General features: G+C 68.8%; 40 protein-coding genes and 1 pseudogene. 23 read left to right on the top strand and 18 right to left on the bottom strand.

What is annotated here, in order from left to right:
* Positions 1-441: 441 nt before the first annotated feature.
* Together FBT69_13610 and FBT69_13605 are read right to left on the bottom strand one after the other, a co-directional pair.
* The gene (locus tag FBT69_13610; GenBank protein MDL1905826.1) at positions 442-1,149 is read right to left on the bottom strand and encodes a PEP-CTERM sorting domain-containing protein; all 708 of its coding nucleotides are present in this window, start codon (positions 1,147-1,149) and stop codon (positions 442-444) included.
* A 337-nt stretch (positions 1,150-1,486) separates the two neighbouring features.
* A complete protein-coding gene (locus FBT69_13605; protein ID MDL1905825.1) occupies positions 1,487-2,674 on the bottom strand; it encodes an NAD-dependent epimerase/dehydratase family protein in 1,188 nt (395 codons plus the stop codon).
* A 111-nt stretch (positions 2,675-2,785) separates the two neighbouring features.
* Here FBT69_13605 and FBT69_13600 point away from each other — a divergent pair, with 111 nt between their 5' ends.
* Positions 2,786-4,081 (top strand): MFS transporter, encoded by a 1,296-nt coding sequence (locus FBT69_13600; GenBank protein ID MDL1905824.1) that lies wholly within the window; start codon positions 2,786-2,788, stop codon positions 4,079-4,081.
* A gap of 58 nt (positions 4,082-4,139) precedes the next feature.
* Here FBT69_13600 and FBT69_13595 read toward each other — a convergent pair whose 3' ends face one another.
* Positions 4,140-4,985, bottom strand: coding sequence for a hypothetical protein (locus FBT69_13595; GenBank protein ID MDL1905823.1), 846 nt, complete (start codon positions 4,983-4,985; stop codon positions 4,140-4,142).
* A gap of 38 nt (positions 4,986-5,023) precedes the next feature.
* On the opposite strand from FBT69_13595, the gene FBT69_13590 reads away from it, so the two are divergent.
* From FBT69_13590 to FBT69_13565, 6 genes are all read left to right on the top strand, one after another.
* Positions 5,024-6,499, top strand: coding sequence for a hypothetical protein (locus FBT69_13590; GenBank protein MDL1905822.1), 1,476 nt, complete (start codon positions 5,024-5,026; stop codon positions 6,497-6,499).
* A gap of 46 nt (positions 6,500-6,545) precedes the next feature.
* A complete protein-coding gene (locus FBT69_13585) occupies positions 6,546-9,149 on the top strand; it encodes a hypothetical protein (protein MDL1905821.1) in 2,604 nt (867 codons plus the stop codon).
* On the top strand, positions 9,146-10,897 hold the full coding sequence (locus FBT69_13580; GenBank protein MDL1905820.1) for a hypothetical protein: 1,752 nt from the start codon (positions 9,146-9,148) through the stop codon (positions 10,895-10,897). Before FBT69_13585 ends, FBT69_13580 begins: the two co-directional genes overlap by 4 nt.
* Before the next feature lie 147 nt (positions 10,898-11,044).
* The gene (locus FBT69_13575; GenBank protein ID MDL1905819.1) at positions 11,045-11,722 is read left to right on the top strand and encodes a DNA-3-methyladenine glycosylase; all 678 of its coding nucleotides are present in this window, start codon (positions 11,045-11,047) and stop codon (positions 11,720-11,722) included.
* A 13-nt stretch (positions 11,723-11,735) separates the two neighbouring features.
* Positions 11,736-12,113, top strand: coding sequence for a hypothetical protein (locus FBT69_13570; protein MDL1905818.1), 378 nt, complete (start codon positions 11,736-11,738; stop codon positions 12,111-12,113).
* Positions 12,114-12,138: 25 nt separating this feature from the next.
* The gene (locus tag FBT69_13565; protein ID MDL1905817.1) at positions 12,139-13,377 is read left to right on the top strand and encodes an AI-2E family transporter; all 1,239 of its coding nucleotides are present in this window, start codon (positions 12,139-12,141) and stop codon (positions 13,375-13,377) included.
* Positions 13,378-13,459: 82 nt separating this feature from the next.
* On the opposite strand, the gene FBT69_13560 is transcribed toward FBT69_13565, so the two are convergent.
* The 5 genes from FBT69_13560 to FBT69_13540 all read right to left on the bottom strand — a co-directional run bounded on the left by FBT69_13560 (position 13,460) and on the right by FBT69_13540 (position 19,563).
* Positions 13,460-14,998 (bottom strand): signal recognition particle protein, encoded by a 1,539-nt coding sequence (locus FBT69_13560; protein ID MDL1905816.1) that lies wholly within the window; start codon positions 14,996-14,998, stop codon positions 13,460-13,462.
* Positions 14,999-15,007: 9 nt separating this feature from the next.
* Positions 15,008-15,874 carry a site-specific DNA-methyltransferase gene (locus FBT69_13555; protein MDL1905815.1) on the bottom strand — a complete coding sequence of 289 codons (867 nt, stop codon included), beginning with the start codon at positions 15,872-15,874 and terminating at the stop codon, positions 15,008-15,010.
* Positions 15,875-15,911: 37 nt separating this feature from the next.
* The gene (locus tag FBT69_13550) at positions 15,912-16,790 is read right to left on the bottom strand and encodes a DUF1559 domain-containing protein (protein MDL1905814.1); all 879 of its coding nucleotides are present in this window, start codon (positions 16,788-16,790) and stop codon (positions 15,912-15,914) included.
* 84 nt (positions 16,791-16,874) lie between these two features.
* On the bottom strand, positions 16,875-18,863 hold the full coding sequence (gene polX / locus FBT69_13545; protein ID MDL1905813.1) for a DNA polymerase/3'-5' exonuclease PolX: 1,989 nt from the start codon (positions 18,861-18,863) through the stop codon (positions 16,875-16,877).
* Complete coding sequence (locus tag FBT69_13540) at positions 18,694-19,563, bottom strand: class I SAM-dependent methyltransferase (GenBank protein ID MDL1905812.1); 870 nt, start codon at positions 19,561-19,563, stop codon at positions 18,694-18,696. The genes polX and FBT69_13540 overlap by 170 nt, the downstream gene beginning before the upstream one ends.
* A 254-nt stretch (positions 19,564-19,817) precedes the next feature.
* Here FBT69_13540 and phoU point away from each other — a divergent pair, with 254 nt between their 5' ends.
* Together phoU and FBT69_13530 are read left to right on the top strand one after the other, a co-directional pair.
* Positions 19,818-20,465 carry a phosphate signaling complex protein PhoU gene (gene phoU, locus FBT69_13535; GenBank protein MDL1905811.1) on the top strand — a complete coding sequence of 216 codons (648 nt, stop codon included), beginning with the start codon at positions 19,818-19,820 and terminating at the stop codon, positions 20,463-20,465.
* An 80-nt stretch (positions 20,466-20,545) separates the two neighbouring features.
* A complete protein-coding gene (locus FBT69_13530) occupies positions 20,546-22,795 on the top strand; it encodes a glycoside hydrolase family 2 (GenBank protein ID MDL1905810.1) in 2,250 nt (749 codons plus the stop codon).
* A 72-nt stretch (positions 22,796-22,867) separates the two neighbouring features.
* Here FBT69_13530 and FBT69_13525 read toward each other — a convergent pair whose 3' ends face one another.
* A complete protein-coding gene (locus FBT69_13525) occupies positions 22,868-25,030 on the bottom strand; it encodes a DUF2961 domain-containing protein (GenBank protein ID MDL1905809.1) in 2,163 nt (720 codons plus the stop codon).
* Between the two features lie 51 nt (positions 25,031-25,081).
* Between FBT69_13525 and FBT69_13520 the strand changes: the two genes are divergently transcribed.
* The 5 genes from FBT69_13520 (at position 25,082) to FBT69_13500 (ending at position 32,041) form a co-directional block, all read left to right on the top strand.
* Entirely contained in the window at positions 25,082-25,657 is a 576-nt protein-coding gene (locus FBT69_13520) for a formylglycine-generating enzyme family protein (protein ID MDL1905808.1), read from the top strand.
* Positions 25,654-26,106, top strand: a complete 453-nt coding sequence (locus tag FBT69_13515; GenBank protein MDL1905807.1) for a hypothetical protein — start codon at positions 25,654-25,656, stop codon at positions 26,104-26,106. Before FBT69_13520 ends, FBT69_13515 begins: the two co-directional genes overlap by 4 nt.
* 1,101 nt (positions 26,107-27,207) lie before the next feature.
* Positions 27,208-28,014 (top strand): hypothetical protein, encoded by an 807-nt coding sequence (locus tag FBT69_13510; GenBank protein ID MDL1905806.1) that lies wholly within the window; start codon positions 27,208-27,210, stop codon positions 28,012-28,014.
* Complete coding sequence (locus tag FBT69_13505) at positions 27,953-30,886, top strand: DUF5117 domain-containing protein (GenBank protein MDL1905805.1); 2,934 nt, start codon at positions 27,953-27,955, stop codon at positions 30,884-30,886. Before FBT69_13510 ends, FBT69_13505 begins: the two co-directional genes overlap by 62 nt.
* Positions 30,887-31,051: 165 nt before the next feature.
* Positions 31,052-32,041 carry a PEP-CTERM sorting domain-containing protein gene (locus tag FBT69_13500; protein MDL1905804.1) on the top strand — a complete coding sequence of 330 codons (990 nt, stop codon included), beginning with the start codon at positions 31,052-31,054 and terminating at the stop codon, positions 32,039-32,041.
* A 57-nt stretch (positions 32,042-32,098) separates the two neighbouring features.
* On the opposite strand, the gene FBT69_13495 is transcribed toward FBT69_13500, so the two are convergent.
* The 3 genes from FBT69_13495 to FBT69_13485 all read right to left on the bottom strand — a co-directional run bounded on the left by FBT69_13495 (position 32,099) and on the right by FBT69_13485 (position 35,561).
* Positions 32,099-32,815, bottom strand: a complete 717-nt coding sequence (locus tag FBT69_13495; protein ID MDL1905803.1) for a hypothetical protein — start codon at positions 32,813-32,815, stop codon at positions 32,099-32,101.
* 13 nt (positions 32,816-32,828) lie between these two features.
* On the bottom strand, positions 32,829-35,264 hold the full coding sequence (locus FBT69_13490; GenBank protein ID MDL1905802.1) for a hypothetical protein: 2,436 nt from the start codon (positions 35,262-35,264) through the stop codon (positions 32,829-32,831).
* A gap of 153 nt (positions 35,265-35,417) precedes the next feature.
* Positions 35,418-35,561 (bottom strand): 50S ribosomal protein L34, encoded by a 144-nt coding sequence (locus FBT69_13485; protein ID MDL1905801.1) that lies wholly within the window; start codon positions 35,559-35,561, stop codon positions 35,418-35,420.
* A 271-nt stretch (positions 35,562-35,832) separates the two neighbouring features.
* Between FBT69_13485 and rnc the strand changes: the two genes are divergently transcribed.
* Positions 35,833-36,567, top strand: a complete 735-nt coding sequence (gene rnc, locus FBT69_13480; protein MDL1905800.1) for a ribonuclease III — start codon at positions 35,833-35,835, stop codon at positions 36,565-36,567.
* Between the two features lie 10 nt (positions 36,568-36,577).
* On the opposite strand, the gene FBT69_13475 is transcribed toward rnc, so the two are convergent.
* Positions 36,578-38,062, bottom strand: a complete 1,485-nt coding sequence (locus FBT69_13475; protein MDL1905799.1) for an endonuclease/exonuclease/phosphatase family protein — start codon at positions 38,060-38,062, stop codon at positions 36,578-36,580.
* A 196-nt stretch (positions 38,063-38,258) separates the two neighbouring features.
* Here FBT69_13475 and FBT69_13470 point away from each other — a divergent pair, with 196 nt between their 5' ends.
* Both FBT69_13470 and FBT69_13465 read left to right on the top strand, forming a co-directional pair.
* A complete protein-coding gene (locus FBT69_13470; protein MDL1905798.1) occupies positions 38,259-38,501 on the top strand; it encodes a hypothetical protein in 243 nt (80 codons plus the stop codon).
* Between the two features lie 113 nt (positions 38,502-38,614).
* Complete coding sequence (locus FBT69_13465; GenBank protein ID MDL1905797.1) at positions 38,615-39,208, top strand: DUF4440 domain-containing protein; 594 nt, start codon at positions 38,615-38,617, stop codon at positions 39,206-39,208.
* A 13-nt stretch (positions 39,209-39,221) separates the two neighbouring features.
* Here the strand turns inward: FBT69_13465 and FBT69_13460 are convergent, their stop codons facing one another.
* Positions 39,222-40,649, bottom strand: a complete 1,428-nt coding sequence (locus FBT69_13460) for an MFS transporter (GenBank protein ID MDL1905796.1) — start codon at positions 40,647-40,649, stop codon at positions 39,222-39,224.
* Between the two features lie 73 nt (positions 40,650-40,722).
* Between FBT69_13460 and FBT69_13455 the strand changes: the two genes are divergently transcribed.
* A complete protein-coding gene (locus FBT69_13455) occupies positions 40,723-41,553 on the top strand; it encodes a methyltransferase domain-containing protein (protein MDL1905795.1) in 831 nt (276 codons plus the stop codon).
* A gap of 146 nt (positions 41,554-41,699) precedes the next feature.
* Here FBT69_13455 and FBT69_13450 read toward each other — a convergent pair whose 3' ends face one another.
* Entirely contained in the window at positions 41,700-42,824 is a 1,125-nt protein-coding gene (locus FBT69_13450) for a N(4)-(beta-N-acetylglucosaminyl)-L-asparaginase (protein MDL1905794.1), read from the bottom strand.
* Between the two features lie 184 nt (positions 42,825-43,008).
* Positions 43,009-43,080, bottom strand: a pseudogene (locus tag FBT69_13445) (septum formation inhibitor).
* A gap of 366 nt (positions 43,081-43,446) precedes the next feature.
* Here FBT69_13445 and FBT69_13440 point away from each other — a divergent pair.
* The 4 genes from FBT69_13440 to FBT69_13425 all read left to right on the top strand — a co-directional run bounded on the left by FBT69_13440 (position 43,447) and on the right by FBT69_13425 (position 49,594).
* The gene (locus FBT69_13440; GenBank protein MDL1905793.1) at positions 43,447-44,652 is read left to right on the top strand and encodes an efflux RND transporter periplasmic adaptor subunit; all 1,206 of its coding nucleotides are present in this window, start codon (positions 43,447-43,449) and stop codon (positions 44,650-44,652) included.
* Positions 44,649-48,053 carry an efflux RND transporter permease subunit gene (locus FBT69_13435; protein ID MDL1905792.1) on the top strand — a complete coding sequence of 1,135 codons (3,405 nt, stop codon included), beginning with the start codon at positions 44,649-44,651 and terminating at the stop codon, positions 48,051-48,053. The genes FBT69_13440 and FBT69_13435 overlap by 4 nt, the downstream gene beginning before the upstream one ends.
* 178 nt (positions 48,054-48,231) lie before the next feature.
* Positions 48,232-48,591 (top strand): Hpt domain-containing protein, encoded by a 360-nt coding sequence (locus FBT69_13430; protein ID MDL1905791.1) that lies wholly within the window; start codon positions 48,232-48,234, stop codon positions 48,589-48,591.
* 52 nt (positions 48,592-48,643) lie between these two features.
* Positions 48,644-49,594, top strand: coding sequence for a diguanylate cyclase (locus FBT69_13425; GenBank protein ID MDL1905790.1), 951 nt, complete (start codon positions 48,644-48,646; stop codon positions 49,592-49,594).
* A gap of 94 nt (positions 49,595-49,688) precedes the next feature.
* On the opposite strand, the gene FBT69_13420 is transcribed toward FBT69_13425, so the two are convergent.
* Together FBT69_13420 and FBT69_13415 are read right to left on the bottom strand one after the other, a co-directional pair.
* On the bottom strand, positions 49,689-50,339 hold the full coding sequence (locus FBT69_13420; protein ID MDL1905789.1) for an acyloxyacyl hydrolase: 651 nt from the start codon (positions 50,337-50,339) through the stop codon (positions 49,689-49,691).
* The gene (locus FBT69_13415; GenBank protein MDL1905788.1) at positions 50,336-51,358 is read right to left on the bottom strand and encodes a ketopantoate reductase family protein; all 1,023 of its coding nucleotides are present in this window, start codon (positions 51,356-51,358) and stop codon (positions 50,336-50,338) included. Before FBT69_13415 ends, FBT69_13420 begins: the two co-directional genes overlap by 4 nt.
* 74 nt (positions 51,359-51,432) lie before the next feature.
* Between FBT69_13415 and pdxH the strand changes: the two genes are divergently transcribed.
* On the top strand, positions 51,433-52,185 hold the full coding sequence (pdxH, locus tag FBT69_13410; protein MDL1905787.1) for a pyridoxamine 5'-phosphate oxidase: 753 nt from the start codon (positions 51,433-51,435) through the stop codon (positions 52,183-52,185).
* Positions 52,186-52,514: the final 329 nt, after the last annotated feature.

Below are 52,514 nucleotides of genomic sequence, written 5' to 3'. Positions count from 1 at the left end.
GCAATGGTGAGGGGGGATCGGGGCGGAGTCGAGGTGGAGAAGGCGCGTGTGCGCGGATCGGCGCGCGCGGGTGGTGGGTGCGTGGTGGAGAGCGCACGGGGCACGACGATGGTGGAATGCGGATTGGGGAAGGACTTTACGCGAACCGTATGATTCGCTCGCCCCATCCAGGGCTATCGGGAAGGTGTGCCGCGTTCCAGGGGCGCAGCCCGTGGCCGGGGCTGGTTCACGCCGGTGGCGTGGTGTCATCGTGGGTTGTGTGGGGGTGGAAGAGGAACCTGGGCGCAGGTGGGGGAACAAAGCACCGACCTCCCGGAGCGGAGGTCGGTAGCACGTGCGGCGGGACGGTGGTCAGTGAGTTGGAGGGTGAGCGTGGGATGATAACGGGCCTGCGTACGCGGCAGGCCCGTCGGGTGGCGTGGTTGCGCTGTGTGGTGATGGTCAACGGCGGCGGCGTCGAGCGAGGAGGCCGCCGGCGATGGTGAGTCCCGCGAGGGCGCCTGGTGCGGGAACGACGCCGATCTTGTAGTTGACCTGGATCCAGTTGACGCCTGAGCCTGGGACTTCGAGTCCGAGGTGGAGGACGTCGATGCCGTTCCAGTGCGCGCCGCCGATGGGATCGAAGATGGTTGGGTCTGAGTACGCGGTTTGTCCGCCGTCGGTGCTGTAGTTGATGACGTACTCGGTCCAGGAGACGTGGCTGATCCATCCCTTCCAGTCGATGCCGTTGCCGTCGCCGCCGAGTTCGTAGGAGAATGCCTGGACGGTGTGGCCGTCGACCTGGGTGCCGACGGGAACGAACTGCTTTCCGGTTCGGGAGCGGATGATGAGTTGTACGAAGTGTCCCTGTGGGTTGACGACCTCGTACCAAGCGGCTTCGAGGGTGTCCTGCTGGTTGGGATTTGGGACGGTGTTGGTGCCGATGGAGTAGAACTTGGGGTCGTCGAAGGTGCTGACGGGGACGGGTGCGTCGCCCTCGGAGTTGAGGGTGCGGAACTGTCCTCCGGCGAAGCCGACGAGGGAGACGGTCGCCACGGCGTTGCTGGCGACGGCGTCGGAGGTGCGGTCGCCGTAGTGGTCTTCCTGGGCGAGTGCGCCGCAGGAGAAGGCGGCTGCGGCGACGAGGGATGAAGCAGTGGTCCAGCGCATGGAGCGTACCTCCTGCCCGTTCCGCCCGGCCGAACACACCGCCGGGGGGAGGATGCGTGGGCGTGGGCCTGATGGCCACGCGGTCACGCGGCGGAACGGGTCTGCATCGGAAGGTACACCACACACGCGGCGCGGCCAGCAAACGCGCAAGAAAAGGAACAATCAGCGTGGATGGCGCGGACGGAGCAACCTGCTTCGGGGGGGGCAGAGGCCCGGAAATCATCCGAGTTCGGACGGCGGGGCGGGGTCGTGCGATTTTTGGCGAAAGAAGGTTGCACTCGCGTGAATCCGTGGCATGTTCCGGGAGCGCGGAGGGTGCGCGCTGGCGGGAGCCTGCTCATCCGGCGTCGCGTTCGTCGAGGGCCTTGAGGACGGCGGCCTCGCGGTCGGACGAGATGCCGGCGCGCAGGCGAGCGCGGCGATCCTCTGGCTGTGCGTTCCACCAGGCGAGGGTGTCCTTTGACGTATCAAGGATCGGGCGGAACGTGAGGCCTGCGGCGACGGCGCGGGCGCAGCTGCGCTGGCCGAATCCGAGTGTGTCGCCTTCAGGCGGCAGCCAGACGGGCATGTCGCTCCATCCGGAGACGCCATGCTCGCGGAGGAACCCGGCGTCGGCCCAGCGGAAGTTCGCGTCGCTTTCGGCGGCTTGCTTGCAGGCTTCGAGGAGTGTGCCGATGCCCATGCCGCCGGCGGGGCCGAGGGCGTTGAAGACGCCGAAGGTGTGCTTCTCGACCATGAGGACGAGCCAATCGGCGAGGTCTCGGACGTCGATGACCTGCACGGGGTCGTTGGGCGTGCCTGGGGCGAGGACATCACCACCGCGCGCGACGCGGACGGGCCAGTATGTGAAGCGGTCGGTCGGGTCGCCGGGACCGACGATGAGGCCGGGTCGGACGATGGTCGTCCTGCCGGGCAGCCTAGCTTCGGCGGCTTGTTCGCAGAGCGCTTTGAGCGGGCCGTAGGACTCACCGGTGACCTGTTCGACGGTGGGGTCGGGGATCGTGCCGACGGGCGCGCTCTCGTCGGCGTTCGGCTCGGCGTGGGAGGCGTAGACGGAGACGGTGGAGATGAGGACATACTGGCCGACGCGACCGGAGAGCAGTTCGGCGGAGGCGTTCACGACGCGGGGGAAGTAGGCGGAGGTGTCGATGACGGCGTCCCACTCGCCTTCGCGGAGTTGCGTGAGTCCCATCGGGTTGTCGGGGCCGGGTTCGGCGGACTCGTCGGCGAGTCGGCGCGGGTCGCGGTTGCCGTGTCGTTTCTCGACACGATCGCGACCTTCGAAGGTGTGGCCGGTGCGTTGCTCGGTGCGGCCGCGGTTGAAGAGCGTGAGGGCGTGGCCGCGGGCGAGCGCGGCTTCGACGATGGCGGGACCGAGGAACCCGGTGCCGCCGAGGATGAGGATGCGCATGGGCTTGGCGGCGCGTGCGGCGGGGCGCATCGCGAGGGCAGGAGCGACGCAGAGGGCGAGGCCTGCAGAAAGGGCGGCGGAGGCCTGAAGGAACTCGCGGCGCGTGGTCGGCATGGATCGGCTCCGGGTGGTGGGAACAGCGGGGGTGTATCGCCCCAGACGGACGCGGTTGCATCGTACCGCGGCTGGTGACGGTATCGTGCCGGTTCGTTCGCTGGAGCGATCATGCCGGAGAAGCTCACGCAGCAGGCGGCGGAGAACGCGGGAGGCGGCCCCGGCGACAGCCCGGCGATGGTGCGGCATGGCGAGTGGCTGCCGCTGGCGCTCTCCGGGGGGTATTTCTTCTGCGTGCTTGCGGGGTACTACTGCGTGCGGTCGGTGCGCGAGTCGATGGGTGTGGAAGGGGGATGGGACCGGCTGGCGTGGCTGATGACGGCGACGCTGGCGGCGATGTTCCTGGCGAACCCGGCGTTCGCGGCGGTGGTGTCGCGCTTTCCACGGCGGGTGTTTATCCCAGCGACGTACCGGTTCTTCGCGGCGAACATGCTGGTGTTCGCGGGGCTGTTCGTGGTGGTGGACGAGCAGTCGCGCTTGTGGCTCGGGTACGCGTTCTACGTGTGGCTGAGCGTTTTCAACCTGTTCGTGATCTCGGTGTTCTGGGCGTACATGAATGACGTGTGGTCGCCGGAGCAGTCGAAGCGGGTGTTCGGGCCGATCGGCGTGGGGGGGACGCTGGGCGCGGTGTGCGGCTCGTTCCTTGCGGCACGGCTCGTGGAGCACCTGGGGCCGACGGGGATGATGCTGCTGGCGTGCTGCTTCCTCGAAGGCGCGGTGTGGCTTGCGCGCGGTGTGCGGGAACGGCACGGGGGCGCCGGCGTGGTGTCGGCTGAGCCTGGGCCTCGGGTGTGGGAGGGGCTGCGGCTGATCTCGCGGTCGCCATACCTGGCGTTGATCTGCGCGGTGCTGCTGGCGTTCACGCTGACGTCGACGTTCCTGTACATGGAGCAGGGGCGGATCGTGTCGCAGAGCGTGGAGGGGCGCGATGCGAGGGCGTCGGCGTTCGCGCACATCGACCTGTACGCGAACCTGGGGACGCTGCTGGTGCAGGCGTTCGTCACGTCGAGGCTGGTGAAGCGGCTGGGGCTTGGGTGGACGCTGGCGATCCTGCCGCTGCTGACGCTGGCGGGGTTCGTGGCGTTGTGGGCCGTGCCGACGCTGGGCGTTCTCACGATCTTCCAGGCCGTGCGGCGGAGCACGGAGTACGCGGTGGGCAGGCCCGCGCGGGAGATGCTGTTCGCGCGGCTCGGGCCAGAGGAGAAGTACAAGTCCAAGCCGTTCATCGACACGTTCGTGTATCGGGGGGGGGACGCGGTCGGAGCGTGGGTTCCGAAACTGCTGGCGCAGGCGGGCGTGGCGGTGGGGTTCGTGGCGATCCCGGTAGCGGCGGCGTGGGCGGTGGTCGCGCTCACGCTCGGGAAGATGGAGCGCAAGGCGCGGCCTGGGGAGGCGACGACGGAATGAAAAACCGGGGCGAACGGCCCCGGTCGGTGCGAAGGAAGGGTCGATGTCGAGGGGAGCGTTACTTGGTGGGGTCGGGCTGGCGTTCCGGCGTGGGAGGGGTCGTGGTCGGTGCGGGGGCCGACGATGCCGAGGCCGTGGAGCGTGTGAGGTAGATTTCGACGCGGCGGTTGGCGGGCGTGTTGCCGGTCGCGGTGTTCGGCACGGCAGGGCGGAACTCGCCCCAGCCGGAGGCGTTCACCTTTGCGGCCGGGACGCCCATGCTGACGAGTTCGCGGCGGACCGAGATCGCGCGGTGGCAGGAGAGGTGCATGTTGGTGGGATGGCGCTCGGCGGTGCGCGCACTGATGGGCTGCGAGTCGGTGTGGCCGACGACGTGGACTTCGTACGGAGCGGCGGCGCGTGCCTTGAGGATGTCGGCGAGGCGCGCGAGGCTGGACTTGGCCTCGGACTTCACCACGTCGGAGCCTGAGTCGAAGGTGAGGTCGCTGGCGAAGCGGAGCATGCCGCGAGCGGGGTCATACTGGATGAGGTCGGGGTTCGCGGCGGCGAGTTCGCGCAAGGCGCGGTCGGTCTCGGGATCCAGCGCGCCGAGCTGGAGCGAGCGGAGTTGGGATTCGAGGTCGCGGAGGGAGGCGTCGCTCATGCCGACGAGGCCCCGGAGGCGCTCGTTCTCGTCGCGGAGCGATCGGACGGCCTCGTCGGCGGCGAGCTGGCGGGCGGTCATGTTGCCGCTCATGCTCTGGCAGTCGTCGAGGCTGGCCTGAAGTTCCTGATTCCGGTTGGTGAGGCTCCGGTTTGCCTCGACGAGACGGTCGTACTCCGCCCGGCTGACGCAGCCGCCAAGGGCCGCGCCCATGAGCGCGATGGCCAGCACGCCCCGAACCCACCTTCTCCCGTGTCGCATGTGCAGACCTCCACGCCGCCGGTCGTTGGGGCGGCTGAATGAGTACCGTGTGCCGTGGGGCGGGTGCGGCGGATCCGTCTCGCCGGCCCGTCCCGGCCCGCCCATCCTACCGCCCTTTCCATCGGCCGACAGCCACGGAGGCGTCCATCGTGCGGGAATCCGCGCCGAATCTGCCTGCCGTGCCGCGGGGGCCGGGGTTGCGCCGCTACGAGGCGGACGCGGCGTTTGATGCCAGTGGCCTGGTTTCCGCCCCGGTTTCGCTGCTTGTCGAGGTCTCGGCGACGGGACGGGCCGTCGCGCTCGCAGTGGGAAGGCCGGATGAGGTGTCGCGGCATCCGGGAGCGCCGGCAGCCCGCGAAGTGTCGCTCCGGGGGTGGGTGCTGTTGCCGGGGCTGGTGAACGCGCACACGCACCTGGACCTGACGCACCTCGGGCCGCGCGAGCACGACCCGGAGGACGGGTTTGTGGCGTGGGTGGAGACTGTGCGGGCGGGGCGGCGTCAGGGGGATGAGGAGATCGCGGAGAGCGTGCGGCTGGGTGTGGGGCTGTGTCTGGCGGGTGGGACGGTGGCGGTGGGGGACATTTCCGGCGCGCCGAGCGGAAGACCGACGGTGGCGCCGCTGCGCGCACTGCGGGAGGGGCCGCTGTCGGGGGTGTCGTTCGTGGAGTTCTTCGCGGCGGGCGCGCTGCGCGATCGGTCGTTGGCGCGGCTGGATCAGTTTCTGGAGGAGCACGCGGAGGAGTTGACAGCGGGTTCGCTCGTGCGAGCGGGGTTGCAGCCCCATGCGCCGAACACGGTGGAGCCTGGCGGGTATGAGCACGCGGTCGCGCTTGCGCAGCGGTACGGGCTTGCGTTGTGCACGCACCTGGCGGAGACGGTGGAGGAACGGCGGTTCATCGCGGATGCGGAGGGGCCTCAACGGGCATTGCTGGAGCGGGTGGGGGCGTGGGAGGATCGGTTGCTGGGGGTTTTCGGGTGTGGGTTGCATCCGATCGACCATCTGGCACCGACGCTTTCGCGTGCGCCATTTCTGGTGGCGCACGTGAACGACTGTCCTGATGAGGAGAGGTTGCGGGTTCTCGCACGGGCGGGCGTGAGCGTGGCGTACTGCCCGAGGGCGTCGGCGTACTTCGGCGCGCCGGCCCGGTTCGGGGCGCATCGGTACAGGGAGATGCTTGCAGCGGGGATCAACGTGTGTCTGGGGACGGACTCGATCGTAAACCTGCCCAGGGAGGCCGCGGACGAGTCGCGCGGCGGGATGAACGTGCTGGACGAGATGCGGGTGCTGGTGGAGCGCGATGGGGTGGATGCCCGGACCGCGCTGGCGATGGGGACGACGAACGGTGCGCGCGCGCTGGGTCTGGATGAGGCGGGTTTCCTGCTGCGAGCGAGGGGGCGGGTGGCTGGGCTGGTCGCCGTGCGGCTGTCGGGTGGGCGTGCCACCCCCACGCCTACCCTTGAAACGGCGATTCTTCGTGGGGGGCCGCCCCGATTGCTGCTGATCGGGAAATAATCCTGCCTGACCGGAACGCGGTGGGGCCGGGTGGCTTAGGAGCAGCATGAGCGCGAAGTGGCGCCGAAGCCTGAAGTGGGACGACGAGCACTTCCCGGCGTGGGCGTGGCCGGTGAAGTTCGTGCTGCGTGCGTTCAGTTCGATCACGCTGGCGGTGATTCTGCTGAGCGGGGTGGTGTTGTACGGTGTGGTGGCGAGCGTGCCGCTGGGGCTGCTCGCGCTGGGGCCGACGTGGCTGCTGTATGGGATCACGCTGGTGGTGACGGCGGGGTTGCCGGCGGCGGCGTTGTTGTTGATCGCGCGGTTTGCGCTGCGCGGGGCTTCGCGCGGGGTGAGGTTCGTCGTTGGGCTTGCGGGGTCGGTGGTCGGGGCGGGGATCGGGGCGATGGTGTGGGGCGCTGCGGTATGGCCCGCGATTCACTTCGATCCGGCGACGGGGTCGGGCGTGCGGCTGTTCGCGTCGTTCGTGCGGGAGTACGAGTCGATCACCGTCCGGCGTCTGCCGGGCGTGGAGATGAGCGAGCTGGAGTTCTACTCCGCATGGCCGATGCGGCTGCTGCTGCTGGCGTTCGTGCTGAACATGGTGGTGGCGACGGTGCGTCGGATCGAGTTCGTGTTGGTGAACCTCGGGGTGCTGACGGTGCACACGGGGATCGTGATGATCGCGCTGGGGAGCGTGTACTACCAGTCGCAGAAGCGCGAGGGGGACGCGATCCTGCTGGCGGGCGCCCCGGACGAGCGGGGCGTGCCGCGGACGGGCGCGCCGGTGGGGGCCTTCTACGACAACACGCACGTCGCGCTGTACGTGAGCCAGTACCGCGGGTGGGAGCAGCGGCCGGTGCGGGGCGTGCCGCGGTACAACGACTACGGGCTTGACTTGGGCGCGGGTGAGAGCGCACTGTCGGCGGCGGGTCGTGGGTTGTCGCTGCCCGAGGGGAGCGACCGGCGGCTCTCGATCCCGGTCCCGCCATCGTCGCTGGGGATGACGGACGGTGACGTTCGGCTTCGGATCGTGGGGTACGCGAGTTACGCGGAGGCGAGGCAGGACTGGCTGCGTGCGCCCCCCCCCTCGGACCCGGCGCGGGCGAACCCGCTGCGGATCGTGGAGTTGCACACGGACGTGCCGGACCCGCAGGGGCGCGTGCGCGGGGGGGCGGCGTTCTCGTACACGCTGATGCCGGCCTCGCCGCCGCACAGGGTCGCGGACAACGGCGTGTTCGGCGTGGAATACGTGCGCGGGATGGAGCCGTGGCGTTGGGCTGACCTGACGGCGGAGTTGCCGTCGGGGACGACGTATGCGTTGTCGGTGGAGGTCGTGGGTTGGGCCGGGCCTGTGCGCGTGGTGCGGGCAGTGCAGGCGGGGGAATCGTTCGAGGTGGAAGGGTGGCGGATCGCGGTCGAGGAAGTGACGCCCGAGCCGCCCTTCCCGATCATCACGCCGGGTTATCGCGGGGCGAGCAGCAGCGTGGCGCTGGTGCGCGTGGAGCCTCCGGCGGGCGCGGAGCATCCCGAGCCGTTCACGCGGTACGTGTATCACCGGTACCCGGAGATCGCGCAGGACATTCTGGAGGTCGCCCGGGACGACGGGAGGCCTGTGCGGCGTGACGCCGATGCGTCGATCCGGCTGGGGCTGATCGACGCGTCGCAGTTGCAGGTGTACTTTGACGAGCCGGAGGGGGCGAGCACACCGGAAGGCGTGCGTGCGGTGGTTCGGCTTCCGGGCGGCGCGGTGCGCGTGGTTGATTCGCTCGGGCCGGGGGGACGGCTGGAGAGGATCATCCCGGACGCGTACGAGGTGACGCTGGTGGTCGCGGCGGCGTGGGAGCACGCGGAGGCGTTCGAGCGGCCTGTTCCGGTGCCGGAGGTCAACAGGGACCGTTCGATGGTGGGGACGCACGACAAGGCGATGGTTGCGGTGGAGGTTTCGGTGCCCGCGCCTGACGATCCGCTGGCGGAGCAAGCCCCGGGCGTGTGGAGCACGGTGGTGTGGCTGCCGTTCGACCGGTACCCGCTCGCGGGCGTGTTCGCTGACACGCAGCGCGAGGTTCGGTTGCCCGACGGGCGGCGGGTGGCGCTCATCTTTGGTCGTCGTCAGCATCCGCTGCCGGGGTTCGAGGTGTCGCTGGTGGACTTCCAGATGTTGTCGTACGACCACCGGGGCGCGCCGCGGGATTACCAGTCGATCGTGCGGGTGACGCCGACGACGCTGGACTTTGAGCCGTACGAACACGTGGCGAAGTTGAACGAGCCTCTGCGGGCGCCGTGGCGCTGGGACGATCGGCGTTCGTGGGTGGCGAACGTGGCGACGCGGCTTTCGGCGGGGCTGGATCCGCGGCAGTTCAAGTTCAGCCAGGCGGGGTGGGACGCGGAAGGGTGGCGGCGAACGCAGGAAATGGCGGACCAGGGGCTGGTGCCGAGGCCGTTCGCGCAGTTCACGATCCTGCAGGTGGGGAACAACCCTGGGATTCACGTGATCGCGGGTGGGGGCATCCTGATGGGGGTCGGGATTCCGTGGGCGTTCTACGTGAAGCCGTTGATCCTGCAGCGGCGCAAGCGGCGGATTCAGCGGGAGTTGGCGGAGGGTACGTACCGGCCGCCGGTGCGGCTCGCGCCGACGCAGGCCGTGCAGCCGGCGGGAGCGGAACCATGAGCAGGCTGGTCGCGCTGTTGCAGATCGTTGCGCTGGCGGTGATGGGCGCTGGGGCGCGCGCACAGACCGCGCCTGCGGGGAACGCACACCCGGAGACGCGGGAGGTGTCGGACGATTCGGGGCGGCTGGACAAGCCGTTCGGATCGTCGATCGCGCCGGCCGCGGCGGTGACGCCGGCGGACAAACTGGCGTTCGAGCGGGCGGTTGACTTGTCGTCGCTGCGAGACGCGGCGGTGTTCCACAACGGGCGTGTCAAGATTTTGGACACGCTGGCGCGGGAGACGGTGTTTGACCTGACGGGACGGAGCAGGTACGCGGACCCGCTGCCGGACGGCGTGCAGGCGAGGCACGACCCGCTTTTTACCTTGATTGATCTCGCGGTGTCGCCCGATCACTACATCGATCGGCCGGTGATTCACGTGAACTACCTGCCGCTGCGGCGGGGGCTGCTCGAGGCGGCGTTTCCCGGCGACCGGGACGAGCAGGAGCGGTGGATGCGGTTGACGCGGGTCTCGCCGCGGATGGTGCTCGCGTTCGGCGACGAGATGCGCGACAAGCACATGAGCGAGACGGGCTTCCGCGAGGGACTGGACCGCGCGGACCGCGCGTTGCGGCTGATCGCTTTCGGGGGTTCGAACTTTCTCATGGTGGCGCCGGAGAGCCGCGACCTGCCTTGGCGGCACGTGAGCGAGCTGCCGGCGGAGCATCCGGCACGGGCTGCCGCGCTGCGGCTCGGGGAGGCGTGGCGTGCGGCGGACGCGGGGCGCGTGAGCACAGCGGCGGCGGAACTGGCGGATGCGCTGGCGGCGATCAACCCCGGCACGCACCCGCAGTCGCGCCGCGCGCTGGAAATGGCGTACAACCGGGTGAACGCGTTCGAGTGGGGGTACTGGCTGTACCTGCTGTCGCTGGTCTCGCTGCTGATCGCGTTCGGGACGGGTCGGCGGTGGCTGGCATGGACGGGGAGCGTGCTGCTGGTGGGGGCGATCGTGCTGCACGCGACGGGGTTTGTGCTGCGGTGCATCGTCGCGGAACGGTTCGCGATCCAGAACCAGTTCGAATCGATGACGGGGCTGAGCCTGTTCGCGGCTGTCGTGGGGGGGGTGATCATGCTGGCGCGGCGGCAGTGGCTGTTCGGCGCGGCGGCGGCGGCGACGGGGTTCCTGGTGCTCATCACGGCGACGCAGACGGACATGCCGGGCCGGCACATCGGGCGCGAGGCGGCGATCCTGAACACGTCGGTGCTGCTGAAGTACCACGTGACGACGGTGCTGGTGTCGTACGGACTGATCACGCTGGGGTTCGTGTGCTCGGTGTTCTACCTTTGCACGCATTATCTGGGGAGGTTGCGCGCGCAGGCGGTCGAAAGGGGGGATACGGAGGCGATCGCGGCGGCTGCGCTCAATGCGCCGGATGACAAGCCGTTCGGACGGGCACGGGTGCTGGCGGACCTCGACACGGCGCAGATGACCGTGCTGCAACTGGCGTTCTGGACGCTGGGGGTGGGCATTCTGCTCGGGGCGTGGTGGGCGGACCATTCGTGGGGCCGGTGGTGGGCCTTCGACCCGAAGGAAACGTGGGCGCTGCTGACGTGGATCATCTACCTGATCGTGATCCACCTGCGGCTGACGACGGGGCAGAATCGCGGGCTGGTGACGGCATGGCTGAGCGTGGTGGGTTTCGTCGTGATGCTGTGGACATACTTCGGCGTGAACCTGCTGCTGCCGGGGCTTCATGCGTATGCGTAAAGCGCGAACGCGGAGAACACGGAGTGGGCGCGGAGAGCGCGGCGTGGGATATGGAGTTCAGAGGACGGGGTGGCGCGAGTGAGAGATCCCACGTCTTCCATCTCCCTGGACGCGGCGGTTGTTCGGAGTTCTCAGCGTTCGAGCTCCTTGCCGCGGCGGTTCTATGCGAGGTCGGCCGATGCGCTCGCGCTTGCGTTGCTCGGGTGCACGCTGGTGCGGGTGCTGGCGGATGGGACCCGGCTTGCAGGGCGGATCGTGGAGACGGAGGCGTACCTGGGGCCGGAGGACCGGGCGGCGCACTGCTTCGGCGGGAGGCGGACGGCGCGGAACGAGTCGATGTACGGGAAGCCGGGGACGGCGTACGTGTATTTCACCTACGGGATGCACCACTGCTTCAACGTGGTGTGCGGGCGCGAGGGTGAGCCGGCGGCGGTGCTGATCCGGGCGCTGGAGCCGGTGGAGGGGCTGGAGGAGATGCGTCGTCGCCGGTCGGCGCGGCGTGGCGGGGCGTTGCGGGAGACGGACCTGTGCTCCGGCCCCGGGCGTTTGTGCGAGGCGATGGGACTTGATCGGAAGGATGATGGTGTGGATCTTGCGGAGCCGGGGTCGCGGCTGTTCATCGTTCGAGGGAGCGGGCGGCTGTCGGCCGATGAGAGTGTGGCGAACACGGCGCGGATCGGAGTGGCGTATGCCGGCGAGTGGGCCGACCGGGCGTTGCGGTGGTGCGTTGAAGGGAACCCGCACGTCTCGCAGGGCGGGTCGAGGGTCCGCTCTGGCCGGTCGGGGGTGCGGACCCCTACGATGATGGCTCGACGAAAGGTCTGAAGAGGTAGAACGGATGTCGGACGCGATGCAGACAGTGTGGCAGGAGTTGCGCGACAAGGCGGGGCCTTATCCGCGAGAGGCATACGATTTCGTGCGCGCGGGGCTGACGCACACGGTGCAGATGATCCACGGGGAGTCGGCCGCGGAGAGCGAGGATGACTCGCGGCACGTGAGCGGGAAGCAGCTGTGCCTCGGGCTGCGGGACTACGCGACGCACCGGTACGGGCGGCTGGCGCGGACGGTGCTGAGCCGGTGGGGCGTGCACTCGACGGAGGACTTCGGCCGGATCGTGTATGCGATGGTGGACGCGGGGTTGATGCGGACCTCGGAAGGGGACTCGTTCGAGGAGTTCCGGGGTGTGTTCGACTTCGACGAGGGCTTCGCGGACTGACCGCGAAGACGGTACGCTGTCCGCCATGGCCGAGCCTGGAACACCGCATGCCGACGGCGGCACGGACTGGCGATCGCTGCACCTGTGGCAGATTCAGCCGCTGCGCGACGTGCTCGTGATCGCGGTGGTGCTGGGGGTGCTGTACCTCGGGTACCTGGTCAGCGTCGTGACGGTGCCGCTGTTGCTGGCGACGCTGCTGGCGTACCTGTTCGAGCCGGTGGTGAAGCGGATGACGCGGGTGTCGTGGATGAGCCGTCAGATGGCGGCGGCGATCATCGTTGTCGTCGCGGCGGTGGTGGTGGTGGCGCCGGCGGTGGTGGCGACGGCGTTCGCCGTGACGCAGGGGGTTGCGTTCGCGGGTCGAGTGTCGGGTTCGGTTGAGCGGGTGTACGCGTCGGTGCAGAACCCGGAGGACGCGGACGCGCTGGCGGCTGTGCCGGAGGGGTTCTGGCTGGCGACGCGGGACTTTCTGGTCGAACGGCGCGATGTGACGGAGGGCGAGGTCGCCAAGCGGCTGCTGGAGCTCGTGCGGGCGAATGCGCAGACGATCGCGACACAGGCGCTGGAGACCGGCGCGGGGGCGGTCGGGGCGACGCTGCGGGGGATCGCGTCGGTGTTTTCGCTGGTGTTCGGGGCGTTCCTGACAGCGTTCTTCTTTTTCTTCGTCTGTACGGGGTGGGGGAAGGTGCTGGAGTTCTGGGAGGGGCTGATCCCGGAGCGGAAGCGCGGGCGGTGGCTGGAACTGGTGCGTGCGTTCGACGCGGTGGTGTCAGGGTTCGTGCGCGGACGGCTGACGATCGCGTTCATCCAGGCGGGGATTCTGAGCGTTTTGTACTGGGTGATCGGCACGCCTGCACCGATTCTGTTCGGATTGGCGATCGGCCTGCTCTCGATCGTGCCGTACCTGGCGTTGATCGGAATTCCGGCGACGATCGTGGCGATGTGGCTGGACCCTTCGGGGCCGGGGTGGCAGAACGCGTGGTGGTGGGTGACGTTTGCGCCGATGGTGGTGTACTTCATCGCGCAGGCGGCGGACGACTACGTGCTGACGCCGATGATCCAGGGGAAGAGCACGGGGATGGACACGCCGTCGATCCTGTTCGCGTCGCTGGCGGGGGGTGCGCTGTTCGGTTTCTACGGGCTGCTGATCGCGATCCCGCTGGCGGCGTGCGTGAAGATTCTGCTGAAGGAGGTCTTCTGGCCGCGGTTCCGGGCGTGGGCTGAAGGGCGGGAGAGGGACTTCCTGCCTGTAGGGCGGGAGTGAAGGGGCTGAGAGTCGGGACTTGAGTCCTGAGTCCCGAAAGAGGCAACGCGAGACCCGGAACCCAAGACTCAGGATCCGATTGTCACCGGCGTTTTTTGCGTTGCTTGAAACGGCCGGGGGCGGTCGCGCGCGTGGAGCCTTTGGTGTTGAAGCCGGGCATGCCCTTGAGGCCCGGGACCATGCCCCCCATGCCGGCCGCGCCGAGTTCCTTGACGGCGGCGACCTTCGACTTGGCGCTCATGCCGGCCATCTGCTTGGTCATTTTGCTGATGGCGTCGTGCTGCCTGACGAGTTGTCCGACGGCGTTCTGGTCGGTGCCGCTGCCGGCCGCGATGCGCCGGCGTCGGCTGGTGTTGATGATCCTCGGCTCGCGGCGTTCTTCCTTGGTCATGGAGTTGATGATGGCTTCGACGCGGTCGAGTTGTCCTTCGTCGATGTGCGCGTCCTTGAGGGCCGCGCCGACGCCGGGCAACATGCCGAGGATCTGTCGCATGGGGCCGAGGCGTCGGAGCATGCGGAGCTGGGCGAGGAAGTCGTCCATCGTCATCTCGCCGCGAGCCATCTTCTCGGCGAGCCGTTCGGCGTCCTCGGCGGAGACCTGCTCCTGTGCCTTCTCGACGAGGGAGACGACATCGCCCATGCCGAGGATGCGTCCTGCCATGCGCTGGGCGTGGAACTCCTCGAGGGCCTCGGCCTTTTCGCCCACGCCGATGAAGCGGATGGGCGCACCGGTGACCTTTCGGATGGAGATGGCCGCGCCGCCGCGGGTGTCGGAATCGAACTTGGTGAGAATGACGCCGTCGACTTCGAGGCGTTCGTGGAATGCCTTGGCGCTGTTGACGGCGTCCTGGCCGGTCATGGCGTCGACGACGAGGAAGACGTGGTGCGGGTTGAGGGCGCGGCGGACCTGCTGGAGTTCGCCCATGAGTTCGTCGTTGACGTGGAGTCGGCCGGCGGTGTCGAGGATGAGGACGTCCGCGCCGGCCTTGCGTGCGGCGTCGAGGGCGCGTCGGCAGACCTGGACGGCGACGCCGACGGCCTTGCCGTACTCGGCGCACTTGTCCGGCTCGCCGTGGAAGTGGACGGGCGCGCCGCCGGGGGCGGCCTGGCGGGCCTGGGCGGCGACGATTTCGAGTTGCTCGACGGCGGCGGGCCGCTGGAGGTCGGCGGCGCAGAGCATGACGCTGCGGCCGCGTTTGCTGAGGTAGGCGGCGAGTTTGCCGCAGGTGGTGGTCTTGCCGGAGCCTTGCAGGCCGCACATCATGACGATGGTTGGGCCTGGGGAGACGCGCATGATCGCGGGGCCGGGGGCGGCACGGGCGCGTTCGGGGTCGGTAGCTTCGGCGAGTGCCTCTTCGCCGCCGAGGAGTTCGACGAGGCGGGCGTGGACGATGCCGACCATCTCCTGGCCGGGTCGGAGGCTCTTGGTGACCTCGCGGCCGAGGGCGTCGGCGACGACGTCGTCGCAGAACTCGTTGACGACGTCGTAGTTGACGTCGGCGTCGAGGAGGGCGGTGCGCACCTCCTCCATGGCCTCGCGGACGTTGGCCTCGGTGATGGTGCCCTGGCCGGAGAGGCGACGGAAGACCTTGCCGAATCCTTCGGAAAGACGCTCGAACATGGGGGGAGTCTATGCGCAGCGTGCGTCGGCAAGGGGCTGTTCGAATCCGACGCATTCGGGGTCGAAGCGGGCGAGTCGCGCCGCCATAACGGCCGCGGCTTCGGGGTTGCTGTCGATGAGGATGAAGTCTCGGTCGTGCGTGGCGGCAGCCTCGCCGGTGGTGCCGCTGCCGGCGAAGAAGTCCAGCACGACGTCGCCGGGCGAGGAGTGGACTCGCACGATGCGATTGACGATGCCGAGCGGTTTCTGCGTCGGGTAGCCCGTCTTCTCTCGCCCGTTGGTGGGGACGATGGTGTGCCACCAGACGTCGGTCGGGGACTTTCCGCGCGCGGCCTTCTCCGGCGTGACGAGGCCCGGGGCCATGTACGGGATGCGGTCGATCTCAGGCTCGTTGAAGACGTAGTTGGAGGGGTCGAGCGCGTACCAGAGGATGGTGTCGTGTTTGGCGGGCCATCGGCGGGGGGAGCGGCCGCCGAAGTCGTAGGCCCAGACGATCTCGTTCATGAAGCGATCGCGTCCGAGGAGGCGGTCGAGCGCGACCTTGACGTAGTGGACCTCGCGCCAGTCGAGGTGAACGAAGAGCGAGCCGTCGGGCGCGAGGCAGCGCAGGCCGGCTTTCAGGCGCGGCATCAGGAAGTCGAGGTAGTCCTCACCGAACGCGTCGCCGTATGAGCCGCTCTCGACCCGCTCAACACGGTAGCGCTTGCCGGCGAATCCGGCGCGCGTGCCGTTGGTTTCGTCGGCGGTGGTGCGGATGCGGTCGCGCTGCTGGACCTTGCCGGTGTTGAACGGCGGATCGACGTAGATGAGGCGCGCCATCCCGCGCGGGAGTGTGGCGAGCACGTCGAGGCAATCGCCGAGGATGACCCGGTTCACGGCGCGATTGTACCGGATCGGCTCGGGTTGCGCGGGTTTACTTCGTGGCGTCTCTGTCGAAGCCCAGGCCGTTGAAGAGGCTGTTGTCGCCGGTGTCGTCCTTGACGAGGCCGGTGCGTTCGTTGAGGACGATGAACCCGAAGTCGGCGAGTGCGAGGCCCTCGGCGTGGCCGTCGAGGAATGCGGCGTGTGCGACCCGGCCGTGGCGGACTTCCGGTGGCGACTGGCCGGTGGCGTGCGCGAAGCCCTCCGCGCCGTTGTTCTTCGTGTCGAGGCGCGGCGGGTCGAGGGTGTAGGAGTGCTCGCGGTAGCCCTCGTTGATGCGGAGGTGCTGGCTGCCGGAGGAGTCGGCGAAGACGACGGTCTTGAAGGGAACGTGGATGCGGGACATGCGGACGGGGTAGTTCATGTAGCCGCCGGAGGACTTGATCCGGCTGTTGCCGAGGTAGTGGTAGTTGTAGCCGTAGGAGCCGTTGCGGAGCACCTGGATTTCGCCGGTGGCCTTGCTGCGGAAGTGGTCGTAGGTCTGGGAAGGATCGCGGAAGACGTCGTTGTCGAGGCGGTCGAAGTCGTCCGAGTTCTGGAACTTCTGGTACTCCTCCTCGTTGCGGGGCATGTAGGGCATACCGACGTACTCGCCGACGACCCAGTGCCAGCGAGCGGCCTTTCGCCCGGACGGCTCGTGGACCTCGCCCGAGGGGAGGCGCATTGGGGGGAAGGTCTGGCGGTCGTTGGAGTACATCTCGACGGCCTGGCCGAGGGAGCGGAGGTTGACGAGGTCGGCAGCGCCGCGGGCAGCGGCACGGGCCTTGCCGAGGGCCGGGAGCAAGATGCCGATGAGGAGGGCGATGATGGCGATAACGACGAGAAGCTCGACGAGCGTGAAGGCGGCGTGGCGGCGGCTTGGAAGGGGCATGGGGAGCCTCCGTTCAAATCGGACCCCTAGGGAGGGTTCGTATTGAATCTGAGACTCAGTCTCAAGTCAAGTTGATTGCCAACGTCATTGTGTGCGTCTGGAGGCGAGCCAGTCGCGCAATTTTTTGGGGGGCCAGCAGTTGACGCACTGTTCCGGGGGGAGCCAGCCACGTCGGGCGGTGAGGACGCCGTAGCGGAGGTTGTCGAAATCGGCCGCGCCGTGAACGTCGCAGTTGATGGCAATGAGGCAGCCGGCCTCGACGGCGGCGCGGACGTGGGAATCGCGCAGGTCGAGGCGCATCCAGTGGGCGTTGATTTCGAGGGCGACGCGGTGCTGCTTCGCGGCGGCGATCACTTCGGCCATGTCAGGGCTGAGGCCGGGACGGCGGTTGATGAGACGGCCGGTGGGGTGGCCGAGGACATGAACGAATCGGTTTTCGATGGCGCGGATGAGGCGTTTGGTGGCGGCCTTGGGGTCTTGCTTGAGCGCGACGTGGGGGCTTGCGACGACGAGGTCGAGGGTGGCGAGGGTTTCGTCGTCGAAGTCGAGTCGGCCGTCGCCGAGGATGTCCACCTCGCTGCCGCAGAGCATGGAGATGGCTTTCGTGCTCTTGCGCAGCGCCTCGATCTGTTCGCGTTGCTCGGCGAGGCGTTTCTCGTCGAGACCGCCGGCGACGACGCTGGACTTGGAGTGATCGGTGACGGCGATGGTGTGGAAGCCGCGGCGTTTGGCTTCGTTGACGAGTTCGTGGAGCTCGAGCGAGCCGTCGGAGGCGGTGGTGTGGGCGTGGAGTTCGGCCTTGACGTCGTCGATTTCGACGAAGCGTGGAGTTTCGGCCAGGGCGAGTTCGCCGCGGTCCTCGCGGATTTCGGGGGGGATGAAGGGGAGGCCGAGCTTGGCGTACACGGCATCCTCGGTGCGTGAGGCGAGGGGTTTGACGCCGCGGTGTTGGGGCGGGGTGTTGTCGTTGTCGTTGTGGAAGAGGCCGTATTCGTTGAGTGTGTAGCCTTTTTTGAGGGCGAGTTCTCGGAGTCGGACGTTGTGCTCCTTGGAGCCTGTGAAGTACATCATGGCCGCGCCCCAGGCGGCGGGATCGACGACGCGGAGGTCGGCCTGGAGTGCGACGCCGCCGGACTCCTTGCCGTGCTGGCCTTCGAGGGTCCATCGTCCGAGGTCGTGTGCGGCGCGGAGGCGGACGGAGCTCTTCGTGCCGCCGCTGGCGAGCACCTGCACGACGCCGGGCATGGTGGTGAAGGCTTGGTGCGCGGCGTCGGGATCGGTGGTTGCCACGAGGACGTCGGCGTCGCCGATGGTCTCCTTTCCGCGCCGGAGCGAGCCGGCGAAGGCAGCATGCTTGACACCCGTGACGGCGCTCATGCGTGCCACGATCTCTTCGGCGATGGGGAGGGCGATGCCGAGGGGGATGCGCTGCTCGGTCTGGCCGGCGAACTCGATGGACTTCTTGACGTTCTCGACCGTCTTCGCGCCCATGCGCGGGAGGTTGAGGATGGAGCCGTCGTCGATGATGCGCTTGAGCGAGGGGAGGTCGGTGACGCCCGCCTCCTTCCAGAGCATGGCGACGGTTTTGGGTCCGAGGCCTGGGATGCGGAGGATTTCAAGGAGGCCGGGCGGGACTTTGGCCCGGAGTTCCTCGTGCTCGGTGATGCGGCCGGTGTTGACGAACTCGATGATCTTGTCGGCGGTCTTGGCGCCGATGCCTTCGATGGCGAGCAGCGCGCCGCGGTCGTGGGCGAGCGTGGCAAGGTCGGTGGTGAGATCGGCGATGACGCGGGCGGCCTTGGCGTTGGCGGCGACGCGGAAGCGGTCCTCGCCGAGGAGTTCAAGGATTTCGGCGATCTGTTCGAGCCGTTCGGCGATCTGGGCGTTGACGCTCATGGGTCGATCATTCCGGCTTGCGCAGGAGGGCGCGCCATTGCCCCCGAGCGAGCGGATGGCTGTGGCCGCTCCAGACTTCGCCCCAAACGAGTTCCAAGCCCGCGGATTCGAGGAGGGTTCGTGCCTTGGTGTCGTCCATGGCGTGCGGGTGGAGTTCGTCGGGCTGGTCGAGGACATCGACGAGCACCCAGGCGAGGCCGCCGGGGACGAGGAGGCGCGTCATCTCGGCGGCGACGCGGGGGGGGGAGACGACATGGTCGAGGCAGTTCTCGGCGATGACGAGGTCGGCAACGGCGTCGGGGAGCGGGACGTTCTCGCCCGGGGCGGCGAGGAAGGCGACACGTTCGGCTTCGGCAGGGACGAGGGCCTCGGCGAAGTAGCCGTCGGCGACGGGATCGACGGCGACGGCTCTCCGCCAGCGCGCAGCGGCGACGGCGGGGTATGGCCCGGAGCCAATCTCGACGGCGGTGCGCACAGCGCACCACTCGGCCATGCGGCCTGTGATCGGATCGCCCGGGGAGAAGTCGTCCGCGAGGCCGAGGCGTTCGGCGAGTTCGTAGAGGCGCGTGCGCTGCCAGCGGCCGAAGGTTTCGCGGAAGTCTCCCGGGAATGCGGGGTCCGCGCCGCGGACCACCGCGGCCCAGTAGGTGAGTTCCTGGCGGAGGCGCTTCGTGGCGGCGTGATCGACGGAGGCGTCGTGGGCGATGGCGTGTCCGTCAAGGCCCCCGCGCCAGACCACCGCGGCGGAGACTCGCGAGGCGGAGACTCGCGAGGCGGAGCTGATGATGCGGTCGAGTCGTTGCTCGACGGGCCACACGGCGGGCCGGAGGGATCGTGCGAGGAGGCGTCGGAGGGATTCGCGGGCGGGGTTGGGCACGGAGCGTCTCCCGGCATGAGGAAGCGGAGGCTGCGGCCCAGGCCGCGCGGGGACTCTACGCTTTGCCGTTCCCGTGGAGCGTTGTTTTGTCGCCGATGGGCGTGGATATGCCGATAGCGCGTGATTCGCCCGTGAGTGGCGGAGTCCGGGGGTGGATGCCCCGGACGAGAGGAAGGACGGAGCCGTCGTGCAATCGAACGAGGTGAGGCATCTGCATCCGACGTCGGACCCGGCGGCTCCTGAAGCGTCGGCTGGTGCGTGAGGCGCGGTACGCGATCGCGATGCTTGAGCGTGCGCTGGACGCGCTGTGGCGTTTGGACGCGGAGGCGGCGATGGAGGTTCGTCTGCGCGACGACCGCGTGGACGAGGAGGAGGTTGCGATCGAGCAGGACTGTTATCGGCTGCTCGCGTTGAAGCAGCCTGTGGCGCGGGACTTTCGGATCATCGCGTTCATCCTGAAGGTGAACGCGGACATCGAGCGGGTGGCGGACCATGCGTCGTCGATCGCGAAGATCGCGAAGAAGATGCGGCGTGATCCGCCGCCGCGCTGGCCCCAGTCGCTGCGGGAGATGGGCGAGCGCGTGCCGCTGATGTGCTACCAGTTGCTGCGAGCGGTGATGAGCGAGGACGCGGTGTCGGCGCGCGCGGTGGTGGAGATGGACGAGACGATCGACCAGTTGAACCGCCAGTTGTTCGGGGAGACGGTGGAGATGATGCGCCGCGACCCGGAGGCGTGCGCGGACGGGCTGCTGATCTCCCGAGCGGGGCGGGAACTGGAGCGTGTGGGCGACCTGATGACGAACATCGCCGAGGACGTGGTGTTCCTGGCGACGGGGGAGATCATCCGTCACCAGAAGCGCAGGGCGGAGGCGCAGGCACGGCAGGCAACGCCACCGGCGTAACGCGCCCGGCCCCTTGCCGGCGGTGTCGTGTAGAGTGTCTGCGTGGCTGCCCTGTGCGGCGGTCGCGTGGAGGCGATGCGATGCGCGTACTCGGGATCGTCGGCGCCGCGGCAGTCGTGGTAGGCGTGTCGGGGCAGACCGAGGAGTGGAAGCCGGTGGAAGGCGGGCTGAAGACGCGGTGGGCGGCGGAGGTCTCGCCGGAGAGCGTGCTGCGCGAGTACCCGCGTCCGACGATGTCGCGGCAGAGCTGGCTGAACCTCAACGGGCTGTGGGAGTGGGCGGAGGCTCCGGCGGAGGGCGATTCGCCGGCGGAGTTTGCTGGGACGATCCTGGTGCCGTTCCCGATTGAGAGCGCGCTCTCCGGGGTGGGGCGTTCGGTGGAGCACCTGTGGTATCGGCGTTCGTTCGTCGTGCCGCACGAGTGGCGGGAGGGTCGCGTGCTGCTGCACTTCGGGGCGGTGGACTGGCACGCGCGGGTGTGGGTGAACGGGCGGTTCGTGGGCGAGCACGTCGGCGGGTACGACGGGTTCTCGTTCGACGTCACGGATGCGCTCGTGGGCGGTGACGAGCAGACGGTGGTCGTGAGTGTGTGGGATCCGACGGACGGGCACTGGCAGCCGCGGGGCAAGCAGGTGCGCGAGCCGCACGGCATCTGGTACACCCCGACGACGGGCATCTGGCAGACGGTGTGGGTCGAGCCTGTGCCGAACGCGTACGTGCGGCGGCTGCACGTGACGCCCGACTTCGATACTCGGATGGTTCGCGTTCGCGCCGATGCGGTGGCGGAGGATGGACGCACGGTGCGGGCGAAGGTGTCGATCGGGAGCGTGGCGGTCGCGGAGGCGACGGGCGCGCCTGGCGAGGAGCTGGCGCTCGATCTCGCGTCGGACTTTCGGCCGTGGTCGCCGGACCAGCCGCGGCTATACGACCTTGTCGTCGAGTTGCTCGATGGCGAGCGCGTGGTGGATCGGGTTGCGTCGTACTGCGGCGTTCGGAAGGTCGAGGTTCGGCCCGACGCGGAGGGCGTGGAGCGCATTCATCTGAATGGCGAGCCGATCTTCGTGTTCGGGCCGCTGGACCAGGGGTTCTGGCCGGATGGCTTGTACACCGCGCCGACGGATGCCGCGCTGATGTACGACCTGATCGTGACGAAGCGGCTGGGGTTCAACGCGGTCCGCAAGCACGTGAAGGTGGAGCCTGAGCGGTGGTACTGGTGGTGCGACGTGCTTGGGCTGCTGGTGCTGCAGGACATGCCGAGCGGTGACGCGTACGTGGGGCCGGGGCGCGGGGAGATTGCGCGGTCGGCGGAGTCGGCTGCGCAGTTCGAGCGGGAGTTGCGAGCGATGGTCGAGGGGCGCATGCACCATCCGAGCGTGGTGTGCTGGGTGCCCTTCAACGAGGGGTGGGGGCAGTACGACACGGTGAGGATCGCGAACTGGGTGAAGGAACTGGACCCGACGCGGCTGGTGATCTGTGCGAGCGGGTGGAACGACTACCCCGCGGGCGACCTGATCGACTGGCACGCCTATCCGGGGCCGGCGTCGCCGAGGCCGAGCGGCGGGCGTGCGGCGTTCCTCGGTGAATACGGCGGGCTTGGGCTGCCGCTCGCGGGGCACACGTGGCAGGACGAGAAGAACTGGGGGTATCGGAGTTACACGGATCGGGGTGCGCTGACGGAGGCGTACCTCGCGCTGGCGGACGATCTGCGTTTGCTGATCGCCGATCCGGGGCTGTCGGGGGCGATCTACACGCAGACGACGGACGTGGAGGTCGAGGTGAACGGGCTGATGACCTACGACCGTGAGGTCATCAAGATGGACGAGATGAAACTGCTCGGGGCGCACCTTCGGCTGTATGCGCCCCCGCCGCGGGTGCGGGAGATCGCGGGGACATCGCGCGGCGATGCGGTGGAGTGGGCGTACACGTTCGAGCGGCCGGCGGATGGCTGGGAGAAGCCTGGGTTTGATGATTCGTCGTGGCAGCGCGGACCGGGCGGGTTCGGGCGCGAGGGGACGCCGGGAGCGGTTGTGCGCACACCGTGGCACACGGGGGACGTGTGGATCCGGCGGCAGTTCATCCTGCCGCGGGTACTGCTGCACGATCCGCGGCTGCTGATCCACCACGATGAGGACGCGGAGGTGTACGTCAACGGCGTGCCGGCGGCAGAACTGAAGGGGTACACGACGGGGTACGTGGTGCGACGCATGAGCGAGGCAGCGAGAGAGTCTCTGCTCTCTGGGCCGGTGACGATCGCGGTGCACTGCAGACAAACAACGGGCGGGCAATACATCGACGTTGGGATCGTGGATGTCATTGAGGCGGGGGAGTGAGGGAATGCGAATGCGAGTCGCACGGGGCCTGCAGGGTTCCTGCCGGGGCAGATGGTTCGATGAAGGAGGGGGTTACCAGATCGGGGTAAGGACGACGGCGTCGAGGCCGAAGAAGGCGCGGGTGCCGAGAGCGTCGGGATTCGCGCCGACGACCTGGACTCGGAGCGTGAGCTTGCCGTCCTGGGGCCTGTGCCAGCCGGGGAGATCGATTGAGCCTGTAGGTTCGCAGAGTCCCGCGCGTCCGGAGAAGAGGTCGATGGGTTCGCCGACGGGCGTGCCGTTGACGCTGAGTTGGACGATGCCGTAGTCCCAGCTGCGAGTGGCGTGGAGCGTGACTTTGCGAGCGCGCTCGTCTTCGACGGGGACGGCGATCTCGACGAAGTCGCCCTTGGCGCGTCCCTGGACCCAGAGGTGTGCGTTGCCGCTCCAGCGGTCGCGTCCGAATCCGCTCATGTCCTGCTTGACGATGGAGACGCCGGGCGAGCCGGCGAGGATGCGGAGGTTCTCAACTTCGAGCGCGCCTTCGATCGTGAAGGGGGGGGGCAGAGGCGGCGGGTTGATGACGCCGCGCTTGACCTCGGTTTCGCTCGGGTTGACGTTGGTGGTCGTGCCGGGGCGTGCGTAGAAGTGGGTTGTTGCGGCGTAGCCGACCTCGCACTCCTGCCAGTGCCAGACCTCCATGTCGAACTTCAATGAGCGGTTGAAGGGGATGCCGTCGAGGAGACGGACACGCGAGACGGTGGTGTGCCCGTAGTTGCCCGGGCCGTCGCAGCGCGGCTGGGCGTGGAAGGGGCCTGTGAAGAGTTCGGGTGAGCACCAGGCGTAGCCGTAGTAGTCCTCGGTGCCTGTGCCGAAGTGCGAGGGGAAGATTTCGCCGTCAACGTAGATTTTTTCGTCGCCCTCACCCCACCAGTCGGGGACGGGGTTGATGACGGCGAGGGTGTCGCCGACGTAGACGCCGCGGCCGTGGATCTCGGCGTAGTTCCAGTCGCGCATGGGCCGGGTGGGGATGGGGTGCTCCTGTCGCCAGGTGGTGTGGAAGTGCATGGAGCGTTCGTTCCATTCCCAGCCGCGGGCGCGCAGGACGACGCTGAGGGTGACGGGCTGCGTGCCGAGATTGGTGATGGCGAGGCGGGCCGAGCGTTCGTAGGGCATGGGCCAGCGTGCGTGGAGTGTTCGGCCGTCGTCGGAGACGGTGCGCCACCAGTCTTCGAAGTCGTTGCCGCCGACGCCGGAGCCGAAGAAATCGCCGAGGGGGCACCAGATGGTGCGTGCGCCGTCGAACTCTCCTTCGAGGACGAGGGTGCGGAGGGCGTCGGCGATGTCGTCGGCTTCGAGGCGGACGGAGAACTCGTAGACGCAGGCGGGGCCGGCGGTGAGATCGAAGGGGACGGTCTGGCCCGGGGAGATGATGGTGTCACCGCGGATGCCGCGCGGGCCGAAGCCGCGCATCGGCTCGGCGAGGGCGCGCTGCACGCGGGCGACGGTGTTGGCTTGCGCGCGCAGGGTGTCCATCGAGAACGGCTCGACGGTCGTGCCGGGTTCGTAGGTGCGGTAGTTGACCTGGTAGTAGAAGCCGTCGGCGTCGCTGGTGACGATGCAGCGGGTCGCGTAGGGGATGGGGAGGTAGAGGTTCCAGCCGCGGGCGCGCGTGGCGGCCAGGGGGGGGGCGAGCACGAAGGGTCCGGGGGACCATGTGCCGCCGAGGAGGGCGTCCATGGGGGCTTCGAGGGCGGGGGTTTGCTGGCCGTCGAGGTAGATGCGGATGGCGCCCTTGGGGTTGGCGGACCAGATGCGGACGATCGCGCCCGGGCCTTGGGCGTCCATCATGACGAACTCGCGCCGGCCGTCGCGCTCCTCGACGCGCACGAACTGGCTGGTGTCGTGGTTAGCGAACCAGGCTTCGGCGTTGTCGGGGGAGACGGATCGGCGGTCGTAACTGCTCGCCTGGGCGCAGGTGTAGGACGGGTAAGGGAGGCGTGCGATGGCGTCGCGATCGATCATCTCGGCGAGGAGCGAGCCGAGCGAGACGGCGGGAGGAGCGGCGGAGGCGGCGCAGCACAGGGAGATCGAGAGGAAGAGACCCACGTGAAGCCGTGTCATCGAGATTGCTCCGTGTTCGTCTCTCCGTTCCGGGCGTGGACTCGTGCAGGATATCTTCGGTCCCGCGGAAGGGGAGGGTGCGGCCTGCCGGGGCGGGCGGTAGGCTGCCGCGGCAAGATCGCCGGCTCGCATGGTCCACGGATGGACGGGGTTGGTTCCGGTCGGTTGCAAGGAGGTGTTGCGATGACTCGATCGCTGATCGTGCTTACCGGACTGATGCTGGTAACGGTGTTCCGTGCCTCCGGCGCGGAGGACTACGACTTCGACTGGGTGACGATCGGCGCGGTCGGGAACGAGCCGTATCTGGGCGACAGCCCGTTCGGCCCCGACTACGCCTACGGCCGCGGGCGTGTGGACTCCGAGTACCGGATCGGCCGCACGGAGGTGACGACGGGCCAGTGGCTCGAGTTCGTCAGCACGTTCTCCACACAATCGGACGACATGAAGACCTTCGCGCGTCCGTTCTTCTGGGGCGCGGAGACAGACCCGACCTACGACGGGCCTGGCCAGCGCTACCGGCTGCGCGGCAACATGGCGACGCCCGAACTGCTGCCGGTGGGCGAGATCAGCTGGCGCGAGGCGCGATGTTCTGCAACTGGCTGCACAACGGCAAGTCGTCCGCGCTCCCGGCGCTTGAGTACGGCGCGTACGACGCGTCCACGTGGGGGGATGACGGCTCCCGGTTCACAGATGACCCCACGCACCTGCCAGACGCGAGGTACTGGATTCCAACGCTTGATGAGGCGCTCAAGGCGATGAACTACGACCCCGATCGGTACGGCGAGGGTCAGGGCGGATGGTGGCTCTATCCGAACATGTCGGACGAGCCGCCGATTCCGGGCGTGCCGGGCGAGGGCACGACGAACGCAGGCCTGCACCTGCTGTCGTGGGGCGAGTGGGACATCCCGCTCGGCGCCTACAGCGACATGGTCTCGCCGTGGGGCCTGCTCGACACGACCGGGGGAACCGTCGAATGGAATGAGGAAATCCTGCCGCCCGGTGACAAACGAGCGAGGGGACTGCTCGGGGCGGCCGCTGGTGACGACAACTACATCGTCCACGACCATGTATCCGTGATCCAAGGGCTGTCTCCTGGATATGGTGGAACGAGTCCAGGTATTCGAATCGCCACTGCGATTCCCGCTCCTGTCACATGGGTGCTTGCGAGTGTCGTGTGCTTCTGCCGACGAATGCGAAGGAGAAGATGATTCATGGCACGGACTAGTCTGCTGCTGCTCGTTGGCGTCGCTCTCTTCATGCTGGTTACGACCGCCAAAGCCCAGTGGGTGCGAGTCGTGGTGACACGTCACGCGGCGGGTGCGCACCGTGCTGCCCGGGAACAGAGATTGATGAGTTCCTGGATCCTGGCGAGGATGCGACGTTAAATCTGTCGACGTGCGCAAAGCGAGTCAACATCACCACAAGCAGTTCAACTGTCGATATTGGCCGGCTGACTTTCACGGGCGGCCCCGGCGTGTTTCCTCTGGATATCGTGCTGGGCAGTGGCGGCCTCAACCAGTCGGATACGCCGAACGTCTTGACCGGTCGCCATTGGGAGGGACTGGATGCGTCTGCCATCAGCACGGTGCGCTTCGCAGGTGGCATCGGCGGCAACCTGACTGGCTCTGTGCTTGTCAATGAGGTGTTCCGGTTCGACGTCGATGGACAGGTGCAGGCGCATGTCGACGCCAACGAGCCGGGAAACGGCGGCGGATTCGTCGTGGAGGCGGCATCGATCAGCAGCAACGGTCGGGTGCGCCTGAGCACGGGGAACATCAGAAGAGTGAGAGCCTTCAGCGGCGACATTGCAGGTCCGATCACGGTGTTGAGCGGTGGGATCACGCCTTTCGGGCTTGACGTGGCAGGCGATCTCCTGGCTGACGTTTCAGCGGCGGGACTCATCGAATCGATCACCGTCGCCGGCGAGATCGGCACTTCCACGTCTCCGGTATCGATCACGACAAGCGGCGATATCCGGGCCGTTGTCGCGAGTGCGATTTTCGCCGACATCGTCGCATCTGACCCCGGAGGCGATGACACGTGGGACGTCTGGCTTCTGGAGGTCACGAGCGGAACTTTCTCGGGATCACTCTCGCTCGACCGTCTTCGTGACCCCGAGGTCGAAAGCGAGGAAGGGGTATTCGTTGACGGTGATCTTGACGCGGACATCACAATCTCCCGATCGGCGCTTGAACCGATAGAAGTCGAGGGTGACTTCCTGGCCGGGCGCATCATCGAGGTCGGCAGGAACCTCCAGACCAACACCGATCAGTCAACCTCGCAGAACCGGGGCAGGATCAAGATCAAGGGTGTGCTGGGGGGGGGACATTCTGATCAGCGAATCTCTGTTCGGCCCCATCATCGTCGAGACTTCCGGCGGCCTGCAAGGGCAGGTCATCATCAACGCCCGCGACGACGGCGGCGTCTGGATGACCGGCGACGACGGCATGCTCGGGAACGGATCGGTGACCGTCGGCGGCGTCTCGCTCTCGCCGATCCCGTGGTACGATCAGACTTCAGCCTCGCTCGGCGGCGGCGCGGTCGGCGTCGTGGCGTTCAGCATCCACTTCAAGGATTGCTCGTCGGCGTCCAACACGCTCCGCGACGACGAGTGCGAGAACTATTACAACGCCCTCCGTCGCGTCGGCCCCGGGAGCGCCTGGCCCTCGGTGACGCTGCGCTACTACGGGCCGATCCAGGTCGTCGGCGAGGGCAAGCCGTTCACGGTTCGCCGCAAGCCCGTGAGCGACACCTCGTGTGACTGGCAAGACGTGACGGCGTCCTTCTCGCACACGATGCATCCGGGCGGCGCGACGCGTGCCATTCTCATCAGCGGCCCCATCGTCGCACCGTATGACTATCTCATCGAGCCTCGGACAACGGGCGAGAGCCTTCTTGCGTGCGACGGGTTGCCTGCGTCGACGGGCGATGTTCCGGTTCACGACAACGGCTATCGGCTGCGCGTGCTCCAGGTCGAGGACATCAACCTAGGCGGCTACATGGACCCCGGCGACGTTGCCGCGTGGCTCGCCGCGCCTGAAGACGTGAACTTCGATGAGGTCGTTGACGCGGCTGACCTCACCGCGGTTCTGGAGGCGCTTGCATCCGAGGAGTAGCCGCATTCGGCGTCTGTCCACTTGCCAAAGCGGAGTCTCCGCTGCCTCCGCAGCCCGGTTGCCCGGTGGTGGTATTGTGTTGTTCCCGGCCTTGTGGGGCGTAGACCCCGAGGGCTGGGGTGAGGAGTCGCCGATGAACGCTGTCCGTTGCCGTGCGGTTGCGATCGTGGTTCTGGCCGGGTCTGTGTTCGGGGCACCGGCTGTCGGGCAGCAGGACTACCCCCCGTTCGAGAAGGTGTCGGAGGGGTACCGGAAGGTGACGCCGCCGGCGGATGGGTCCGCGCCGCTGTACACGGTGTGGGTCCGTGACCGGGACGGGCAGATGCTGGCGGAGTTGCCGGCGGGGTTCGAGGGGCAGCGGTTCTTTGTGGTGCCAACGGTGGCAGGGGGCGATGCGCAGGCGGGGGTGTACTCGATCTGGCACTACGCGATCGGGCAGGACGCGCGGTATCTCTCCTGGCAGCAGTACGACAAGCGTCTCGCGCTGATCGAACCGAACATGGATGTTCGGACGACGGGGGACGCGGAGTCGCGGGCGGCGACGGAACGGATCTACACGGACCGGGTGGTGCTGACGACGCCGATCGTGGCGATGGGTCCGGGCGGCGGCCCGGTGATCGACCTGGACGACGTGCTGCTTCGGCAGTCCGGGGCGTTCTTCGGGGGTTTCACACGCGGGGCGGACGTGTCGCTGGCGAGGGTGAAATCGGCGAAGACGTTCCCGTCGAACGTGGAGTTGACGCTGGAGTTTCCGCGCGCGGGGGGGCAGCTGGTGACGGTGCACTACTCGATCGGCGTCCCGCCGCAGACGCCGGGGTATCAGCCGCGCGAGGCGGACCGGCGGGTGGGGTACTACTACACGGCGTTCACGGACCGGAACCGTCGCGGGGTGGACGGGCAGACGATGCGGTACGTGAACCGGTGGCACGTCGAGAAGGCGGACCCGTCGCGTGCCCTGAGTCCCCCGAAGAAGCCGATCGTGTACTACATCGAGCACACGACGCCGGTGCGGTACCGGCGCTGGGTGCGCGACGGCATCCTGGCTTGGAACAAGGCGTTCGAGCGGGTGGGGATCGTGAACGCGATCGAGGTGTATCAACAGGACGCGCAGACGGGCGCACACATGGACAAGGATCCTGAGGACATCCGGTACTCGTTCGTGCGCTGGACGAACGCGGACATGGGGTTTGCGATCGGTCCTGTGCATGCGCACCCGGACACGGGGGAGATCTACGAGGCGGATATCGTGATGGACGAGGGGTTCCTGGCGGGTTGGGCGCACCAGTACCGCACTTCGATCCTGGCGGCGGCGGCGATGCGTTCGCTGGACGCGGAGACGGCGGAGTGGCTGCTGGACCATCCGCAGTGGGATCCGCGGTACCGGCTGGCGGACCCGGAGGACCGGGCGCGCGTGGCGGCGTATTCACGGGCGCTGCGCGACGGGACGGCGGACCCGGCGGATGCGCCGCCGACGATGCTGCCGATGGTGTGGGAGCAGCCGGGGGCGGGGTCGCGTGCGGGGGTGTGCGCCGCGATGCCGGGGCTGGCGCTGTCGGTGGCGGACGTAAGGCTGGCGATGGACGCCGGGATCATCCTGCCGGACGGTGGCGAGCGGGACGAGGCGAGCCTGCTCGACGGTCTGCCGGAGGAGTTCATCGGGCCGTTGCTGAAGGACGTGATCATGCACGAGGTGGGGCACACGCTCGGGCTGATGCACAACTGGAAGGGATCGGCGGCGCACTCGTTCGCGGAGATCAACTCGGAGGGATTCCGAGGGAAGAGGCCGATGCTCTCGACGGTGATGGACTATGCGCCGTCGAACATCGTGGTGGAGGGCGACGGGCTGGTGCAGGGGGACTACGGGTGCATCGACATCGGCACCTACGACCACTGGGCGATCGAGTGGGGGTACACGTTCGACGATCCGGGGAAGGTGGCGACCCGGGCGGCGGAGCCGGGGCACGGGTTTTCGAGCGAGGAGGGCCAGCCCGGCCCGGACCCGCATGCGAAGACGTGGGACCTGGGTGAGAACTCGCTGGACTTCGCGGACTCGGAGATGCGTTTCGTGCGGCACGTGCGGCCGAAACTGCTGGACAAGGCGGTGAAGGACGGCGAGCCGTGGCAGAAGGCGCGGCAGACGTGGAGCCAGTTGCTTGGCAAGCAGTTGGGCGCGCTCTCGACGGCGTCGCACTGGGTGGGCGGGGCGCACTTCAACAAGTACCGCAAGGGCGACCCCGGCGCGCCGGAACCGATCCGGCCCGTGGACGTGGAGCGGCAGCGGCGTGCGCTGAAGTTCGTCATCGAGAACGCGTTCCGGGACGAGGCGTGGGGGCTGACGCCGGAACTGCTGGCGCATCTGGGCACGGAGCAGTGGCCCGACTCGAACTGGGGCGACCCGCAGGACGTGCCGATCCACGACCAGGTGCTCGGGGCGCAGGCGAGCGCGATGACGATGCTGATGAACCCGACACGGCTGCGGCGGATCCTGGACAACGAGTTGCGGACGGTGTCGGGGCAGGACGCGCTGACGGTGCCGGAAGTGCTGCGGGCGATCCGCAACGAGGTGTGGTCGCCGCTGGCGAACGTGCCGCGTGGCGCGACCGCGCGGGATCCGTACATCAGCAGCCTTCGGCGGAATCTGCAACGAGAGCACCTCGACCGGCTGATCGACCTGTCGACGGGGATGAACTGGCCGAACGCCTCGGGCAAGACGCTGGCGACCCTGGCGCGTCAGGAACTGCGGGACATCCGTGCGGCGATCGGTGACAGGCCGGAGGCGCAGGGGATCGATCCGTACTCGAAGGCGCACCTGGCGGACTCGCGCGAGCGGATCGACCGGGCGCTGGAGGCGGGGTACCTGCGGCGGCAGTAGGGCAAGGCGCGGCTCAAGGATGCGCTCACGGAGGCCCGGAACGACCGGGCCTCCGTTTTCGTTCAATCGGCGTGTGTGTGCGTGAGCGGGGTGGGTGTTCCGCGTTCGTGTCTCGAGGGCTGGAGCGTCCGGTCCCGATGACAACGACCCACGAGGAGCACGCCGATGAACTCTCGATTCACTTTGCAGACCGTGTCCGCAACGCTGGTCCTGGCCGCAGCCGCCGGCGTCGTTTCCGCGCAGACGGCGTGGAAGGTGGACGTTCCCGATTTCTACCAGCACCAGAAGACGGACCCCGCGAGGGACAAGACGTGGATTCCGAAGCCGCTGGCTCCTGCGTACGACAGCAAGGACTGGTGGGAGCAGGGTGGGGGGTGGTGCGCCACGGCGGCGTGGACGAACGCGATCGCGTCGATGGAGGATCGATTCGCCGGCATTTTTGACCCGAGCCGGCGCAAGGGCGCGGGCGCGGAGCACAAGGACAGGAACTGGCTGGAACGGGCGAACTACGCGCTGGAGGACCTCGCCATCATCGCCGGCAAGCGGTTCGGCATCAACAACGGGGCGTGCGCTTGGGAACCGGACGTCCTTGCGTACAGCTCGAACGCCGGCTACGCGGACGCGATCGTGGACCGGTTCTACCTGAGCGGCAAGCAGGTTCGTCGCGACCACAACGACGGCAAGAGCGACAACGCAACGGGGTTCGCCAACCTCTTCGAGGCGTTCGCTGCGGGGATCGACAGCAACCGCGCGGTGGTGGTTAACATCACGGCCGACGAGAAGTTGCCCTTCTGGTGGGCGAGATCCTTCCACGTGATGACGGGCGTCGCGGTGGACACCGACAACTCGGTGATCTACGTGGCGGACCCGGACAGCACGTTCCGCGGCGGCGGGTGGGACGACGGCGAGGACAAGGCCTTCGAGCGGCGCTACCTCGCCACGGACGACTACCCCGCCGGCGACCCGCGCGACCCGAAGGTCCGCGACCGGTACTACTCGGCGTTCACGATCGACGCCAACGGCGTCTTCACGGACGGCGCGTACAAGGGCGCGGTCATCGAGTCGGTGTTCACGTACATCGTTCCCGCCCCCGGCTCGCTCGCGCTGGTCGGGCTTGGGGGCGGCGCGATGCTCAGGCGGCGTCGTTCCCGGTAGACCTTGCCGGAGAGCGCCCCGCGCGCGTGCCGCACGAAGCGGACGCCTGGGGCGTTCTCATGCGCCGAGGATTCCGGCGGCCTGCTCCAGCGGGCCGTGCGCCGCCGCGAGGCTTCGCTCGGCCTCGGGGGCGTGGTTGTCGGCGGCGGCGGACCAGGCGCGGTTGAGGTTGCGCTCGCCGGCGGAGAAGTGGTCCATGAACTCGGCAAAGCCGGCCATGCCGAGTCCGGCGATGAGCGCGGGCTTGGCATCGACGATGGTCAGGGCGTGCCGGCGCTGGACCTCGTCGAGTCGGTGGACGATGGTACGACAGCGTTCATGCTCGTCCGCGATGCGGGGCAGTTCATCGGCGAGAGCGGAAGCGATCTCGCGGATGCGCGCGAGGGCTTCGCGTGCGGAGGAGGCGGGCGACTCGCGCTGCGCGCCCGCGGCAGGTGCGGCGTACTGCATCCTGGCGGCCTGCTTGACGGTGAGGCCGCCGGCGGTCAGTGTGACGACGGCGAGGGCGAACCACCAGGCGTGGGACCATCGGGCGAAGGCGAACTCCTTGACACGGACGCGTTCGACGCCGTTCGCGCGCAACGCGGCAAGGAGTTCCGGTGTGAGCACGTCGCCGGGTCGGGCGAGCGGCGGGGGTCCGCCGGCGGGGGCGTTGAGCGTCAGGCCGAGCAGTTGTTCGTCAGCGAGGGAGAGCCTGGGCAGGTAAGCGGTGGCGGCGCAAAGGACGCCGAAGACGAGGGACGCGATCACGACGAGGGAGCCGATGAGTTTCATCGCGTGTCTCCGATCATCCGAGGGCGAGGACGACGCAGTTGATGGCGAGTTGGAGGACGGATTCGCCGACGATGAGTCCGGCGCAGAAGGGGACGCCCCATTCCTCGGCCCATGCGCGTCCCTTGACCTTGGCGAGGGCCATGTTGGCGAGGCATCCGATGCCGTAGGTGGCGATGTAGAAGAATGGGAGGTACATGCTGAGTCCGACGAGGACGCCGAGTCCGCTGAAGGCACCGAGTCCGAGGAGTGCGCCGAGGAGCGCGCCGCAGCCGTAGAGGGCGAAGGGGATTTCGCCGCCCTGTACGCCTGTGATGATGGCCTGGAGGGCCTGTGCCTGGGGCGCGCTGGTTGGGGTTTCCGGTCCGAGTGCAACGCCGTAGGTCTTCATGTTGACGGCGGCGATGAGAAGGACGGTGAACATGCAGACGACGGGTCCGACGGGGACGACGCAGAGTTCGAGGAGTTGTTGCTTGACGGGCCTTGCGCCGACGAGGTGGCCGGTGCGGAGGTCGGCCATCATGTCGGCGGCGAGCGTGATGGCGACGCAGAGGGCCGCGCCGAGGAGGACCGCGCTGAGGACTGCGCCCGTGCCCGCGAGGAGCATGACGATGACGACGGTGAGCAGCGCCATGCCCGAGATGGGGGACCAGTCGGTCATGCCGGTGCACTGGGCGATGATGATGCCGGCGAACCAGATCCAGAGCGCACCGACGACAGCGATGACGGCGGCGCGCAGGTGCGAGGGGAGAGAGGCGAGCGCGCCGGGCCTGGCGTTCATGGAGGCGAGGTACCTGTCCTTCTGGGCGTCGTCCCAGACGACGGTTGAGGTCTCGCCGGAGGGGCTTGCCGTGGTCCATGCGCCGGCGGACTTCCATGCGGCGGCGGCCTGCTCGGATGCGAAGCGGATGAGGTAGCCCTTGTAGGTGGCGGGTTCGACTTCATCGGAGACCTTGAGGGCGGAGACGGGGCAGGGCTTGCCTTCGTTGAGGGGTCTGTTGCCCTCGAAGTCGGCGGCGATGAAGAGGAGGAGGAGCGCGCCGGCGATGGCGGCGAGGAGGACCTTGAGTCCGAGTTCGTCGCGCGATCCGCGTGGCATTCGGCTGGCGACGGCGATGCTCTTGAGGGCGGCGCGCATGGCGGGGAGAGCGGCGATGATGCCCATCATCGCGCCGCCGAGGAGGAGTCCGATGCCGAGCGGGCGGTTGAACGCACCGAAGCCGTAGCCGGGGGCGGTCGCGGGGGTGATGCTGGCGGGCATCCAGCCGAGCCGGAAGGCGATGGGGGTGAGAACGAAGTAGGCGAGGATGCCGCCGGCGAGGACCATGAGTCCGGCGCGGCCGGTGATGAAGCCCGCGCCGAGGGCGAAGGGAGCGATGGCGAAGACGAGTTGGAACTCGTCGGGCAGGCCGAGGATTCGACCGAGCGAGACGCGATCGTCAGTAAGGACAAGGTCTGGTCGGCCGTCGCGGTTGTGATCGACTTTGTCGTGGAGGTTGCCGTCCGAACCCTGGCGAGCGGGGAGTCTGATGTTGAGATCCTGGTAGCCGGGGAGCGGTGAGCCGGCCCAGCCGAGGTCGATCCTGCGGAGCGAATCCCACGGCTGCTCACCGCGCGAGGCGAGCAGGGCGGCATGGGCGAGGCGTGGCGAGACGTTCGGAAGGGCGGCTTCGCGGACGCGCGTACGGAGCGCTGCGATGGCGGCTTCGTCCGGCTCGTCGGCCTCGATCGCGGCGAGGAGTTCGGCTTCGATGCGGCCGAGCGTGAGGGCCTCGTCCGGCGCGGCTCGTTGCTCGATCCAGCCGGCGATCATGCGCGTTCGTTCGGCGTCGGCGTGCGAGATGCGCTCGCGTTCGACGAGGGAATCGAGGCGGTCGAGCGAGGCCGGGAGTCGGATGCCCGGGAGGCCGACGGGGAGATAGATGAGCGCGGACAATGCGATGCCGGCGAGCAGGACGATGGACTTCTTCGCGCCTGCGCCGGGGGATTTGAGGATCGCGGCGACACCCATCGCGGAGGGGAAGCGGAGGCGTTCGATCTCGATCATCTGCTTGCGGAGGGGGATGATGAAGGCCGCGCCGAGGACCGCGCCCGCCATGCAGGCGATGGTGATGAGCCAGAAGTCGAGCTGGTTCCAGGAGAGGGTGAAGCCGAGGAGGAGGAGGACGGGTACGGTGAAGATGACACCGGAGTTGGACGTGTTGACTGCGGAGGCGATGGTCTGGGCGATGTTGGTTTCGAGGATGGAGCCTTTTCGGAGGAGTCCGCGGAGGACGCCAAAGCCGAGTACGGCGGCGATGGCGGAGCCGCCGAGGGTGAACCCGATCTTGAGTCCGGCGTAGGTGATGGAGGCGTTCATCACCAGCCCGATCACCATGGCGAAGACGATGGCGGCGAGGGTCACCTCGCGGTAGGGGCGGGCCGATCCGGTGGGCGGTTGCTGGCTGGACATGTCGGCCTCCGGGGGCGCGCCGGGGTGAGAGCGGGGCGGTCGCGCGGAGGCGTATGGTGCGCGAACTCGGCCCGCGGCACAAGCGGGCAGGGAATGAAAACGCCCGCCGGGTTGTGTGCGGCGGGCGTTCGGGGTTCGACCAGTTGTACGCGGTCAGTTGGCGTCGCGGACATTGACGGAGCGGCCGACTCGGCGCTTCCGGCTCAGGGTCTTGCGGCCGTTGCGGGTGCGCATCCGCGCCCGGAAGCCGGACTTTCGTGCCCGCTTGATCTTGCTGGCTCGGCGTGGGTAATGCATGGAAGCCTCCGCGAACGGGCGGTTCGCCCGTGGGGGAGGAATATAGGCCCTGTTGGGGGCGTCGGCCAGCGGCGAATCCGGCGCGAAACCCTTGGTGTAGCGAGGCCCGTTTCGTAGACTGCGCTCGGCGGGGCGATCCCGCCCGCATCGGGCGTGTGCGCCCGCGGCCTGGACGCCGGCGGAGGCGACCTGGCAGCGAGCGTTCGCGTCCGTGGCGAATCCGAAAGGATCGGCTGCACCGGTGCGCCCCTGCGCCGGGCGTTCCGCGACCATGGACGAAGCCCACCGCGTTCGTGCCGAAGCCGTGATCGGTCACCGGTTCCGCGATCCGGGGCTGCTGTGCCGCGCGCTGACGCACGCTTCGGTGGCGGAATCGCGCGTGGAGTCGAACGAGCGGCTGGAGTTTCTGGGCGACGCGGTGCTGGGGATGGTTGCGTGTGAGCGCATCTTCCGGCGTTTCCCGACACTGCTCGAAGGGGAGATGACGAAGATCAAGTCGGCGGCGGTGTCCCGTCGGGCGTGCACGCAGATCGCGCGTTCGCTGGGGTTGCAGGAGTTGCTGATCTTGGGGAAGGGGATGCAGTCTTCGACGCAGCCCCCGTCGCTGGCGGCGGCGGTGCTCGAAGCGGTGATCGGGGCGGTGTACGTGGACGCGGGGTACGAGGCGGCGGCGGCGTTCATCGGGCCGCACATCGATCCGATCATCGAGCGGGCGGCACAGAGCGGGCACCAGCAGAACTTCAAGAGCGTGCTGCAGCAGTTCGCCCAGCAGCGGTTCGATGGGACGCCGGTGTATCGCACGCTCGACGAGAAGGGGCCGGACCACGCCAAGGCGTTCAAGGTGTGCGTGGAGATCGATTCGAGGCGTTTCGAGCCGGCGTGGGGGCAGAGCAAGAAGCAGGCGGAGCAGCAGGCTGCGCTGCTCGCACTGCGTGCGCTGGGCGTGGCGGTCGAGGACGGAGAGGGAGACGTGCGGATCGTGGAGAGCGTGGGCGCGCCGAAGTAGCGGGGCGCGTCTATCTCGGCATGACGTCGATGACGAGGGGGCGGTGGTCGCTGGCGGCGGTGTCGGTGCGGTCGAGGCCGATGCGTTGGAGGGAGGCGTCGGAGAGGCGCGCGGTGTCAAGGACGAAGGCGTTGACGATGCGCCCGCCGCCGACGAGGGCGAAGTCGAGACGTCCCGGTGAGAACTCGCTCCTGGGGTCGGTCCAGGTATAGAAGGCGGCGTCGCCGAGGACGCTGGGGGCGGCGACGGCGAGATCGGCGCCGCCCGAGGCGAGGCCCGCGGCGAGCTTGTCCAGGGGCGTGCGGCTGCCGACAAGATTGACGTCTCCGGCGATCACGATCGCATCGTGCTGTATGCCGGTGAGCGCGTCGGCGAGCGTGGCGTTGATGAGGCGTGCCTCGGCGGCGCGCTGAGCGTCTTCGGGGCCGTCCGCGCCGCCGCAGCACTTGAGGTGGAGCGAGGCGAGCGCGATTGGCCCGGCGGTCGTGTGGGCGACCGCGCCGATGAAGCGGACGGGAGTGTCGTGCCCCGGGAGTTCGAGGCGCGCGGGTCCGAGCGGTTCGAGGGGATGCTTGGAGACGATGCCGACGCCCCATCCGTCGCCGGTGCGGGTGTGCCAGGGGCGGCCGTCGGAAGCGGGGAGCGAAGCGGTGAACCAGCCGCGGAGTTGGCCCGGTGTGTCGAGGGTCCATTCCTGCACGAGGACGACGTCCGGTTCGAGGGCGAGGATGACGTTGGCGAAGGGACCGGCGTTGCGCATGGGGGAGGCGTGCTCGACGTTCCAGGAGACGATGCGGATCGCGCCGCGGGGCTTGCGGGGAAGGTCGGCATCGCCGAGATGCGGCGTGCCCGCGGCGGGGCCGAGCGCGACGGTGAACGGGTCGGACCAGCCTGCGACGTGTCCGTCGGCGCCGTGCAGGACGATCATGCCCGAGGCGCGGCCGTCGGTGGCGAGGCCTGCGCCGGGCAGGCCGTCGGGAAGGATGCGGCTGAGACGGAGTTCGTACCAGTCGGCGGCGTGCGTCGGCGCGACGAGGAGGTCGATGTCGGCGTGAGAGAGCGTGCGTGGGCCGTCGGAAGTGTGCGCGATGACGGCGACGCCTCGCCCAGGCGAGCCGTCGTCTCGCCTGGGCGAGAATCGAACTTCGAGATCGACGCCGAGTGTGTTCTTCGGCTCTTCAACGCGCGTGCCGGTGGTGGCATCGGCGTCGGCGTCAATGAGGACGGTGAGCGTCTCGTGCGAGGCCTGGAGGGCGCGTGGCGTGCCCTCGACCGCGAGGCGGAGGTAGAGGTAGTGGGCATCCGCGAGAGCGGCCTTGTCGGCGGGCCAGTCGTCGATGCTGCCGTCGAGGGTGATGGCGAGCGGCGCGGCTGGCGTGCGCTGGATCGGTGCAAGGAGGCTTCGTCCGCCGTTGTCGGAGGTGCCGCAGCCTGTGAAGGCGACAAGACAGGCAGCGAGGGTCGAAGAGAGTGCGGTTCGAGCGTGGTTGAGCATGGCGGCAGTATCGGCGGGAGGCCATCCGGTGGCAAACAGGGCAGTTGCCGGGGTTCGCCCGGGGCGGCCGTGGCGCAGAGTTCGCGCCCCGGAGCGTGAGTGGTGGACCCGAACGCCGCTTGAAGAAGCAGAGGAATGGCGGGAAACGCCGAAACCAGAAACCCCCGACGGCGATCAAGGTATCAGGAGCGCAGCCATGAACGAGTACTTTGAGACAATCGATTCGGAACGGCTCTTCGAGGCCTCCGAGGCCGTGATCAAGGCCTTGACCGAGGTCGCGGATCGGCTCACCGGGCGTTGCCCGCGTCCGGTGGACCTGATGGGGACACCCGACCAGCCCGCGTGCCTCGTGCCGTTCAGCCGGTATGAGGTCGAGGAGGCGACGGCGTTCCTCGTCCGGATGGGGTACCTCGAGTTCCGCACCAAGACCAAGGCCTGACCGGCCTTCGGGAACAGCATCTCTCCTCACTCCACGGGGCGGGGCCTTTCGAGGCCCCGCTGTCGTTTTTTGGGTGGAAGGCGAAGGGCACGAAGAGCGCGAAGGGGGAGTCGATGGGGCGAATCCGAGTACGATGCGGTTCGTCGCGCTTCACTTCGTCGCTGTGCCGCTGTGTCGCTGTGCCTTGGAGCCACATCATGCGTTGCACTCTGCTCGTCGTGCCGATCGTCGCGGTCGTATTCGGGGCGTTCGCGTTTCAGCCGGAGCGGCCGCGGCGGCTGACCGTGCGGCCGATGGCCGAGGTCATCGGCGAGACGCTGGACGACTTCCACGACGCGGCGGCGAAGGCGGACGCGGAGCGGTACTTCGGGCACTTCACCGAGGACGCGGTGTTTCTGGGGACGGATCCGACGGAACGGTGGACGGTGGAGGGGTTCCGCGCCTGGGCCAAGCCGTATTTCGAGCGTGATTCGGCGTGGACGTACCGCGCGGTCGAGCGGCACGTGACGGTCGCGCCGTGCGGGCACGCGGCGTGGTTCGACGAGGTGGTCCGCAACGAGAAGTACGGCGACCTGCGGGGCACGGGGGTGATGGTGCTGAGCGGGGGCCGGTGGCGGATCGCGCAGTACAACCTGACGTTCCAAGTGCCGAACGAGGTGGCGGGAGAGTTGCTGGACCTCGTGGAGCGGCGGAGAGCCGCGGATTGACACTCCCTTGCCACTATTCCGTCACTCGTGCCGGTGGGGCGGTTTCGACGGGTTCTTCGCGGCGGCCGCGGCCGTCGCCGAGGGCGCGTGCGAGGAGTTTGAAGCCGACGGCTCCGGCGATGCAGCAGGCGGTGCAGGCGGCGAAGGCCGATGCGCCATAGGCGGGGTCGATGGCGCGCGCGGTCTCGTAGATGCCGACGGCGATGAAGGGAGCGAGGAGGCCGCGGACGCCTGTGAGGGTGACGTGGACGCCCATGTATTGTGACGCCCTGTGTGGGGGGGCGAAGTCGAGATGTCCGAGGTTCCAGGCGAGGACGCCGCCGCCGAAGGCGAGTCCCTGCACGACGCTTGCGGCGTAGAGGAGCCAGACGGTGTGGGTGACGACGCTGAGGAGGTAGAGGGCGGAGGCGGCGACGAAGACCCAGGAGTGGACGGTGCGGAAGACGATGACGTGAACGCGGTCGAGGAGGCGTGCCCAGAGTGGGATGCTGACGGGCATCATGGCGAGGGGGACGGAGTTTGTGACGGCGATGCCGCCGAGGTACTCCATGCCGAACTCTTCCTTGACGGCGATGACGAGGAGCGGCGTGAGCATGAGGTTGCCGAGGCCGAGGAGCATCATGCAGGTCATGTAACCGGCGAAGAGGTGGTCTGCGGCGAGGAGGCGGGCCATGGCGACGGGGTTGAGGGAGGGGGCGTCGGCGTCGTTGGCGGTGGCGCGCTCGGCGGCGAGGAGGGCGCGGTGGCCGCGGATGCGCATGCGCGCCCAAGCCCAGACGCCGACGAGGGAGAGAGCGCAGCCGGCGGGGAGGAGGATGCGAAAGGCGCGCGCGTCGGCGTTCATGGCCATGCCCAGGCCGACGCCGAGCGCGGCGAGGGTGAGCACCTGCACGGTTGCGAGTTTGCCTGTGACTCGGGCGCGGACGGCGCGGGAGTAGTTCTGTCGCCAGATGGTGGAGCGGATGGTGATGAATCCGGCCCAGCAGAAGCGTGCGGCGAGGACGGCGGCGACGACAAGCCAGAGGCCGGGCTCGTTGCGCGGGGCGAGGGCGATGAGGCCGACGAGGACGATCATGGCGACCTGGAGGGCGTTGATGAAGCGGACCTTGTCGACGCCGTGGCTCAGGCGAACCCAGGCGAAACTGACGATGTTGGCGAAAGCGGTGGAGGCGGTGAGGAGAGCGACGACGAAGTTGAGAGTCTTGGGAGCAACGACGCCGTCGTAGGCGTTTTTCACGACGACGCCGACGATCGCGCTGTCGACGACGGCGAGGAGGAAGGGGAGAAAGAAGGCGGCGAGGAGTTCGCGGCGGTAGTTGGCGCGGGCGTAGGCGGGCATGGAGGCGGGGTGGAAGCCTCCCCATGACTGAACCCACGTTTCGATCCACGCTCGCCACACGCCGGAAGTCGCGTCGTGCTGAGGGCGTGCGTCGCGGGCCACGGCCAAGCGTTCGCAGGCGGACTGGCCGCGGCAAGCCTGATGGTGAGAGAGCGGTCTTTGCCTATGGTTTGTCGTGAGCGACACGGCACGCCGCGAATACGTGCTCGGCACGGACGAGGCCGAACTCGCCCGGCTGGGGTTTCAGCACCGCCTGTGGTCGGACACGGCCCACGCATTGTGGCAGGCGGCGGGCATCCGGCCGGGGATGCGGGTGCTGGACGTGGGGTGCGGGCCGGGGTATGCGTCGTTGGAACTGGCGCAGATCGTCGGTTCGACGGGCGCGCTGGTGGGCGTGGATGAGTCGGAGCCGTTTCTTGAGTTTGCGCGCGCCCGGGCGGCGCTGCTGGGCTTCGCACACGCGGACTTCCGGGTGGGCGACGCGACGGACCTCGGGTCGGCGGGGCTGCCGGAGGCGTCGTTCGACCTGGCGTATGCGCGGTGGGTGCTGTGCTTTGTGCCGGACCCGGAGGCCGTGGTGCGCGGGTTGGCGGGGCTGGTTCGGCCGGGCGGTCGCGTGGCGGTGCAGGACTACTTCAACTACGCGTCGATCACGCTCGCGCCGCGGCGGGAGGCGTTCGACACGGTGATACGGGCGGTGGTGCGGAGTTGGCGCGACCGCAAGGGCGACCCGGACGTGATGGCGAGTCTGCCGGGGCTGTTCCGGGAGCACGGCTTCCGCGTGGAACTGCTGCGGCCGACGAAGGTTCTGGCGAGGCCGGGGGAGAGCATGTGGCACTGGCCGGACTCGTTCTGGCGGAGTTTCCTGCCGCGGCTGGAGAAGATGGGGTACGTGAGCGCGGCGGAACGGGGTGCGTTCGAGCATGCGTGGGCGGAGGCGTCGGCGGACCCGGACACGTTCATGCTGCTGCCGACGGTGTTCGACCTGGTGGTGGTGAAGATGTGATCCGGCCGTTCGAGACGTCGATCGCAGCAACCGATCGTGCCACCGAGGTCGGCTCTGCGACCTCGATGTGCTGCGCGCTGGACGGATGCGCATCCCACCGATTTCGGCTCACAGCAGCCGAGGTCGGTGGCGCGCCCGCGCATTGTTCATCTCTCGAACAGCCACTCGCAGGGGAGGACGCGTGCGCCCTGGCCGTCCTGGACGGCGAAGGTACCGCCTTTCCGGATGCACGCGCCGCCGTATGCGCCGTCTTTTCGGAGTGCATAGAAGGAAACGCTGAAGTTGGGTCGGCCCTGGTCGTCGAGGAGTCGCGGCTCGCGGGTGCGGTCGACGATGCGTTTGCAGGCCTTGAGGCAGGCTTCGGTGGGGGTAAGGCCGTCGTCCATGGAGCGGACGATCTCGTAGGCGCCGAGTGTCTGGATGACAGCCTCGCCGCGGCCGGTGGAGCCTGCGGAGCCGACGGCGTTATCGCAGTAGAGACCGCAGCCGATGAGGGGTGAATCGCCGACGCGGCCGGGGAGTTTCCAGGAGAGGCCGCTGGTGGTGGTGGTGCATCCGAGGTCACCCGCGGCGTTGAGGGCGGAGCAGTGGATGGTGCCCCAGGTGAAGGGGACGTCGGTTCGCCAAGGTTCGGGGCCGGTGCGTGAGTCGCCGCGGCGGTCCCCCCCCCCGAGTGGCTGCTGGTCGCGGTCGAGCCACTTGTCGTCCTTGTTGAGGTCGGCCTTCCATCGGAGCCAGGCCTGCCGGGCCTCCTCGGTGAGGAGGTTCTCTTCCTTGAAGCCGATGGCGAGGGCGAAGCGGAGCGCGCCCTCGCCGACGAGCAGGACGTGGTCGGTGCGGCGGAGGACTTCGAGTGCGACCATGGCCGGGTTCTTGATGCGTTCGAGGCAGGCGACCGCGCCGGCGCGGTGGAGCGGGCCGTCCATGACGGCGGCGTCGAGTTGCACGACGCCCTCCTCATTGGGGAGTCCGCCGTAGCCGACGCTCATGTCGTTGGGGTCGTCTTCGTTGATCTTGACGCCGTGGACGGCGGCGACGACGGGGCGTTCGCCGGCCTGCATGAGTTCAAAGACGCGAGCGACGCAGTCGCGTCCGTTGCCGGAGGCGATGGCGCACGGGCCGCGGTGCTTCTCGCCGGGGCGGTCGGCGGCGGGTTGCGTGGCGGTTGGCACGGTGGAGGCTCCTGAAGCGGGTGCGGCCGCGCCCGCGAGGCCGGATGCTCCGACGGCGGCGGCGGCCGCGAGGAACTCACGCCGATTGAAGGTGTTCATGGGGACAGTGTTGCAGAAACGGGCGATCCTGTCACGGGGGCGTGGAGGGGGGTAGGCTGTGGGGTGGAGGGGCGTGGCGGTGGGGGCAAGGAGGTCGGCATGGGACGGTACGCGAGGGTGCGGCGCGGGAACGTCGGGTTCGGGCTGATCGTGCTGCTGATCGTGCTGGCGATCGGGATGATCATCTACTTCGGGGTCGGGGGGGGGAACACGGGGCTGGCGCAGCAGGCGGCCAAGTCGCGGGACACGGCGCGGGACGTGCGCACGGCCGTCAACACGAAGCAGCTGGCGATTCTGATCGCGCAGTACCGCGAGGAGAACGGGCGGCTGCCGGCGTCGGCGGCGGAGGTGGGCGGCACGCGCGGGGTGTTCAACGACCAGTGGGGGACGGAGATGCGCCTTGACTTCGTCGAGCGGCCGGGGTTCAACACGCGGGTGGTGTTCGTGAGCGCGGGGCCGGACGGTGAGTTCGGGACGGGCGACGACGCGCGGTACGAGGAGGAGTTGCCGTTCTGAGGGGTGGCGCCTCGTTGAACCGGCCAGCGGATCAAACTCCCGAAGGGCTGGATCAGAAGAAGAGACGTGGTGGTCGCGGGGCTAGCATTGCGTCCCGTCGCGTGGGATGCGTTCCGGGTGCGGGCGTATGCGGGGATGGAGTCCAGCGACGATGCGATGGCAGATCGGGTTGTGGGCGGCCGCGGCGGCGGTGTGCGTGTCGTCGGGCGCGCGGGGGCAGGGCGGGGACGGCCCGCCGGCAACGCCCGTGCGAGCCGGCGAGGTTCGCGCGGAGCCGGTCGTCGAGAGGCGGCTGGTGACGGGTGAGTTGCGCGCGGTGAAGCGTGCGCGTGTCGCGGCGCAGGAGGAAGGGCTGGTCATCGCGCTGCCGGTACGCGAGGGGCAGACCGTGCGGGCCGGGGAGTTGCTCGCGGAACTGGACTCGCGTCGGCTTCGGCTGCTGATCTCGGAGGCGGAGGCGGACGGGGCCTTCGCGGAGGCGACGATCGAAGAGCGGCGCGAGTCGCTCGGGCAGGCGCGGCAGGAATGGGAGCGCGTGCGCAGCGCGTTCGACGCGGGCGGAGCGACGGCACGTGAGCGGCGTGACGCGGAGTGGGCGCACCGCATCGCGCAGGCGCGGCTCGCTCAGGCCGAGGCGCAGCGGCTGATGGTCGCTGCGCGGCTGGACCGGCTGCGTGAGCAGTTGGCGGACACCCGGATCGTCGCGCCTTTCGACGCGGTGGTGGTGGGGCGCCTCACCGAGATCGGGCAGTGGGTGTCGTCCGGGGATGCGGTGGCGGAGGTCGTGGCGACGGGTCGCCTGGAGGCGTGGCTGAGCGTTCCGCAGCGTTTGTTGGGGGCGGCGTCGTCGAGCGCGAACGGCGTGCTGGTGGACGTCGGCTCGGCGGGACTGACGCTGTCGGCGGTGGATCAGCGCGTGGTGCCGGACGTTGATCCTCGCTCGCGGACGTTCGTGCTTGTGGCGACGCTGGAGGCGAGCGGGGGCGTGCTGGCCCCGGGGATGTCGGTGGTCGGGTGGGTGCCCACGGGGTTGGAGGGCGAGCAGTTGACGGTGCCGAAGGATGCGGTGCTGCGGAACGACGCCGGTGCGTTCGTGTACCGCGTGTCTGGCGGGCGTGGCGGTCCTTCGCCGGCGTTCCCCGCGCCTGTGGAGGTGATGTTCCCGATGGGCGACCGGTACGTGATCGGCCCCGGCGCGCTGGCGGAGGGCGACGTGGTGGTCGTGGAAGGGAACGAACGGCTGTTCCCCGGGACGATGGTGCGGGTGGTGGATGAGACGGGGGCGGGGTCGGGGGGGGGCGGTCCGCGGTGATCCGGAAGGCGGTTGCCCAGCCCGTGACGGTCGTGGTGTGCGTCCTGCTGGTGGTGCTGGCGGGGGTGGTGTCGGTGCGCCGCATCCCGGTGCAGTTGACGCCGAACGTTGACGACACGGTGATCGCGGTGACGACGTTCTGGGAGGGCGCCAGCCCGGACGAGATCGAGCGAGAGATTGTCGAGCGGCAGGAGGAGAAGCTGCAGGGCCTGACGAACCTGCGCTCGATGACGAGCGAGAGCCAGCAGAGCCAGGGGCGGATCCGGCTGGAGTTCGCGGTGGGGACGCCGAAGGAGGTTGCGCTGCGGGAGGTGAGCGACAAGTTGCGCGAGGTGTCGCGTTACCCGCAGAACGCGGAGGAGCCGGTGGTGCAGGCGACGGACCCGGACAACCGGGACTACATCGCGTGGATCATCTTTTCGACGACGGACCCGACGCTGGACATCCGCACGCTGCAGGACTTCGCGGAGGACAACATCAAACCCGTGCTGGAGCGGGTGGAGGGCGTGTCGGAGGTGAACGTGCTGGGGGGGCGTGAGCGCGAGACGCAGGTGCGTTTCGACGCGGTGCGTCTGGCGCAGCACGGGGTGACGCCGGCGGAGCTGGTGGCCGCGCTGGAGGGGACGAACCGGAACGTCTCGGCGGGCGAGGTGTACGACGCGAAGTCGAGCGTGCGTGTGCGTACGGTGAGCCAGTACACGACGGCGCGTGAGGTGGAGGAGACGGTGATCGCGCAGACGCCGGCGGGTCCGGTGCGGGTGCGCGACGTGGCGGAGGTGGTGGAGACGTACAAGAAGCCGCTGCGGTTCGTGCGGTCGCGCGGCGAGCCGGTGATCGCGATCAACGCGCAGCGTGAGCCCGGCTCGAACGTGATGCAGGTGATGGCGGGCGTGCGTGCCGCGATCGACCGGCTCAACGCATCGGGCGGCACGCTGGACGCCAAGGCGAGGAGCATGGGGCTGGACGGGACGCTTCGGCTGCGGCAGGTGTACGACCAGACGATCTACATCGAGCAGGCGCTGTCGCTGGTGCGGAGCAACCTGTGGCTGGGCGGGTCGCTGGCGGTTCTGGTGCTGCTGCTCTTCCTGCGGTCGCCCCGGCCGGTGCTGATCGTCGCGCTCGCGATCCCGATCTCCGTGATCGGAGCGGTGGTGGCGATGGTCGCGCTGGGCCGGTCGCTGAACGTGGTGAGCCTTGCGGGGATGGCGTTCGCGACGGGGATGGTGGTGGACAACGCGATCGTGGTGATTGAGAACATCTACCGGCACCTGGAGATGGGCAAGAGCCCGATGCGAGCGGCGGTGGACGGGGCGCAGGAGGTGTGGGGCGCGGTGCTGGCGGCGACACTCACGACGATCTTCGTGTTCGTCCCGGTGCTGCTGATCCGCGAGGAGGCGGGGCAGTTGTTCCGCGACATCTCGCTGGCGATCTGCGCGGCGGTGGGGCTGAGCCTGCTGGTGTCGGTGTCGGTGATCCCGACGGCGGCGGCCCGGGCGCTGCGGCCGGTGCGTGCGCGGGAAGCGAAGGCACGACCGAAGCCGGCGGGGCGCGTGCGGCGTGCGTGGCGCGCCGTGGTGGCTGTGGTGCGCGGTACGGGAGCAGCGCTGCACGCGATCCCGGACCTGATCGGGCGCATGACGCACGCGCTGCTGGGGAGCGTCGTGGCGCGGGTGCTGGTGGTCGTGGGGTTGACGGCGGCGTCGATCGTCGGGAGCCTCGCGCTGATGCCTCCGGCGGACTACCTGCCGACAGGGAACCGGAATCTCGTGTTCGGGCTGCTGATCCCGCCGCCCGGGTACAACCTCGAGCAGCAGGACCGGCTGGCGGATCGGATCGAGTCGGTGGTCAGGCCGTACTGGGAGGCGTCGGGGACGGACGAGCGCGCGCGCGCACTCCGGGCGAAGCTGCAGCCCGTGCCCGTGTTCGATTGGGCGCGGGGCGGCCCGGGCGATCCGATCGTGCCGCCGACGCTGGGGAACTACTTCCTGGTCTCGTTCGATGGGATCATGTTCCACGGCGGGATCGCGGACGATGATCGGCGCGTCGTGGACCTGATCCCGCTGTTCCAGCACGCGACGCGGCAGGAGGCGTTGCCGGGGGTGTTCGCGTTCGCGTTCCAGGTGCCGCTGTTCCGGCTCGGCGGCTCGACGGGATCGGCGATCAAGATCGATTTTTCTGGGGACGACCTGCGCGCGGTGACGGACTCGGCGGCGGCGGCGCTGGGCGCGTTGTTCGGGAAGTACGGGCCTGGTGTGGTGCAGCCCAGCCCGTCGAACTTCAACGTTTTCGGGCCTGAGATCCGGGTCAGGCCGAAGTTGCGTGAGCTGGCGGATGTCGGGATGACGCCGATGGAGCTTGCGCTGGCGGTGCAGGCGGCGGGGGACGGGGCGATCGTGGGCGAGTACCGGCTTGGGAGCGACACGATCGACCTGAAGGTGATCCTGGCGGAGGCGGTGGATCGGAGGCTGCTGGAGGGGCTGGAGGACGTGCCGGTGGCGACGCCGACGGGGCACGTGGTGCCGCTGTCGAGCGTGGCGGACTTTGAACGGACGGTTGCGCCGCCACAGATCAACCACGTCGGTCGTCAGCGGTCGGTGACGCTGCAGTTCACGCCGCCGCCGGGGCTGCCGCTGGAGCGTGCGGTGGATGAGATCGAGGCGCTGCTGGCGGAGATGCGTGCGGACGGTCGGATCGCACCCGGCGTGGCGACGGGGTACGCGGGATCGGCGAGCAAGTTGCGTGCGGTGCAGAGCGCGCTGCTGGGCGACGGGACGCTGCTGGGTGCGCTGGAGAGTTCGCTGGTGCTGGCTCTGGCGACGGTGTATCTGCTGATGTGCATCCTGTTCCAGAGTTTCCTCAGGCCGCTGGTGATCATGTTCAGTGTGCCGCTGGCGACGCTGGGTGGGTTCGCCGCGCTGGCCGTCGTGCACGCGTGGAGCGTGAAGGACCGCTACCTGCCGGTGCAGTCGATGGACGTGCTGACGATGCTGGGGTTCATCATTCTGATCGGCGTGGTGGTGAACAACGCGATCCTGATCGTGCACCAGTCGCTGAACTTCATGCGTGGGAGCGAGGATGCGCCGGCGATGGAGCCGCGCAGGGCGATCGCGGAGGCCGTGAAGTCGCGCGTGCGCCCGATCTTCATGGGGACGCTGACGTCGGTGGGCGGGATGGCGCCACTGGTGCTGATGCCGGGGTCGGGGTCGGAGTTGTACCGCGGGCTGGGGAGCGTGGTGGTCGGTGGGCTGCTGGTCTCGACGGTGTTCACGCTGCTGCTGGTGCCGATGCTTTTCAGCCTGTTGACGGATGCGCAGGTTGCGCTGAGACGTGTGCATGAGGCTCGCCGGGGCGCGGCGGCGGCAGTCGGAGCGGGCGCGACGATGAGTCCGGATGAGAAGTAGGAGAAGCGGAGACGGGGCCTGCAAGGCCCGGCCCCAGGAGGAGTTCTCGGGCGTTGGAGCGGGGATCGGCAGTGGGGTGGTCGGGTGTGTGTGGGTCGTGCGGGGACAGTTATTGCGAGCGGGTTGGAGGGGTGAACTCCCGGAGTGGGGCAGTCGATGAGTTCGGTGGAGGTGCTTCATGGCCCAGCCGAACCCGTCGTGGGGCGCGTTGCCGCCGTTGCCGAGCCTGTACGCGAACGACCCGGCGATGAAAGAGGTGGTGGAGGAGTTCATCGGTGACATCCCCGAGCGTGTGCGGAGCATCCGCACGGCGTTCGAGTCCGGGAACCGCGTGGACCTGACGCGGCTGGCGCACCAGCTTCGCGGGGCCGGGGCGGGGTACGGGTATCCCGCGCTGACGTCGGCGGCCGGCGCGCTCGAGGACCAGTTGCGCGCGCTGCCGAACGACGGTGCGATCGCGGCAGTCGCGCAGGAGGTGGACGAGTTGATCATGCTCTGCGAGCGGGCGGCGCAGGGAGGGAGGAACGGCTCGAACTGATCGTGGATCCGCGGTTGAGTGACGACGCGCTGGGCTGGGGGACGACGAACCGATGGAACCCGAGGCGAACAGGCACGAGGACGCGCAGCCGGTCGCGCTGGTGATCGATGATTCGGCGGACGTGCACCGTCTGTTGCGAGCGCGACTGAAGCCGGAAGGCCTTCAGCTGCTGCAGGCGCTGAGCGGACCCGAGGGGCTTGCGCTGGCTTCGTCGAACCCTCCGGCGGTGGTGCTGCTGGACCTGGACATGCCGGAGATGGACGGGTTCGAGGTGCTCCGGAACCTGAAGGAGAACGCGGCAACACAGCACATTCCCGTGATCGTGCTGTCGGGGCTTCAAAGCCCGCAGGACAAGGTGACGGCGTTCGACCTGGGTGCGGTGGACTACGTGACCAAGCCGTTCGACCTCACGGAGCTGCGCGTGCGAGTGCGGGCCGCGCTGAGGCTGAGCCAGTTGCTGACGATGCTGTCGCAGCGAGCGCAGATCGATGGCATGACGGGCCTGTGGAACCGCGCGCACTTCGACAAGCGCTGGCCCGACGAGGTGTCGGGGTGCGTGCGGCACGTTCGCGCGCTCTCGATGGCGATCCTGGACATGGACCACTTCAAGTCCGTGAACGACACGTACGGGCACCCGGCGGGCGACGCGGTGATCCAGGGGATGGCGACGCTGCTGCAGCGCGAGTGCCGACAGTCGGACGTGGCGTGCCGGATGGGGGGCGAGGAGTTCGCGGTCATCATGCCCGACACGAGCGTCGAGGCGGCGCTGGTGCTGTGCGAGCGAATCCGCGCGGGATTCGAACAGCACGTCTGGCAGCGGCACCCCGAACGCCACGTCACGACCTCGATCGGGCTTGTGGGCTCGTCGGGATCGGCGACACTCTCGGCAGAGGAGTGGATCGAGGCGGCGGACCAGAACCTCTACCGGGCAAAGGCGGAGGGGCGTAACCGCGTCGTCGCGACGGACGTGACGCCCAGCGTGAAACTCGCCAAGGCAGGGTGACGCTCTCTTTGATCTCGGGACTCACTCGGGGACTCGCTCATCCCGGGCGTGTTCGAGCGTGCGCTCATCGCGGGCGTGTTTGAGGATGTCGAGGTCAGAAGGGGAAGGCGACGCCCGCGTAGAACATGGGGGCATCGCGTGAGGGGTTCTCGTCCTGGCCGTTGATGCGTGCGTTGGAGATGTGGTGCCAGCGGACGCCGAGGATGAGGCGTGCGCCGTCGTCGGTGATTCGTCGGGTGACGCCGGCGCCGGCACGGGGCATGAGGTTGACGTTCGTGCCTCCCTGGGGTACGTCGTCGGTGTTGAGGAGGAGTCCGATGCCGGCGTCGGCGTAGACGGTCCACGCGAGGTCTTCGGACTTGATGAAGTGCCATCGGAAGACGAGGTTCGGGTTGAATCCGTAGGCGTTGTCGTGGGGCTGATCGTGGTACCAGCCGCCGAGTTCGAGCATCATCTCGACGTCGTCCACGAGGAACCTGCTCCAGGCGATGTAGGCGTTGTAGTCGGTGTTGTCGGAGAAATCCGGCGCGACGCCGCCGCCGATGGTGAGCCAGGTGGAGCCGGCGCGGGTGAACTCGCCGGGATTGCGCCACCAGTTCGTGGATGGTGTGCCGGGTGCGGTGTTGTCGGGTTGAAACTCGACACGAGCGGGCGCGGCGGAGAGGCGGTAAGCGTCGTCGTCGGCGGCCGCTGGTGCGCCGAGGCACGCTGCCAGGGCAACGGCACAGGTTCGTGGGGCGATCATGGAGGGGAGGGTAGCGTCGGCGCGGGGTGCGCGGCGTCGTGGTAGACCTTCCAGTCGAAGGTCTCGATCAGGGCGTTGACGATCTCGTGCGTGGGCGTGGGGACACCGACGCGCCGCGCGTGCTCGATGATCTGGCGGTTGAGTTGGCCGACCTCGCTCTCGCGGCCGAGGCGGACGTCCTCGACCATGCTGGGCGTGTGGTCCGAGGCACGCCGGAGCAGGATGCGGGCGGCGGCAAGGTAGTCGTCGCCGAGGGGGAGGCCCTCGGCGCGGGCGACGGCCGCACCCTCGGCGAGCAGGCGTTCGACGATCATCGAGGCGGGTGAGTCGAGCACGGGTCCGATGCCCGCGTTGACCAGCGCGGCGACCGGGTTCATCGCGGCGTTGACGACGGCCTTTTCCCACACGCGGCGCTCAATGGCAGGCTCGTAGGTGGTCTCGAGGCCAGCACGGCTGAGGAGGGCGGCGATGGCGCGGCAGACCGGCTCGTGGGCCGGCTCGATGGATCCGATGGCGTGCGGAGGCGCGTTCAACGTGACGCGAACTTCTCCGGTGGCGGGGTGCATGGTTGCGCCGAAGCCGAGGACCATGCGCAGCACGCCGGCATGGGCGAGCAGGTCGGCGAGCTGGCGGCCAGGCTCGATGCCGTTCTGGTAGCTGACGACGAAGAGTCCCGCGGGCTGGTCGGCCAGGCGCGGCAGGAGTGGGCGCAGGTCGGCGGCGACGCCGGGGATGGCCGTCGTCTTCGTTGCGACGAAGATCGCGCTCGCGCCCCCGATGGCGACAAGATCGTCGAGGCGACGGACAACGATGGGAGCGGCCCGGGCCTCGATCTGACCCGTGGTGCGCGCGCCGTCACGGACCAGCTGCGCGGCACGCTCCGGGCTGCGCGCGACGACGACGATCGGGACGACGCGGCCGAGGATCGCGGCGAGGCTGGTGCCCATCGCCCCCGCGCCGATGACGGCGATGCGGCGGAGCTCCCAGCGGGCGGGGTCGGGATGGATGAGGGCGCGCATTTCGGATAAGTATATCAACTATTCTTCCCCGGGGCGAGTGTGGACGGGGGCGAGCGGCGTGTGGACGATGGTTCGTGTTTGGGCAGGAAGCGGGGTGCCGAGTGGACGACGCGTGGTCGCTGGGAGGGCTGGATGGCGGGCTACCGGAGGAACTGCCGTCCTCGCCGATGGCGATGCTGAGGGCGTGGTTCGACGAGGGGCTGCGCGCGAAGGCGACGCCGAATCCGGACGCGATGGTGCTGGCGACGGCCGGAGAGGGGGGGCCTTCGGCGCGGGTGGTGCTCTGCCGCGGCATCAGCGTCGAGGACGGGTACCTGGTGTTCTACACGAACTACGAGAGCCGTAAGGGACGCGAGTGCGAGGTGAGCGGACGGGCTGCGGCCGTTTTCCACTGGGACCACGCCGAGCGGCAGGCGCGCGTCGAGGGCGTGGTGGTGCGCTCGCCCGCCGAGGAGAGCGACGTCTACTTCCGGCGTCGTCCGCTCCTCTCGCGCCTCGGCGCATGGGCGAGCGAGCAGAGCCGCCCGATGCCCTCGCGCGCGGCGCTGCTCGAACGGACGCGCGAGGTGATGGAGCGCTTCGGCATCACGCCCATGCACCTGCTGGGGGAGGGGGGGGAGGTTGAGATCCCCCGCCCGCCGCACTGGGGCGGGTTCCGGCTGTGGGCGACGAGCGTGGAGTTGTGGGTGGGGGGCGACGGCAGGCTGCACGACCGGGCGGTGTGGAGGCGCGAGGTGGGCGACCCGCCGCGCGGAGGGGGGGCGTGGGAGGCGCGGCGGTTGTTTCGACGGGGGTGCCGATCCAGACGACGGCCTGGGTGCGGGTGAAGGTGGCGCGGCCGGCGACGTAGACACGCCCGGCGCGGATGGCGATGTCGTCGGCGTTCGAGCCGCTCGGCGAGCCGGGGACGTACTGGTGCAGGTCGTGGAAACTGTCGGGGTCGTCGCCGAACCAGATGCCGGCGCGCCCGTTGGATCGGCCCACGTGCAGATCGCCCGTGGTGGCGAACATGTAGGAGTTCTTGTTGGGATGGAAGGAGGGGTGCATGTCGATCCAGCTCTCGGGCGTGTCGCGCCAGAGGATGGCGTGGTCCCTGAGGGGCTGGAAGAGCAGGGCGCTCCCGACCTGCGCTCCGGGCGCCATGCCGTTGATCTGC

Source organism: Synechococcales cyanobacterium CNB, assembly GCA_030263455.1.
GTDB lineage: Bacteria > Planctomycetota > Phycisphaerae > Phycisphaerales > UBA1924 > CAADGN01.
This window is presented reverse-complemented; position numbering and strand designations above follow the sequence as displayed.

Coding starts and splice junctions, on each gene's coding strand:
- FBT69_13610 (MDL1905826.1), bottom strand. CDS start 1,149: ATGCGCTGGACCACTGCTTCATCCCTCGTCGCCGCAGCCGCCTTCTCC.
- FBT69_13605 (MDL1905825.1), bottom strand. CDS start 2,674: ATGCCGACCACGCGCCGCGAGTTCCTTCAGGCCTCCGCCGCCCTTTCT.
- FBT69_13600 (MDL1905824.1), top strand. CDS start 2,786: ATGCCGGAGAAGCTCACGCAGCAGGCGGCGGAGAACGCGGGAGGCGGC.
- FBT69_13595 (MDL1905823.1), bottom strand. CDS start 4,985: ATGCGACACGGGAGAAGGTGGGTTCGGGGCGTGCTGGCCATCGCGCTC.
- FBT69_13590 (MDL1905822.1), top strand. CDS start 5,024: ATGAGTACCGTGTGCCGTGGGGCGGGTGCGGCGGATCCGTCTCGCCGG.
- FBT69_13585 (MDL1905821.1), top strand. CDS start 6,546: ATGAGCGCGAAGTGGCGCCGAAGCCTGAAGTGGGACGACGAGCACTTC.
- FBT69_13580 (MDL1905820.1), top strand. CDS start 9,146: ATGAGCAGGCTGGTCGCGCTGTTGCAGATCGTTGCGCTGGCGGTGATG.
- FBT69_13570 (MDL1905818.1), top strand. CDS start 11,736: ATGTCGGACGCGATGCAGACAGTGTGGCAGGAGTTGCGCGACAAGGCG.
- FBT69_13565 (MDL1905817.1), top strand. CDS start 12,139: ATGGCCGAGCCTGGAACACCGCATGCCGACGGCGGCACGGACTGGCGA.
- FBT69_13560 (MDL1905816.1), bottom strand. CDS start 14,998: ATGTTCGAGCGTCTTTCCGAAGGATTCGGCAAGGTCTTCCGTCGCCTC.
- FBT69_13550 (MDL1905814.1), bottom strand. CDS start 16,790: ATGCCCCTTCCAAGCCGCCGCCACGCCGCCTTCACGCTCGTCGAGCTT.
- polX (MDL1905813.1), bottom strand. CDS start 18,863: ATGTCCTCGACCAGCCCGACGAACTCCACCCGCACGCCATGGACGACA.
- FBT69_13530 (MDL1905810.1), top strand. CDS start 20,546: ATGCGCGTACTCGGGATCGTCGGCGCCGCGGCAGTCGTGGTAGGCGTG.
- FBT69_13525 (MDL1905809.1), bottom strand. CDS start 25,030: ATGCGAGCCGGCGATCTTGCCGCGGCAGCCTACCGCCCGCCCCGGCAG.
- FBT69_13520 (MDL1905808.1), top strand. CDS start 25,082: ATGACTCGATCGCTGATCGTGCTTACCGGACTGATGCTGGTAACGGTG.
- FBT69_13515 (MDL1905807.1), top strand. CDS start 25,654: ATGAACTACGACCCCGATCGGTACGGCGAGGGTCAGGGCGGATGGTGG.
- FBT69_13505 (MDL1905805.1), top strand. CDS start 27,953: ATGAGGTCGTTGACGCGGCTGACCTCACCGCGGTTCTGGAGGCGCTTG.
- FBT69_13500 (MDL1905804.1), top strand. CDS start 31,052: ATGAACTCTCGATTCACTTTGCAGACCGTGTCCGCAACGCTGGTCCTG.
- FBT69_13495 (MDL1905803.1), bottom strand. CDS start 32,815: ATGAAACTCATCGGCTCCCTCGTCGTGATCGCGTCCCTCGTCTTCGGC.
- FBT69_13490 (MDL1905802.1), bottom strand. CDS start 35,264: ATGTCCAGCCAGCAACCGCCCACCGGATCGGCCCGCCCCTACCGCGAG.
- FBT69_13485 (MDL1905801.1), bottom strand. CDS start 35,561: ATGCATTACCCACGCCGAGCCAGCAAGATCAAGCGGGCACGAAAGTCC.
- rnc (MDL1905800.1), top strand. CDS start 35,833: ATGGACGAAGCCCACCGCGTTCGTGCCGAAGCCGTGATCGGTCACCGG.
- FBT69_13475 (MDL1905799.1), bottom strand. CDS start 38,062: ATGCTCAACCACGCTCGAACCGCACTCTCTTCGACCCTCGCTGCCTGT.
- FBT69_13470 (MDL1905798.1), top strand. CDS start 38,259: ATGAACGAGTACTTTGAGACAATCGATTCGGAACGGCTCTTCGAGGCC.
- FBT69_13465 (MDL1905797.1), top strand. CDS start 38,615: ATGGGGCGAATCCGAGTACGATGCGGTTCGTCGCGCTTCACTTCGTCG.
- FBT69_13450 (MDL1905794.1), bottom strand. CDS start 42,824: ATGAACACCTTCAATCGGCGTGAGTTCCTCGCGGCCGCCGCCGCCGTC.
- FBT69_13440 (MDL1905793.1), top strand. CDS start 43,447: ATGCGTTCCGGGTGCGGGCGTATGCGGGGATGGAGTCCAGCGACGATG.
- FBT69_13430 (MDL1905791.1), top strand. CDS start 48,232: ATGGCCCAGCCGAACCCGTCGTGGGGCGCGTTGCCGCCGTTGCCGAGC.
- FBT69_13425 (MDL1905790.1), top strand. CDS start 48,644: ATGGAACCCGAGGCGAACAGGCACGAGGACGCGCAGCCGGTCGCGCTG.
- FBT69_13420 (MDL1905789.1), bottom strand. CDS start 50,339: ATGATCGCCCCACGAACCTGTGCCGTTGCCCTGGCAGCGTGCCTCGGC.
- FBT69_13415 (MDL1905788.1), bottom strand. CDS start 51,358: ATGCGCGCCCTCATCCATCCCGACCCCGCCCGCTGGGAGCTCCGCCGC.